We start from the raw sequence: 48,331 nt of genomic DNA, 5'->3' as shown, positions 1-48,331 counted from the left end.
CGTCCAGCTTCCGATCTCGGCCTTCTACGACGACAACTCGTTCAACGTCGGCTCGAACGACGGCTTCGACTTCTCGCGCGTCAAGAACGTGGTGATCGCGATGGGCGGGCTCTACGGCCCCGGCTTCGCCGTCTCCTTCGATGACTTCGCCTTCGCGACGGCCGGAGATGTGGCCCGTGAACTCCCGCCGGTCTTCGCTGGGGCTCCGGTGACGTTCCCGAACCCGACGGCGGGGCACGCGACGGTGACCTTCGACCTGGCCACGGCCTCCCGCGTGTCGGTCGACGTGGTCGACCTGCTCGGCCGCCGCGTGGCGACGCTGGCCGACGGCCCGCAGGCCGCGGGTGAGGTCCGCCTCGCGGTGCCCACGGGCACGCTCGCGCCGGGCGTCTACCTCGTCCGCGTGGCCACCGAGGCGGGCATCGCCTCGACGCGCCTGACCGTGGTTCGCTAGCCCCCGGGTGTCTGCTGCGTGGCCTGGCACGGGTCGGGCCACGCAGCGACCCCTTCGTTTTACCGACCGACTCCCATGGCGACTCTGGCTCTTCGTCGCACACGGCTCCTCCTGAGCATCGCACGACCCTTCCGTCCGCGGGGCGGTCGTGCGATGCGCGGGTGGCCCGCGGTGCTGGCGCTCGCGCTCGGCCTCTCGGTCGGCACCGCCTCGGCGCAGGCTCCGGCCGGTGGGGAGGACCTCCTCGGCCTCGACAGGCCCGAGGAGGCGCTGGATCTGGCGTCGCCCACGCCGCTCGCCGTCTCAGACTCCGTGCTGGACGGGCGCGGGCTGCGTCTGGATCTCACCGAGTCGCTCGACCTCGGGAGCGCTTCCGACCAGGCTCCCGTTCCGACTGTCCGTGAGCCGCTGGCGCTGGACTTCTCGTCGATGACGGACGCCCTGCCGGACGACACCACCGAGGTGTTGCGGGAGCGTCCGCAGCCGCTGACCGTCTTTGGGTACTACCGCCTGTTCCTGTACGGGCGCAACATGACAGAGCCGTACCCCAACCTGGCGCCCTTTGAGCGGGCCTATGGGGTCGGCGACGGGTACCGCGAGCCGATGCTCTCGGTGACTGTGCTCGGCCGCCCGAACGGGCGCTCCAGCTTTGCGACGGAGCTGTTCGTGTACACCCCCTACGAGGGGACCGAGAACGAGAACAACACGATCTCGCTGAACCTCGGCGTCAACTTCTACGGCAACTTTCGGACCGAGGCGGGCAACTTCGGGGTCCGCGCAGGTGGCATCCACTGGTACAACCTGAGTCCGTTCACCATCGGCGTGTACCAAGTGCTGGACCGCTTCTCGATCTTCGACCGGACGCCGTGGGAGGGCGTCAATGGGTCGGTCAAATACGACAGCTACTTCGAGACCGGGCAGGCCAACCCCGGTGACCAGCGCTGGAACTACCAGGCCTTCCAGGGGCTCATCCTCGACGGGCGCGAACTGCCCGGCGGCATCGGCTTCGACGCCTTCTTCGGCAAGACCCAGCCCAACGGCGGCCTGCCGGGCGCGGCCACCGACCCGACCACGACCGTCCCCGGCGGCGGCACCTCGGGCGGCGTGCCGACCTACCTGGACTTCAGCGGCGAGGCGCGTGCGCTGCCGAGCTTCATCGGTGGCGGGCGGCTGCAGCGGGCCTTCGGCGACAACCTCGTCGCGCTCAACTCGATCTACAGCTACCGGACGCTCGACAGCCTGACGGCCGAGCGGCGGCAGTATCAGGTCCACACGGCCAACTTCGACGCCAACGCGTTCGGCGTCAACGTGAGCGGCGAGCTGGGCGCGAGCCTGTTCGAGAGCCCCGCCTATGACTCGAAGTGGGGAGAGGCGCTGATGCTGCGCGCCAAGGTGCCCGCCGAGCGGACGGTCTTCCCTCTGGACGTCCAACTGTACCAGGTCGGGCGTCACTTCTACAACGAGAACGGCGAGATCGCGACCGGCAACAACCCACAGCTCCGCGCCAACGCGGGGTGCGAGGTGGCAGCAGGCGACGGCGGCGTGGGGGGCGTCATCACGCAGGTGAACCAACTGGCCCACAACCGGCGCGGGGTCAACGTCAACACGGGATGGCGGGGCGGACCGGCACAGTTCGGGGTCGGGTGGGGGCTGGCCCACGAACTGGCCCCGACCACCTCGGAGCTGTCGTACGTCCACCGCGTCAACGGGCTCGCGCTGTCGCGGATCTACAACCCATTCCCGGAAAACGCGACCTGCGCGACCCAGTTCGGCCCGCTCGGGCGTCAGTACTCGTTCTTCCGGGGCGTCTTCGAGCGCGTCCAGACGACCGACGTGGACCCGGTGTCCGGCACGGCGCTCAACCGCAAGTTCTACCACGCCGTCGACCTGACGGGCAAGGTGCGCGGTCGCCTGCTCGACCGCAACCTGTACCTGTTCTACCTGGGCAGCTTTGGCTCCGCCAACCCCAGCGCGCAGGCGCTGCCCCGTGACGACGACACGTACCTCTTCGTCCAGTACCACGAGTTCGACCTCTACGCCGAGATCACCGACCGCTTCATGCTGACCGGCTACCTCGGTCTGGAGAACGCCCGCGGCGGGCGCTTCACTGAGCTGAGCGACGAAACGGGCCTGCCCCGCGACCAGGTGGCGCGCGGGATCGGGGTCGGCTTCGACTGGACCCTCGCCCCCAACACGGGGCTCTACGTCCGCCACCGATGGATGGACTTCGAGGACCGCAGCTTTCCCCTGGACACCTACCAGGGTCGGGAGATGACGGTCGAACTCAAGATCTTTATCTAACCGCCCGCGGCATGCGACTCTTCCTTCGACCGAGCCTGCTCCTCCTGACGCTGGCGCTTCCGCTGGCGGTCCCGCTGGACGCCTCCGCCCAGGGAGCGCCCGAGGCCACCGCGCCCGGCATCCGGTTCAACGGCCTGGGCCGGACCTACCTCCAGCAGACCGACCTCGGCGGCGCGGTGATCGACAACGACACCCTGACGTCGGACCGGCTCACGGACGGCAACTTCTTGCTCGACCTCGCAGTCAACGCGCAGCCCAACCGCGTGACCGAGGTGCAGGGCGTCGTCCGGCTCCGCAACGAGTTCGGCGGCTTCTTCGGGGCGGGGGCGACCGTGGAGATCCGCGAACTGTGGGCGCGCGGCATCGTGGCCGACGCCGTCCGCTACCACGTCGGCGACATGAACCTCGCCCTGACGCCTTACACGCTCTTCCTGTCCGACGAGGACGGAACGGTCAACACGCCGGAGGTTTTCCAGGCGCAGCGCGAGGTGATCGACTACGAGAACTTCTACACAGGAGACAACGAGCGGCGCCTGCAGGGCGCCAACCTGGACTTCGGGCTGGCCTTCGACCAGGCCGTCGAGTCGGTCGACGCGAAGGTCTTTCTCGCGCGTCTTCGGGCGACCGACTTCCGCACGCGTCCCACGCGTCTGATCGGCGGCGGGCAGCTGGGCCTCACGTCCTCCCGCGTCGGCCCGTACGACTCACAGGTCCGCCTCGGGACGACGCTCGCCAGCACCTGGGACGACCTGGAGTCGGGGGAGGCGACGCTCGGCATTCGCAACCACGTCCTGACCTTCGACGCGGACGTGACGCTCCTCGGCAACGGGCCGGTGGCGCTCAACCTCGTCGGGGAGGCGGGCAGCTCTGACGTCGAGCGCGTCCAGCGCGTGCCCGAGGCGGAGACGCAGCCGGACCCGCTGGTCGAGAGCTCCGACACGTTCTTCGAGATCGGGCTCCGGGCCGCGCACGCGTCCACCGGCTTCGGCGGGTCCGTGATGTTCATCGACGTGGGGCCGGAGTTCTACAGCGCCGCCGCACAGAGCAAGCGGGTCGACTACACGCGCTCGCTGAGCACCTTCAACCGTGTCGGCAGCGGGCGAGCCCAGCGTCGGCTGAGCCTGTTCGACCTGTCGCGCGATGCGGGGATCTACACGTCTCAGGTGGGCGACCAGCTGATGGCCTACGACCCGCGCTACAGCAACGTGCTGCCCTACGGCCGCGCGACCCCGAACCGCCGGGGCGTCCGCCTCGACGCCGACTACGCCCCTGTCGACGGGGCCATCGCGGCATCCGTCGGCCTCGACCTGCTCACCGAGATCCGCGGCCAGGGCACGACCGAGCTGAAGGACTTCGTGAGGTTCCGCGCCAGCGCCGACGTGCCCGTCGGGCGCCTCGCCGGGCTGGACCGGATGATCGGGCTCACGTTCGGGACCCAGGTCGAGAACACCAGCCGCGGCGGCAACGAGTTCGAGGTCGTGGACCTCACGTCGGTGCTGCTGGAGGCGGGCCTCGCCGCCGAGGTCTACGACCGCCTCGACGTGCTCCTCGGCGCCACCATCCGCACCTCCGACGGGCGCGACTACGTGCCCCAGATCGCGGACTTCAACGTCGTTCGCGACTTCCCTGCCCCGTTCGTGACCAACGACAGCGAGTCGCTCCTCGGCGCGGGCCTGCGCTACCGGTTCAAGGAGGATGTCTACCTCACCGTCCAGGTCCAGCGCTTCTCGTACGGCCGCGACGCCACCCCGGACGCCGACTACGATCTCGGGCAGGTGTTCGCTCTCTACAGCATGTCCTTCTAGCCCGTCCGATGATGTCTCACTCCCACACCCTCTCCTCCCGGACGCTCCGAGCCGCCATGCTGGCGCTCGTCGTCGGCGTCGGGGCCGCGGGCTGCGACCACCTCACCGACCCGGCCGGGCCCAACCTCACCGACCGCTTCGGCGACTTCAACTTCGTCGAACCCGTCGCGGCGTCCCAGCCGACCGTGGACTTCGCCGGGGGCGAAGATGTCGCGTTCTCGGCCACCTTCAACAAGCAGGCCGCGTGGGTCCTGCTGATCACCGGCCAGGAGAGCGGCGCCGTCAAGCGGATCGAGGGCTTCTCGAACGTGCTCGACGCCACCAACGCGACTTGGAACGGCGGGACTACCGAGCTCCCCTTCTTCAAGGACGAGACGGTGGACGTGGCGCTGTTCGTCCCGTCGGAGGAAACCGACACGCTCCGGACGACGGTCGAGGTGGTCTCCCCGCGGACCTACCCGGGCAACGTGTTCGCAGACTTCGAGGGCGGCGAGAACATCTCCATCGGCAACTTCGAGTTCGAATTCCAAAACGCGGGCATCACGGCCGAATTTGCCCCTGGGCAGGGAGATGGCTACTTCGTGCTTCGAGGCACCGAGCCCCCGTCGGGCGGCACCCGCAACTTCTTCGTGGGCTTGATCGACATCCGGCCGGACGGCAACGGCCTCTTCCCGGTCCCGACGACGGTCCCGGAAGACCTGTACTTCAACTTCCTGCTCCGCGGCTACGGCACCGATTACACGATCGCCGTCATCCAGCTGATCGTGGACGCCAACGGGACCGGGGCCTACGAGCTCGACCGCGACTTGGCGGTGCCGTTCGGGGACATCCCCGTCGACTTCGAGGGCTGGAGGCTCTTCAGCAAGCCCGTGAGCGAGATCGGCGACGGAGGCATCACGCAGGAGCAGGCGGCCAACATCGTCGGGGTGCGCGTCGTTCTCATCTCTGACAACAACGCCCAGCCCTCGACGCCACTCCAGGTCGCGTTCGGGATCGACTACATCACGTTCACCTCGGGCGGCCCGCTGGAGCTCTGATGCGTACCCCTGCCATGCCTGATCGCCGTCTCTCTTTCTCCGCGCTCGCCCTTCTGGTCGTCGGGCTCCTCAGTTCCGGCTGCGTCCAGTTCCAGACGGCGACCCTCTACGATGGCTTCGAGCCGGTCGCAGCCCCCGAGCGGCCCCGGACGCTGGCGCTGGCCGTCGAGCCGTCCATCTTCGCGGATCAGAACGACGACACGGTCTGGTTCCAGGACGACGCCAACTGCACGCAGGGCGAGGTCACGTCCGACGTGGTCTACGACGGGCAGCGGGCCGTGGCCGTCTCCTGGGACCGCGGTGCGGAGGGGTGCAAGTGGGCAGGCCTCGGCTTCGGCTGGGACAACTGGGTGGGCAAGGACATCTCGGAGATCCTCCCGTACGCGGCCATCCAGATGCGCGTCCGCGCGAAGGAAGGGCGGATGTTCGGCCTCCCCATCGTGCTGACGCTGGAGGACTACTCCGGGGGCATGGGGTTCGCCTACACCGCCAACCGCTACTTCGAGCGGACCTTCATCGACGAGGAGTGGCAGACGGTCACGGTGCCGCTGTCGGCGTTCGACCTGGAGGTCGAGAACCTCGACCCGACCAACGTCAAGCAGCTCATGTTCGAGCTCCAGCAGTCGGGCAGCATCTACATCGACGACATCCAGCTGGTCTTCTACGAGGAGCCGCCGCTGGAGCCGTGGATCACCGTCGACCTCCGCCCCGACCCGACCGCGCTCCCGATCCAGCTCTTCGGCGACGCCTTCATCAACGACGACGGGTGGGGCCTCGTCACCGATGCCTGCCAGTCGATCGAGCCCACCTCGGCGGATCCCTCGCAGGGGGAGACGGCGCTCCGCCTCCGGTGGGATGTTACCGACCCGCAGTGCTACGAGGGCGCGATGGGCGTGAGCTGGGACAAGTGGTACCCCATCGACATGACGCCGGTCGCGGCCGGCGCGGCGATCCAGTTCGACGTACGGTTGCCATCCGGCACGTCGTCCCAACTCCCGGTCCGCGTCGCGCTGGAGGACTACAACCGCCAGCTCTCGCAGATCATCCTCGACGGCCGCTTCGTCGCCTCGGGTCGGTTCACGAGCGAGTGGCAGACCGTCACGATCCCGTTCTCGGAACTGCGTGGCGGAGGGCGCGAGCTGGCCGCGGCTCCGGCGACCGTCGGCAACCTACCGGCCTTCCAGAATGGCGCCGACCTCAGCAACCTCAAGGAGCTCGTCTTCTTCCTGGATGACGCGGGCGAGGTCCTGATCGACAACCTCCGCCTCGTCCGCGCCGAGTAGTCTCCCCGCCCGGTCAACTCCGCCCCTCCTGTCATGCGACACGCTCCCTTCTTCCTCGTTCTCGCTCTCGTCCTGGCGCTCCCCCCCGCACAGGCCCAGGAGCGCGACGACCGTTCCACGACAGAGCGGCCCGCGTCCTCCGGCGTCATCGAGAGCGGCCCGCGCTTCGAGGGCGCGATCCCGGTGGAGCTTCAGCAGGGCGAGGACGGGTCCTGGACGCTGCTTCGGGGCGGAGAGCCCTACTACATCCGCGGCGTCGGCGGCGTGACCTACCTGGACGAGGCCGTCGCGGCGGGCGCCAACTCGATCCGCACGTGGGGCGCCGGCGAGGCCATCGGGATCCTCGACGCCGCGCATGAGCGCGGGCTATCGGTCGTCTTCGGCCTGTGGGCGGGGCAGGAGCGCCAGGGGTTCGACTACAACGACGGGCGTGCCGTCGCCGCGCAACTGGCGCAGTTCCGCGAGGTCGTTCGCGAGTACAAGGACCACCCGGCCATTCTGATGTGGGGGCTGGGGAACGAGAACGACCTCTTCTACACCGACTTCAAGGTGTGGGACGCGCTCAACGACATCGCGGAGATGATCCACGAGGAGGACCCGAACCATCCCGTGATGCACGTCACCGCCGGGCTGGACGTGGCCGAGGTGCAGCTGATCATGGAGCGGGCGCCGGCCATCGATGTGTACGGCATCAACACCTATGGTGAGCTGGTGGGGGGCACGAGTGATCTCCGCTCGTATGGGTACGAAGGGCCGAGCGTCGGCGTGCAGCTTCGGCGCGCGGGCTGGGACGGACCGTACGTGATCGCCGAGTGGGGTCCGGATGGCCACTGGGAGGTGCCCAAGACCGCATGGGGCGTGCCCATCGAGCAGACCAGTCATGAGAAAGCGCAGATGTACCGCATCCGCTACGAGCGTGGCATCGCCGCCGACCCCGTCTCCTGCATCGGCTCGTATGCCTTCCTCTGGGGCGACAAGCAGGAGACCACGCCGACCTGGTACGGCATCTTCACGCCGGGCGGGTACGAGACCGAGGTGCTGGACGAACTCCAGTACCTCTGGACCGGTGCCTACCCTGAGAACCGCGCGCCCAGCCTCACCGCCTACACGGCCAACGGCCAGGACCGGTACGCGAGCGTCTTCGTCGACCCTCGCAGCCAGGTCGCCTTCGAGGCGACGGTCACCGACCCGGACGGCGACGAGCTCCGCTACGAGTGGGAACTGCTTCCCGAGAGCACCGACATTCGCGCGGGTGGCGATGCGGAGACGCGTCCGGACGCCGTCCGCCTCGACGTCGTCCGCCGAGACAGCGGAGCGCTCACGATCCGCGCGCCGCGTCTTGAGGGCCCGTACCGCATGTTCGTCTACGTGTACGACGGCAACGGCAACGTCGCGACCGCCAACCTTCCGTTCCACGTCGGCCGCCTGCCCGAGACGGCCGCACGCTAGCCGACGGCGTTCTTCCTGATCCACGATTCTTCTGTCTCCATGTCGTCCGCCTTCTTCCGCCCCGCGCTCTTCGGCCTGATCCTGCTGGGCACCGCGTCCGGCTGCGACAACTCGGTGGATCAGGTGATCCCGGACCCTGAGGCGACGCCCGCGGGCTGGTCGCTCGTCTGGGCCGACGAGTTCGACGGGACCACGCTGGACGGCTCGAAGTGGACTCTCCAACTCGGCGACGGCTGCCCCAACCTGTGCGGCTGGGGCAACAACGAACTCCAGGTCTACACGCCGGACAACTACACAGTCGCCGACGGGCTGCTGACCATCACGGCGCGCGAGGAAGGGGAGGGCGCATACACGTCCACCCGGATGACGACCGACGGCAAGGCCGACTGGACGTACGGGCGCTTCGAGATCAAGGCCAAGCTGCCCGAGACGCAGGGCCTGTGGCCCGCCATCTGGATGTTCTTCAGCGAGGACACCTACGGCGGGTGGGCCGCCAGCGGCGAGATCGACATCATGGAGAACATCGGCAGCCGTCCGGACGAGGTGTTCGGCACGCTCCACTACGGCGCGCCCTTCCCGGGCAACGTGTTCTCCGGGGACGAATTCCAGCTCGCCGCAGGCACCTTCGCCGACGACTTCTTCGTGTTCGCCCTCGAATGGGAGGAGGGCGAGATCCGGTGGTACGTCAACAACGTGCTCTACCAGACGCAGACCTCCGACGACTGGTACACCACCGGCAGCGACGACCCGGCGGCGCCGTTCGACCACGCCTTCCACATGATCCTGAACGTGGCCGTGGGCGGCAACCTGCCTGGCCCGCCGGACGCGACGACCGTCTTCCCACAGTCGATGCAGGTCGACTACGTCCGGGTCTACAAGCGCGACGCGTAGGGGGGCGGTCCGCCTCGGTGCCCCCGCAGAGCGCCCGAGGCGGGCGGCTCAGCGGGTGGGATGGAGGTCCACCTCGATGCGGACGTAGGCGCCGGAGCGGCCGAAGACCTCGGCGCTGATCTCCGGCGAGAGCGCGTCGCCGTCGATCTCCGTCACGCTCCCGTCCGCGCCGACGATGCGGAGCGCCGACGTTTCGGCGCGGCGGTAGATGACCGGCATCTGGCAGTACGTGAACCCGAGCTGCCCCATGCCCAGGTCGAGCGTCTGGCTCTGACCGTGCACGTCGACGAACGAGAACGTCATCGGAGCCGTCAGGAACTCGTCGGCGCGCAGGAGGACCGGGCGGAAGGCGATCTGGCCGTCCTCGATGCGGACACCCAACTCGCCCCAGCGGCACAGGATGTCCTCCTTGACCTGGCCCGTCATGCCGGGCTGCTTGGCTCCCGCGTGACCGGGCGTGTGGGAGTACGCGTCGGCCGGGAAGGCGCCGTACTCGGCAGGCGTCTTGGCGACGCCCAGCCCGGCGCGAATGTCGTAGTACGCATCGCCGAGCCGCTGGAGCACGTCGCCATCGGCGCCGTCGTCGTGGGCGCGGAGGGCGGTCTCCAGCGTGGCGAGCGCCAGCTTGGAGACCATGTGCCAGTAGATGCTGCCCAGGCCCTCATAGCCGAAGAAGGTGCCGGAGCGGCCGGTGTAGGACCGGTGGTCGAAGACGGCCTCGAAGGCCTCGAGGACCTGCCGGGCGTCCGCCTCGGTCACCGCGCGGCCTGTGTGGCGAAGGGCGTCGAGCGCCGCCTGTACGTCCGTCTTGTTGCGGAAGGCGCCGTTGAAGTGGACGCCGCCGCGCACGTCGCGCACGACCAGCGACCGGTCGCCGTCGGCGAGCAGCGCCTGGAGGAGGGGAGACGCCGCGACCGCGTCCGCCGGGACGTTGTTCTTGTCGAGGAAGGAGGGAAGCTCGCGGTCCGGGTAGAGGCGGTAACTGTGCTGATCGGGACGGTAGATGGCGCTCGCGCGGAGCGCCTCCAGCGTATCGAGCGAGTCCTCGGGCGAGAGGATGCCCGCGTCGAGCGCGGCCACCTGGCCCTCCAGCATCGGGTAGAGGTGCCCGACCGAGACCCCGTCGCCCTGCGCCGACATCAGGTTGTAGGCATGGAAGAGGCCGTCGTCGCGGCGGTTGACCGCGATGGTGTGGTCCGCGACCGCCTGCGCGCGGTCCATCAGGGTGCGGACGGCGGCCACCGGCACGGTGCGGACGTCGCCGGAAAGCCCGGTCGCATAGAGCGCCTCGCGGTAGGCGGAGCCCGCCTCGCCGAGCGCGTCCACGACTCGCTTGCGCTCGGCGTCGGTGAGCGCGCGGTCAGTGAGCGCGGCGTGGTCGGCGAACGCACGCGAGACGGCGTCCAGCAGGTCCGCCACCTCGGCCGAGAGCTCGACGGCGTCGTCGGGCGCGGCCTCGAAGAGGTCGCGCAGGACGTCCAGCATGCGACGGAGCGCGAACAGCGTCACCATCGAGACGCCGTAGCCCACGAGGGCGTTGTTGGCGTCGTTCCACTCGGGCCGCTGGGTGTTCATCCAGACGCCGCCCTCGGGGATCAGATTGGTCAGCTTGGCGAGCACGGGCACCAGGAGCTTCTCGGCGAGCGTCACGAGGCGGACCTCGCCGTCGGCGTCCCAGAGCAGCTTGCCGTCCGCCCCGACCGCGCGCACGCGGCGCTCGATCTCCGCCTCCAGGTCGGCGTCGAACACGACCGTGTCGTGCGGATCGCGGAGCAGGTCGGCGTACGGCTTGATGCGGTACGGGACGTTGGCGTAGCTGAAGAGGCGCCGCGAGAGGAGCCCTTCCAGCCTTCCGGGGTGGTGCTGACGCGACAGCACAAGCAACCGGAGCAGGTAGATCAGCTGGTGATCGCCCCAGTAGCCGATGTACGACCACGGGTCGTCGGGCTCGATGGTCTCCCAGTCGATGCCCTCGTCCGTGATGCGGTACGGGTTGTAGCCGTCGGCCGTGGAGGCATTGACGAACGTCGCGATGATGCCTTCCAGGTAGCCGGGGTACGAGCGGCCGAGCGCCTCCCAGTTCTGGAAGATGTCGCGCCAGTTGCCCTCGTACCCTCGCTTCCAGTCGCCGTCGTCCGTCTTGATGTCGATGGAGAAGTGGTTCCAGGGGCGGCTGGGGTCGCCGTGGCGGCGGCTGAAGCTGAGCGGCAGGTACGTCGCGCAGAGGCGCTGCATCTGGGGGCCCGCGTCTGCCGCCATCGCGTACAGCGCCTCGATGGTGACGCGCTCCGGGAGGGCGTCGAAGAGACCGGCGTGGGCGCGCGCCAGCGGCGCGTTGTGGTGGGCGACGTACGCCCGCACGTCCTCCCGGACGACGCTGTAGCCCTCGTCGAAGACGCCGCCCCGCATGATGTTGAACAGCACGTTCATGCGGTGGCGGGCCGTGGTCATCGGCTCGCCGGTGACCTGCTCGCCGTCGGTGCCCGCGACGAGCTGGCGGAGCCGCTCTGTGCCCGCCTCGACGTCCGCGTGGACCTCCGCGTGGAGCGCGTCCGGGTCTGCGAGGCGGTCGGCCAGGGCGATCACGTCGGCGGCGTCCTGCTCGATGTCGGCCACGAGGTCCCAGGTCTGCGCCTCGCCCGCGGCGAGGGCCAGCGTCGCCGCGACGAAGTACGCCCCGCGCTCGGCGCGGACGGCGGTCTCGGTCTCGACGGCCTTCCCGAGGCGGAAGCGGTCTAGCTGGCGGGCGGAGAGGAGCACCGCGTCGGGCGTGAGCCCGGCCGACCAGACGGTGGTCGCCTTGAGCGCCTCGCTCGGCTCGGCGCGGTCGACCGGGATCGCGCTCAGGAGAAACAGCCCGAGCGTCGTGTCGGGCACGAGTTCGCTCTTCTTGTACGCGTCGGCCAGGTTGCTGCGGACTGCCTGAAGCTCACGGATGAGGCCGTACGGCATGAGGTTCTGGACGCCGTCCAGCACGCGCACCGAGACGGCGGCGTCGCCGTGAGCGACCAGCTCGGAGGTGCGGACGAAGCCGAACCGCTCGCTGGTGGTCCAGGTGACAGCGAACGTCAGGCCGAGGTCGTCGTTGGCCTCCTCGAAGCGGAGACGGTCTCCCCGGAGCGTCTTGGTCAGGCTCCGGCGGGTCGCGTACAGGCCAGCGTACCGGTCCGAGAAGGGCTCCCAGAGGGCGGTCTGTGACGCCCCGTCCCCCTCGCCAGACCGCGAGACGAGCAGGAGGGTCTTGCTGCCCGTCCGGTCCTGCGCGTCGTGGATGCGGTCGACCGTCTCGTAGGGGAAGAGGGCGTGGTCGGGGCTGCAGCGCCCCGCCGTGAGCCCGCCCGTGCTCGACGCGAACAGCCAGTGGTCGGCGTCGCTGACGACGGTGACGAAGAACGGCGCCATCCCGTCGACGTGGTCGATCCGGTAGGCAGGGTGCCCGTCCATCTCCACGAAGGACCCCGCGACCGCGCCCGCATCGGGGTGGACCGGAGCGGAGCCGACGACGAGGCGGGGCACGGGACCGTCGGGGTGAGTGGGCGGGGCGGGGGCGTGCGGTCTAGAAGTCGCCGACATAGAAAGGGATGTTGGCGTGGGCTGCGTGGCCCTGGCCATCGTACACGTTGACAAAGAGGCGGTAGGCACCTGTCTCGGCGGGTGCGGTGACCGAGACCTGCGCCGCGTCGGTGGGCGCCACGGCGCCGGTCAGGAGTTCGGGGACGGATTCGTCATCGCCGCCCTCGCTGAGGTCGGTCTGCTCGCGGCGGACCTCCCACTCGTAGCGGAGGCCGTCGCCGTCGGGGTCCGTCGAGACGACCGCCGCCGGGACCTCCTGGCCAGCGGCGAGCTGGATGGCGTCCGTGGCGACGCGTCCGTCGAGGGTGAGCGACTCCAGGCGCGGGGTCCGGTTGGCGAGCGGTTGACCGGTCCAGAGCGTCTCCATCACGTCGACCGCCTCGGTCTGCTCGCCGGTGGGCATGAACATGCCGTACCAGGTGGGGGTGCGCTCTTGCTTCTGGCCCCAGAGGAAGACGTACGAGCCGAGGATCTGGGTCGTGTCGGACGCGATGGCGGTTTCGTAGCGGGTGCGGTAGAGGTCCGCCTTGACCGAGCTGTTGTTCTCGATGGGGGCGCCCCAGGGCGTCTCCTCGACCTCCCAGTGGCCGGTCGCGCCCCACTCCGTGACCATGTAGGGGCCGGTCCAGCCCGCATCCGCGATGCGCTGCGGCAGGTTCTCGATGTCGGCGTAGAACTGGACGCTCAGCAGGTCGAGGCTCGGTGCGCGCACGCGGATCTCGTCGACGATCTCCTTGCTCACTCCCGCGAGCATGGTCGTCGTCGGGTGGTGGGGGTCGACCTCGTGGATCATGTCCGAGATCTGGCCGACCGCGTCCCACACGGCTGGGTTCTCGGCGCCCAGGTTGAGCTCGTTGCCGATGCCCCACATCAGGAGCGCCGGGTGGTCCTTGAGCGCCTCTACCTCCTCGCGGACGCGCGCCAGCTGCTCGGCGACCGCCGCCTCGTCGTCGTAGTCGAACCCGAACACGCCGCGGCCCTGGCCCTCACGCTCCCGGGCGATCTCCAGGCCCATCGTGACCATGAGGCCGTGCTGGTGGGCTTCGTCCAGGACCTCCCGCGCGGTGCGTTCGCCGTTGTCGGTGCGCCACGTGCGGAACGAGTTGCCGCCGTGCCCGGCGAGCGCCGCGATGTCGCCGAACTCCAGCCCGGCGCCCTCGATGAAGAAGGGCGCCCCGTCGACCAGGAGCTGGTAGCGGCCGTCCGTCTGGACGACCTCGACGTGCGCGGGCCCGTCCGCCTCGGACGACGGAGCCGCAGGGGCGGCAGGCTCGGAGGCGCAGGCCGCAAGGAGGGCGACGGCGCCCACGAGGAGGCCGAGGCGGGCGGGGAGGACGGGGCGCATCGGGACGCGGGGGTGGGGTGAAGCAGGTCGGGAGGAAGGGAGGACGGCTCCCCTACACGGGCGTGGCGGCGAGCGACGAACCCGGCGTGCGGACGAGCTGGGCCTCCAGCTCTTCGAGCGATTTGCCCTTCGTCTCGGGCACCACCAGCACCACGAACACGAGGCCCGCCGCCGCGATCGCGCCGAAGATGGCGAACGTCGTCGCGGCGCCGAGCGCGGCCAGCTCGACCGGGAAGAGCTGCTGGACGCCGAAGCTCACCGCCGAGTTGATCAGCCCGACGAACGAGATCGCGAGCCCGCGAATCCGGTTCGGGAACAGCTCCGAGAACAGCACCCACATCACCGGGCCCAGCGAGACTGCGAACGAGGCCACGAAGCCCAGAATGCCGATCAGGATCAGCATCGGGTTCATCGTGATGGCGGACGTGATGAGGGGCGCCTCGTACTCCGTCGCGGCCGCGACGCCGATGGCGTCCTGGAGGGCCGTCTTGAAGGCCACGTCGTTGTCGAACGTCTGCCCGATGAGCGGCGTGAGCCCGTCGCCGCCCGACGCGACGATGGCGGGGGCATCCGGACCGAGCGTGTAGGTGGCGTTGCCGAAGCCGTAGGCGAGCAGGCCCATGGCCACCGTGATGCCGATCAGGCCGCCGATCAGCAGCGGGCGCCGTCCCAGCCGGTCGATCAGGGCGATGGCGAGGAGCGTGAACACGAGGTTGATCACGCCCACGAAGATGGCCTGCACGAACGACGCGTCCGTCCCGATGCCCGACTGCTCGAAGATGGTCGGCGCGTAGAAGAACACCGCGTTGATGCCCGTGGCCTGCTGCACGATGCCGATCACGGCGCCGATGGAGAGCACGAGCCACATGGGGCGCGAGAAGAGGGTCTTGAGCTTGCCGATCAACTGCTCGGCCCAGATCCAGGCCCGAGGCGTCCCACTCTGGAGGCGCTTCTGAATGCGGGCGTCGGCCTCTGCCTGCTCCGCTCGCTCCTGAGCCGTGCTCTGCTCGATCTCGTTGATCTCCTGCGTCGCAGCCACACCCCCGACGGCCATCTTCATGATCGGCAGGGCCTCGTCCCGGCGCCCCTGCATCAGCAGCCAGCGGGGGCTCTGCGGCACGAAGAACAGCCCGACGAAGTACAGGATCGCGGGCAGCGTTTCGAGCCCGAGCATCCACCGCCACGGGCCGTCCGTGAGGCCCAGCGACTGCGCCCAGGCGGCAGGCGAGTCGGCGAGCTGGAGGATGAGGAAGTTGGTGAAGAAGGCAACCGTGATGCCGATCACGATGTTCAGCTGATTGAACGAGACCATCTGGCCGCGCATCGCCGGCGGCGCGATCTCGGCGATATAGAGCGGCGCGATGATGAGCGAGGCGCCCACGCCCAGCCCTCCGATCATCCGGGCGGCGACGAGGAACCCGAACGAGGGGGCCAGGGCCGACGCGATGGCTGAAATCGCATACAGGGTGGCCGCGAGAAACAGAATCTTGCGGCGGCCAAACCGGTCACTGAGCGGCCCCGAGACCAGCATCGCCAGCGTCGCCGTGAGCGTGAGCGAGGAGACGGAGAACCCGAGCTGGGCCTTCGTGAGCGCGAACTCGGTCTCGATGAACCCGACGACGCCGGAGATCACGGAGGCGTCGAATCCCATCAGGAAGCCACCCAGCGCGACGATCAGCGCGGTTCGGATGACGTAGAAACGATTCGGCATGGGCGTATGGGCGGAGGGGGCAGGCCCCGGGAGGAACAGGCGTCCAGTCGTCGGCCGGAGGGACGGCAGGGCTCGGGCTGAAAACGTTTTCAGGCGAAACTATGATAGGCTCTGGGGCCCCTGCACGCAAGCGCTTCCAGCCCGTTGGGTGGCTCTGCACCTTCTGGTGGGGTGTGCGGCCAGCCTCTTGCAATTCCGCCGCTTGCACATGCTCGTGCCGCCGCGCCCCTTTCCTCCTCGACATCCGTGCAACAGAGGGGGAGAAGGGGGGGCGCGAGCCACGGCAGCGGCTCAAGTCCGGCCCGTCCCCTGATGGGGTCGAGGCCATACGGTGACCAGAAGGACGGTGCCTGTGCGTCTCCAAAGGGCGCGGCAGAGTGGTTCGCAGGCTCCGCTCTATGTTGTGGGCGAACCGGCCGCATGTCTCGACTCGGGTTTCGCTTGAGGTTCGGTCGTTACCCCTCCAGTGAGGAGCCTGAGGGCAGGTCGAGGGCCTCCACATTCCGCTCTGCTCCGATGCGCTTCGTCCCTGCCTCCCTGTTTGGCACGCTCACCCTGTCTCTGCTGGTCGCAGTCCCATCGTATGCCCAGTCGACCGAGGTGGCGAGGCTCGCCCCGGAGTCGCTGCATCGATCGGCGGGAACGTCCGTCGCGGTGGAGGGGGAGCGTGCCCTGGTCGGGGCGCCGGGCAGCACCCTCGTTCCCAGCCTGGTGGCTGTGTTCGAGGCCGTCGACGGGGACTGGGTCGAGGTGGCCGCCCTGACGCGCGCCGACCTGGGGGGAACCGAGGCCTTCGGGAGCGCCGTGTCGCTGGCCGGAGACCTCGCTGTCGTGGGGGCTCCCGATGACGTCGTGGGGGGCTCGGTGACAGTATTCGCACACGCGGGCGGGGCGTGGGCCGAAGAGGCCGTCCTCTCGATTCCCGGTGGAGCCGACGGGGACGACTTCGGCGGCACGGTCTCGGCGTCAGGGGACCGCGTGGTGGTCGGGGCAAGCGGGGCGGGCGACGGCGGAGCGGCGTTCGTGTTCGCCCGGTCGGGAGGTGCCTGGGAACTGGAGGCCACGCTGATGCCCGCCGACCTGGAGACCGGGGATCTCTTCGGCGGGTCTGTGGCACTCGACGGGTCGCGCGCGGTCGTCGGAGCCATGTTCGACGACGACGCTGGCGCCGCCTCGGGGGCAGCGTACGTGTTCGACCTCGTCGGCGGTGTCTGGACGCAGACGTCCAAACTGACGGCCTCCGACGGGGCGATGCTGGACTTCTTCGGCGCCTCGGTCGCGCTATCGGGCGACCTGGCCCTCGTGGGCGCCACCGGGGACGACGACGGCGGGAGCGGCGCGGGAGCCGCGTACCTCTTTCGGTTGTCGGGATGCGGGACGACGTGCACGCAGGAGGCAAAGCTCCTCGCTGCAGATGGCCGGGACTTCGACGACTTCGGGTGGGCGGTGGCGTTGACGACCGAGCAAGCCCTCATCGGAGCGCCCCGGGACGACCGCGGAGGGCTCGACAACGCAGGGTCGGCGTACGTCTTCGACCTCGATGGGTGCGGCGCCGTCTGCACGGAGACCACGTCTTTGATCGCCTCCGATGCGGCGTCGGCGGACCTGCTCGGCTTTTCTGTGGCGATGGCGGGAGACGTACTGCTGGTCGGGGCGCCCGGTGTGGTCGGCCTGTCCGACGACAGTGCCGGGTACCTGTTCGTGCTCGGTCCCAACACCCAGCCCGTCGCCGATGCCGGGCCGGACCAGCGGGCCGTGACCGGCCAGACGGTCGCCCTCGATGGGTCGGCCTCGTTCGACCCAGACGGGGACCCGCTCTCCTATGCCTGGACCGCCGACGGCGTGGTCCTCGTCGGCGCGGACACCGCGACGCCTAGCTTCTGCGCTCCGGCGCCGCCCTTCTTCCCGGTGCCGCTGGGAGTCCGCCCGATGCTCACGGTCAACGACGGCACGCAATCGTCGACTCCCGACGAGAGCCTGGTGCTCGTCTACTCGGTCGACGGGGCGCAGGGCCAGCTTCAGGACGAGACCGCGCGACTGTTCTCGACGGGAGACCTGACGCGCGCGCAGGCAGGGGCGTTGCTCCGTTTTCTCCGCCAGGTCAGGGTGGCGATCGGGCGCGGCCTGGATCCCACGCCGCCGGTCGCGGCCTACCAGGACGCCCTGGAGGCCTTGGTCGATTCAGGGGACCTGACCGCCGATCAGGTGGCGCCGCTCGTGTCCCTCTCGCAGAACCTGACCGAGGCGGTGGTTTCTCCATGCACCGCTTCGGAGGATGCGCCGCGAGTCTCTCGCCGGGCGGCGGCTTTGGATGCCCCCTTCACCGTCTCGCCGAACCCTTTCCGCGGCTCGGCGCGGGTGTCCTTCCACCTCGACGGGGCCACCGAGGTGCGCCTGGTGGTGATGGACGTACTCGGCCGCGACGTGGCCGTGCTGGCCGACGGGCCGATGGCCGCCGGTCGCCACGAGGCGACCCTCGACGGGACCGGCCTGCCGACGGGCAGCTACGTCCTGCGTCTGACGGCGGATGACGGGCACGCGGTGGTCCGCCGGGTCACGCTGGTGCGGTGACGCGTCCTCTCGGCGGGGCGACGGGAGGGGCTCGGTGCGTTGCGGTCGATCACTCGCTGTGCGCGCTCCCCGGGGTTCGCATCGAGGCGGGCGGGTCAGTGACGAGCAGCGTCCGGGGTGTCGAGCGAGACGAACGCGAGCCCGTTGTTCGAGACCATCGGGACGACGAGCTGGTCCGCCCCGGCGTCGTAGCACATCGAGGCGCCGCCGGGGATGCCGCGGGCGATGAGTGCCGCCGCCTCACCCGGCCGGAGGCGCGAGACGCCGCCCTGCGTGACGCTGGACACGTACGTCGTCCCGTCCGGCCTGATGACGAGCCCGTCGCTCCCCGGCTGCGCCGCGCGCCGCGTCTCGACGAGGTCGCCCGAGGTCGAGAAGGTGAGGACGGCGTCGTCGCCAAAGTTGGCGACGACGAGGCGGCCTGCGGGGTCGAGGGCGATCCCGTTCGGCAGGTTCAGCGGCGCGCCCTCCACCACGACCGAGACCCCCCCGTCCGGGGCGATCCGGTAAACTCGGAACGTCGCCGGGTCGGGGTCTGGCCCGAGGTCGCCAGTCTGTGTGGCGTAGACCGTCCCGTCGTCCGCCACGGCGACGTCGTTGATCCAGGGTGACTCTGCGATCCGCGTCTCGCCGAGGGGCGCCCCCGTCCGCGCGTCGAACCGGCGGACGACGGCCATGCTCGGGTCGTCCGGGCCTGCGCCCCCGTCGCGGTCGGCGACGGTTAGGACGCCGCCCGCGATCTCACTCCCCAGCGGGTCGTTGAGCACGAGCGGCGGCGTGAGGTCGGCGCGCTGGTCCGGTCGCTGGACGCCGATCCACCGGGCCGTGTGGACCGATCCGTCGGAGCGCACGAGCGAGACCCAGGCGTCGTTGGCCTGGACCGCCTGCGGGACGCCGCGGTTGACGACGGCGATCAGCCCACGCTCGGCATCGTACGAGCAGCTCTCGGCGTTGACGATGGCGCCGTAAACTGTGACGTTGGACGAGACCGCCTCGAAGCCGTCCGCACCGGGCACGCCGAGCGAGTCGCCGACCGCGAACGGCGGAGCCTCTTGCGCGCGCGCGCCGCTGGCGGCGAGTGCCAGGAGGATGAGGACGGCGAGGCGGAGGATGGATTCCATGGCGAGGCTCTCGGGGCGTCTGGTGGAGTCGGTCGAGGAGGGTACGCGGCCTACGGCGCGATCCGCCACAGCTCCCCCATGTCCGTGACGACGTACAGGAATCCGTCGGGCCCTTCGCGTACGTCGCGGATGCGCTGCGACCGGTCGGCGAGCAGGTGCTCCTCTCCGACCACCCGGCCCCCTTCGATCACGAGCCGCACCAGGCGCATCCCCCGGAGCGCGCCGACGAACAGGCTGCCGCGCCACGCCGGGAAGGCATCGCCGTCGTAGAACTCCGCGCCCGACGGGGCGATCACCGGGTCCCAGAAGTACACCGGCTGCTCCAGCCCGTCGCGCTGCGCCTCCGCCCCCGAGGCCGGGCCGCCCTCGTAGGTGATCGGGCCGCCCTGGTAGTCGATCCCGTAGGTGATCAGGGGCCAGCCGTAGTTCGCCCCCGCCTCGACGAGGTTGACTTCGTCGCCTCCGCGAGGGCCGTGCTCGATCACCCAGAGGCGGCCCTCCGCGTCGAGCGCCGCGGCCTGGGGGTTCCGGTGGCCGAGCGACCAGATCTCGGGCCGCGCCCCCTCTCGGTCTACGAAGGGGTTGCCGGGCGCCGGCGAACCGTCGGGTTGGATGCGCAGCACCTTCCCGAGATGGCTGTCGAGCTGTTGCGCCTGGTAGCGCGTGGTCGTGTCCGAGCGCTCGCCCACCGTGACGAACAGCGTCCCGTCCGGCGCGAAGGCGAGCCGCGAGCCGAAGTGGAAGCTGTTGTCGTAGGTCGGCTGCGTCCGCAGGATGACGCGCACCTCGTCCAGGCGCGTGCCGTCCGGGGCGAGCACGCCGCGCGCGACGCTCGTGCCGTTGCCGCCCTCACGGGGCTCGGTAAAGGACCAGAAGACCGTCCGGTCGGCCTCGAAGGTGGGACTCAGCGCGACGTCGAGGAGGCCGCCCTGACGGTCGGCGTCCACGGCGGGCACGCCGCCGATCTGCGGGCCGACCTCCCCGCTCGCCGAGACGATCCGCATCCGGCCGGGCTTCTCCGTGACGAGGAGCGCGCCGTCGGGGAGGGGCTCGACGGCCCACGGGCTCTCGAGCGCCGTCGTGAGGACGGTGACGTCGAAGGCGACGTCGGAGGCGACGCCGCACGCCCGCGTCTGGCCCGCGAACGCCGGTTCGTACTGGGGCGCCTCCCGTGGGAGCGTCTCCAGCGGCTCGCAGTCTGCGGCCGGGCCGTCGGCCGCGCTCGTCGGGGACTCGGCCTGCGCGGTCTCGGGGGGCGCGTCGCTTTGCGGACCGCACCCTGCGACGAGCACGGACGCGAGTGCGCATACGGTGAGCAGTTCTCTCATGGGGGCCTGTGGGGGTGAGGGGGCTACAGGGTCAGTTCTCTTGAAACGCCTCGCGAGCGAGGCCGACGGCAGTGACAGCGCTCGGCCATCCCGCGTAGAAGGCGAGGTGCGTGATGGCCGCGACCACCTCGTCCTCGGTCGCCCCGTTGCGGAGCGCGAGGCCGAGGTGAGACCGGAGCTGGTCGGGCCGGTCGAGCGCGACCAGCGCGCTGACCGTGACCAGACTCCGGTCGCGGGGCGAGAGCGCGGGGTCGGCCCAGACCTGTCCGTAGAGTACGTCGTCGGTGAGGTCGGCGAGGGCCGGGGCGATGTCGCCGAGGAGCTGCTGGGCGCGCGAGGGCTCGTCCGCCTTGGGGGCGGGCATGGCGCTCGCCGCGTACTGTGCGTCGGTGACCGGTTCCATCCACTCGGTCGCCACTCCTTCGGCAGGCCTCTCGACCGTCGCGACGTGCGTCATGGGCGCGTCCGGTCCGGCGCCGTGCCAGTGCTTGACGCCGGGCGGGATGGAGGAGGACCTGGCCAGCGACCTCGGCATGAGCACGCCGACGTTCTACCAGCGCTTCAAGGACGTCACGGGCCTGACGCCGCTCCGGTTCCAGAAGGAGGTGAGACTCCAGGAGGCACGACGGCTCCTGCTGGTGGGCGGCGCCGACGCGGCGACTGCCGGGTACCGGGTCGGCTACAACGACCCGTCGCACTTCAGTCGCGACTACAAGCGCCCGTTCGGCGAGCCGCCGATGCAGGACGTCGAGCGCGTCCGCGAGACCGCGGACGCCGGAGCCCTCGACTGACCCGCCTCGGTGCCGAGGCGGGGGAGACGCAAACGAAGAACGCCGGCCCAGGCGTCTGGACCGGCGTTCGGTAGTAGCGGGGGGGGGATTCGAACCCCCGATCTTCGGGTTATGAGCCCGACGAGATACCACTTCTCCACCCCGCGGTGTGGAGTCCCATGATACCGGTATGTGCGGCCCCTCGCAAGCGAATGGCGTGGAGCGGCGGTGAACTCGGGCGGCGGCCCGCAGAGAAGCGCGGTGGGAATGCGCGGCCCGGTGTGCGCGCATGTCCCCTCGTCGCGGCTATCTTCATCGGACTTCCGCAGCACCCCGTTTCGCTTCATGGCCTCCGTCCGTCCGTTCCGGGCGCTCCGACCCGCGCCCGAACTCGCCGAGCACGTCGCCTCCGTCCCCTACGACGTCGTCTCGGTCGACGAGGCCCGCGCACTCGCGGCGGGCAACGAGCACTCGTTCCTCCACGTCGTCCGTCCCGAGATCGATCTGCCCGAGGGCACCGACGAGCACGCCGACGAGGTCTACGCGAAGGGCGCCGAGGCGCTCCGCGCGCTGGTCGCCTCCGAGGCCTTCGTCCGCGACGACGCGCCGCGCCTCTACGTCTACCGCCTCGTCATGAACGGGCGGGCGCAGACCGGCATCGTCGGCCTCGTGTCTGCCGCCGAGTACGACGCCGACGTCATCCTCAAGCACGAGAACACTCGCCCCGACAAGGAGGACGACCGGACGCGCCACCTGCTGGAGCAGCGGGCCCACGCGGAGCCCGTGATGCTGACGTACCGCGGCGACGACGCCATCGACGCGGCCGTCGCCGAGGCGATGGAGCGCGAGCCGCTCTACGACTTCCGGGCCAAGGACTACGTCGAGCACACCGTCTGGGCGCTGCCCGACAGTGAGGCTGTCGTGCAGGCCTTCGCCGACGTGGACGTGCTCTACGTCGCCGACGGCCACCACCGCAGCGCCGCCGCCTCGCGGGCGGCCCGCGACCTGCCCGAGGTGGAGGAGGCCGGCCACTTCCTGGCCGTCCTCTTCCCGTACGACGACATGGAGATCCTGCCGTACAACCGGATCATCAAGGACCTCCCCGTGGGCAAGGGCAAGTTCCTCGACCAGCTCCGGCGGCGGTTCGACATCGAGGAGGCGCTCTTTCCGGACCCCGAGGACTACGGCCTCGTGGCCTTCTACCTCGGCATGGACTACGGCTGGCACACGCTCGCCCTGCCCGAGACCCAGCGCGACGGCGTCGCGGACACCCTCGACGTGGCCCGCCTCGCCGAGTTCGTCCTCGAGCCGATGCTCGGTATCACCGACCCGCGGACCGACGAGAACGTCGGGTTCGTCGGTGGCATCCGCGGCACCGAAGAACTGGAGCGGCTGGTGGATGCCGGCGAGGCCGACATCGCCTTTTCCATGTTCCCCACCTCGCCCGACGAACTCCTCGACGTGTCCGACGCTGGCGAGCTGATGCCACCCAAGTCGACCTGGTTCGAGCCCAAGCTTCGCAGTGGGCTCCTGGTCCACACGTTCTGGGGCGAGGACGCGTGAGGGGGGACGGTCTGCGTTGAACGTGGAGGCGAACCCCGTCGCACCCTTCCTCTCTCACTTGCCAGCTCCATGACCGTCCTCGTCGCTGACGCCTTCTCTGCAGACGCCCAGGCACGTCTGGCCGACGCTGGGCTGACAGTGATCGACCGCCCCGGGCTCTCGGGGGAGGACCTGGCAGCGGCACTGGCCGAGCACGACCCCCAGGTGCTCGTCGTCCGCTCCACGAAGGTGTCGGCCGAGGCCATGGACGCGGCGCGCGGCCTGGAACTGATCGTGCGCGCCGGGGCGGGCGTCGACACCATCGACGTGGCGGGGGCGTCCGAGCGCGGCATCTTCGTCGCCAACTGCCCGGGGAAGAACGCGGCGGCGGTCGCCGAGCTGACCTTCGGCCTGTTGCTCGCGCTCGACCGGCGCATCCCCGACAACGTGATCGCGGCGCGCGAGGGGCGCTGGGACAAGAAAGGCTTCTCCAGCGCCCGCGGGTTGCGGGGGCGGACGCTCGGGGTGCTCGGCCTCGGCAACATCGGCCGCGAGGTCATCACGCGCGCCCGCGCCTTCGGGATGCCGGTGGTCGCCTGGAGCCGGTCGCTGACGGCCGAGGCAGCCGCGGCGCTCGGCGTCACCCATGCCGCGACGCCGCTCGACCTCGCCCGCCGGTCGGACGCCGTGAGCGTCCACGTTGCCTCGACGCCGGAGACGCGCCACCTCGTGGATGCCGACTTCCTGGCCGCGATGCCGGACGGGTCCACGCTCCTCAACACGTCGCGTGCCGAGGTCGTGGACGAGGAGGCGGTGGCCGAGGCAGTGCGGGCCGGGCGGATCCGCTATGCCACCGACGTGCCCGCGGGCGAGCCCCAGGCCAAGACGGGCGACTTCGCGCACCCGCTCGCCGACGCGGCCTACATCACGCACCACGTCGGCGCGTCGACGGACGAGGCGACGGAGGCCATCGGCCAGGAGGCGGCGCGCGTCATCCTGGCCTACGCCGAGACGGGCCGCGTGGACAACGGCGTCAACCTCGCCGCCCAGACGCCCGCGACCCACCTGCTCACGGTCCGCCACCTCGACCGCGTCGGCGTGCTGGCGGGCGTGCTCGGCGAGATCCGGGAGGCGGGATGGAACGTGCAGGAGATGGAGAACCTCGTCTTCGAAGGGGCCGAGGCCGCCTGCGCGCGCCTCCGCATCGAGGGCGACCCGGACGAGGCCACCCTCGACCGCATCCGAGCCGTGGACCACGTCCTCAACGCGACCGCGATCGCGCTGTGAGCGACCTCCTGATCGGCTCCATCGGCAACCGGCGCGCTCCTTCGCGCGAGGCCCTCGACAAGGCGCACCGCCTCGCGACCACGGCGAGCGTTCTGCTCGGCGTCTACCTGGCGGCGCTGCTGGGCAGTGTGGCGTGGTACGCGCTCAACCCGTTCTACGTGGGCCGAACGCCCGACATCGTCATCGGGATCGCCTTCGTGGTCGCGGCCATCGCGTTCGCCTCGTGGAAGGTGGCCGCGTACCGCCTCGTCCCGGACCTCTCCGGCGCGCCCGCGGATCGCACCCCGGGCTGGGCCGCGGGGGGATACTTCGTCCCGGTGATGAACCTGTGGGTGCCGTTTCAGATCATGGGCGAGATCCGCGACTCGGGAGATGCACGGGCGCTCGACAGCGCGCGCCTCTTCGAGGTGGGGCGCCGCCTCCCGCTCGGGGTCTGGTGGGCGGCCTGGCTCAGCGCAGGCATCGTCGAGCGCATCCATGGCCGGATCCCAGAACCCGCGATGCCCTCGACCGGCTACGTCGTGTTCAGCATGCTGTCGGTGCTGCTGATCGTGGCGATGACGGTGGCCGCCATCCTGGTGGTCCGCCAACAGGACGAGGGGCAGCAGGAGGCGGCGGAGGTGCTGGCCCGCCTGGAGGCCGAGGCGTCCCCGGCCGCAGGGTGAGCGTCAGCGCTCGACCGGCGCGCCCGCCTCGACGAGATCGCTGTACCCGCCCGCGTTGATGACGGTCTGGAAGCCCATGCCCTCCAGGACCGCCGCCGCGCGGCCGCTGCGGACGCCCGAGGCGCAGTACAGGTAGACCGGCTCGGACGGGTCGAGAGCTGCCATGCGCTGCTCGAACTGGCCGTCCATCACGTCGGCGTGCAGGGCACCTGCGACGTGGCCGGAGGCGAACTCGTCGGACGTGCGGACATCGACCACCGTGGCGCCCTGGGCGATCGCAGAGACCGCGTCGGGTGTGGGCACCGACTCGCCGCCGGTGAGCGTGGTGTAGGCGATGATGAGGCCGACGGCGACGACGGCCAGGATCAGGAAGGTGCGGAGCATGGCGTCCAGAGGGTACGGGCGAGGGCCAACGTACGGCCATCGCTCGCACGTCGAAGCTGGTGGAATCGATGGCCTTCGATGAGTGGACCGGCCTCGCTGACCACCTTGTCGCCGTACACCGCCTCGGACCGGTAGAGCACCTCCACCTCGCGGAGCCCGGCATCGTCGGGGAGCCCTTCGAGCATCCACTCCACGAAGCGCACGTTGTTGGCGTGCCCGACGCGGTCGAGGTCGGACCGGCGGACGGCGAAGGGGGTCGAGTGCTCGACCTGGGTGGGGGTCTCGGGCGGCTCGTCGAAGGTGAGGGCGCGGGACTTGCCCGCCGCTGCGAAGCCTTCCATCGCAGCCGGGAGGCGCACCGGGCGGCGGCGGTCCACGTCGATCAGAAACCACAGGCTCGTGGCGGCCGCCAGCAGGGCGCCGTCTGCGCCGGTGACGCGGAAGTCGCGGGAGGCGCGGAGCCCGTCCATCGCGGACGGCCACGTCTCGACCGCGATCTGCTCGCGCATCGCCGGGCGCCGGTGCATCACGACGCGCAGCCGCGACAGGACCCAGGTCGCCCAGCCGCCGTCGGGCAGCGGGAAGCCCTCCCGATCCGACGCGCGGGCGTGCTCGCCCGCGGCCTCCTGCAGCAGGTCACAGACCGTCAGGACCGAGGCCGTCTCGTCCGGGCCTACCTCGTAGGCGCGGATCGAGAACGGCTCGGACCACACGAGCGGATCGTCGGTCACGACGAGAGCGTCGCCTCGAGGGTGATGTCGGCGGCGCGGAGGACCTTCGAAAGGGGGCAGGTCTCCTTGGCGGTCGTCGCGATCTGCTGGAACTCATCGTCCGACATGCCCGGCACGTCGGCTGTGAGGACGAGGTGGATGGAGGGGATCTCGAAGCCGCCCTCGACCTGCTGGAGATGGACCTGGGCGGTCGTCTCGGCCTTGGCAGGTGGGTGGCCTGCCTCGGCGAGCATGTGGGAGAGCTGCATCGTGAAGCAGGCGGCGTGCGACGCGCCGAGCAGTTCCTCGGGGTTGGTGCCGGTGCCCTCCCCCTTGAAGCGGGTGTCGAAGGAATAGGGCGTCTCGTCGAGCGTGCCCGTCTCGGTGGAGATGGCGCCGGAGCCGTCGGAGAGGGCGCCGGACCAGTGGGCGGAGGCAGTGCGAGTCATCATCAGAAGGGGAGGGAGAGTGGAGCCTGCGAACGATGGCCCGGTGGGGCAGGGTCCGGGCAGGCGTCGTTCCCTCTCGTCGGGGGGCTCGCCGTCACTCCAGGGCGTACACCGCCCACCGCCCGTGTTCGATCACGGGGTCTCCTGGAGGGGGCGTCGGCGTCTGCTCCCGATCGACGAGCGCGTAGTCGGCGCCGAACGTGTCGCCGAGGCGGGCCCACCCGGCGGGCGTGTGGACGGAGTAGGCGCTGTCCAGCGACGCGCGCCACGCCATCACAGCATCTCCGGTGCGGTCCGGCAGCGGCGCCGGGGCGACCGTCCGGATGCGCGCCAGCCACTCGTGCATCTTGTCGTCCCGGAAGGTGGTCGGCTTGAAGTTGACCGCGACCGATCGGAGCGCGTGGCTCCGGAACGTAGTGGTGGAGGGCGGGACGAGGAAGAGCGCGTCCTGCGGAGTAGAGGCCCGGATCTGCATCTCGGTCCAGTACAGGTCGGTCCCGATGTGCTCGCGCGGGTGCCACATCGCCCCGGGGCGTCCCACATCCGCCACGCTGGCGGCGACCGTTAGCGCCGCCACGGCTCCGGCCGTCGCCCACCCGAGGCGGGGGCGGTCGAACGCCCGGTCGGCCGCCTCTCGCCACCTCGGCGGGACTGCGGCCACGGCCGCGCCCGAGGTCCACGTCAGCAGCACCAGCTTGGCGATCAGCGTCAGGCGAAAGAACTGCATCTTGGCGACCGTCAGGCTCTCCGCGCCCTCGGTCCCTGCCACGTAGGCCGCCACCAGCACGGCGATCACGGCCAGCATCCGCGCGGTCGTCCGGAGGTGCTGGACGGGCGGCTCGCCGCGCCGACGGAGGGCGATCAGGCCGGCGACGCCCACCGCGATCACGATCGCGAATTTGACCAGCACCCCGAGGGGCTGGGCCGAGAGCAGGTAGTGGTGCGCCTGCCGGAGCCACGCCGTCACCGTGAACGTCGTCAGCCCGTCGTCGGGGAGCGGAGGGGCGCCGACCTGCGTCCAGAGCGTCGGGACGAGGATCGGGGCGGCGACGACGGCGAACACGAGTCCGAACGTCACGGCGTCGCGGAGGGCGCGGAGCGGGGCGCCGTCCGCCATCTGCCAGAGGGCGACGAGGCCCAGCAGCAGCCCGATCTGGAGCCCCATCAGGGTCTGCATCCACGCGGTCACGCCGAGGAGCGCGGCGGCGACGAGCGGGCGCCCGCGCAGGAACGCGGCGACGGCCAGCAGCGCGGGGGCCCACGCGATCGACTCGGGTGCCAGCGTCGGCGAGATGAGCGCGTTGCTGCCCGGCGTCCAGTAGATCGTCGCGTACGACGCGAGCACGGCCAGCGTCGCAGCGGTTCGGCTGGGGACCAGCGTCATGCTCAGCCGGAACGCCGCCCAACTGACGCCCGCCCACGCCGCGACGCTCACCACGAACACGGCCACCGGCGGCGGCATCACGAGGCACAGCGCGCGGAGCAGCCCCAGCCACACGAAGCGGACGCTGAACCCGGCCTCTTCATTCAGCAGGTACGGGTCGGTCGAGAACAGCGTCGGGTTGAGGGCGCGCAGCAACTGGGGCAGCAGTTCCTCGTGGTCGCCAGTGCCGTACCCGTAACCGACGCGGAGGTAGGCCGCGACCGTCAGCGCCACGACCACGAACGCCGGCGGGCCGAGCCGTCGGGCGCGCTCCATCATGCCGAGGCCCCACGGGGGCGTCGGGCGGCCGTCCGGGGACGGAGCCGCCCGAGCCGAAACAGCACCATGTCGCGCAGGATGCCCGCCACCGACGCCGGTCCCGCCATCGTGGACTCGCCCGCCACGCGCGGCGTGAACGCGACGCCCACCCGCTCGACACGGAGACCCGCCCGGTGGGCCCACGCCATCAACTCGGCGTCTACGAAACCGCCGTCGCTCTGGAGGTCGGCCCGGTCGAAGACCTCGCGGCGCATCATCTTGAGCGCGAACCCGACGTCGTCCATCGGGACGCCGAGGAGGGTGCGGACGAGGGCGTTGTAGCCGCCCGACAGGATGCGGCGGCGCAGCGAGTACTCCTCGCGGTTGGTGCGGACGCCCGCGACGAGGTCGGCGCCGGTCTCGCCGAGGCGGGCGACGGCGCGGCCCAGCGCCTCCATGTCGAACGGCAGATCGGCGTCGGTCCAGCCCACGACGGGCGCGGTGGTGGCCGCGACGCCTGTTCGCAAGGCGACCCCCTTGCCGCGGTTCTTAGGGTGGTGCACGGCGCGGACGCGGGCGTCCGCCTCGGCGAGGCGGTCGGCCAACCCGGCCGTGCCGTCGGTCGAGCCGTCGTCCACGATGACCAGCTCCCAGCCGCCGTCGACGCGGTCGAGTGCGGCCGTCGCCTGGGCCACGGCCTCGGCGAGGTTGTCGGCCTCGTTGAGGGCGGGCAGGACGAGGGCGACGGCGGGCGGCATGGCCGAAAGATCCCACACGCCGCGCCGGGGTGCCGGTCAAGACCGCGCGACTCCCCCCGACGCCTGGGGGAGCCCGTCCGGTGTACCTATCCACTCCGCGCCATCCTCGGCCCTGCCCTCTCCTTTCCCCTCGGCCCTGCCCTCTCCTCTCCCCACGACCATGCCCATCCGCGAGTTCGATGCCAACCCCGTCTCTGTCCCGGCGCTGTCTGAGGGCCTGTTCGACGCGTCGGGTCGCGTCATTCCCGACCCCAGGGCTCTGCTGGGGGCTGCCGGTGCGGAGGGTGCGTTGAGCCACGCGCTTTCGCTGATCCACGGAGGCGTGCAGACGGCGCCACGCGGCGCCATCCAGGACCCGGCGGGCAGCGCAATCGGGTCCGGGCGGAAGCCCTCGGGCGGCGGAGGCAGTGGGGCGATCTACGGCGCGTTCCCAGACCTCGCCCCGGTCCCGGCCATCCAGCCGCGCTCCGCCATCTTCAACACGTCCACGGGCCCCGGGCGCCGCGTCCTGCACTCGTTCTCGCCCCAGCTGGGACAGACCCCCTCCGATGCGGAGGAGCGGCGGGCGTCGCTGGAGGCCATCGCCAACACCTACGCCAACGCGATCCTGGCCTTCAACGACCGGGCTCCCGACCTCGGCGCCGACGGGACGATCCTCAACCTGACTCCCGTCGCGGCGAAGATCTTCGCCGGCGGGTACAAGAACCCGGCCCTCGATCACCTCGAGCCCAGTTTGTCCATCACCGCGCTCTACCTCGCGGTGTCCGAACTCGCCGGGGCCGACACGTCCATCCCCGCTCTGGCGCTCTACTATTTCGACGCGCCGGTCTTCGCCGCTGCCCAGGCCGTCGCCCGCACGCTGGCGAGCGGATAGCGGGGCCGGTCAGCGAGCCCGAAGCCGGTCGGCCAGTCGGAGGACCGGGTGAGGGAGGAGCCGCGCGAGGGGCGCCGGGGCGAGCACCGGCCCGAACCGCCGCTTAAACTCGGCCACGGACGGCGTGTTGGCGCCGCAGAAGTCGAATAACGTGTGCCCCTCGTCCGCCAGCCGGGGGAGCGTCTGGCCGAGCAGCACGGTCATGGCCGGGCCAGGAATGCTGCCTGCAATCCAGTAAAACGCGGTCCGCCCGTCGGTGGCGATCACGACGGCCGCCTCCACGACCCCATCGCGCCGGGCCGCGACCGTCCGTGCCAGCCCGGCGTGCTGAAAGGCCTCGGCGAGACCGGTCATCCGCGCCTCGTCGAGGCCGAGGTCCAGGTCGTGGCGCCGGTACGAGGCATGGATCAGGCGGACGGCCTCCGACGCCAGCGCGGGGTCCTCGACGACCTCGTAGTCCGCGGAGTCGCGGCGGATGCGGCGGCGCACGTCGGACGAGAAGCGCGCGGCCACGTCGCCATCGAGCGGCAGGTGATAAGTGGAGCGCGGCGTGACGGTCCACCCGGCCCAGGCGTAGGGGCGGAGGTCGTCCTCGGCCAGGGCGAGCATGGCCTGGTCCACCTCGGCGCCGAGGCGGGCGAGGAGGACGTCCAGCGGCGAGTCGCGGCGGTGCGAGGCGGCCTCGGCGAGCGGCACGGTCAGCAGCGGCCGGTGGACCGGGCACAGCGGCGGCAGCGCCGACGCCACGAACGGGCCGCGCCGCTTCTCGTAGACCGGCACCGCAGCCGTCCACGCATCGTCCTCCTCGACGGCCAGGATCCGCGCGTGCAGGCCGAACGCGTCAGAGAACGCCGCCACGGCGTCCGGGTGGTCGAACGCGGTGCGCCCGGGGCTCGCGTCCCAGAGCGCGGCGTAGCGAGGGTCGTCGGGGGCGTGCAGCGGGCTGGAGGCGAGGGGACGACCAAGGTACCGGTGGGCGGTGGGTCGGCGGCCAGTTGGCTGTGGAGGTGACGACCCGAATGCCTGGCAGGGGACTCGTGCCTCCCCCGCGTCTTCGTCCGGTCGTCACCCGGGGCGCGCACAGCCAGCGGAGTGAGGCGTTAGTCTGGTATCGATAGGGACCCAGACCCGGCGAGCCGTGAGGCCGTCGGCCCAGGCTCCCCCCGAAAGGGGACTCTCATGGATGGGAGGTTGAGCATGGAAGCGGACCGGGCGACGCCCGAGGCCACGACGGCCATCCCATGCTCCCGAGGCGCCGCCTCGACCTTCCGCGCCTCGTGGCGCTCGCTCCATGACGTTCTCCGATCTCCCCCTCCACGCCGACCTCGCGGCCACCGTCGCCGACCTCGGCTACGAGCAGCCGACGCCGATCCAGGAGGGACTCATCCCGGTCCTGCTCTCTGGCCGCGACGCCATCGGCCAGGCCCGCACGGGCACCGGCAAGACGGCCGCCTTCGCGCTGCCGCTCCTCCACAAGCTGGGCGCCCACGCGGATCGCGGCCATATCCGGGCCCTCGTCCTCGCCCCGACGCGCGAACTCGCCGTGCAGGTGTCGAGTGCCGTGTTCACGTACGGCCGCTCGCTCAACGTCCGCACGCTGCCCATCACGGGCGGCCAGCCGTACCACAAGCAGACGCGCCGCCTCCAGCAGGGCGTCGACGTGGTCGTCGCCACGCCGGGCCGCCTCGTGGACCTCTTGAACCAGGGGCTCATCGACCTCAGCCACGTCGAAACCGTCGTCCTGGACGAGGCCGACGAGATGCTGTCGATGGGCTTCGCCGACGACCTGGAGACGATCCTCCAGGCGACGCCGCAGGGCCGCCAGACGGCGCTCCTCTCGGCCACGCTGCCGTCGCGCATCCGCCAGATCGCGAGCACCTACCTGAACGACCCCGAGACGATCGCCGTCGCCGAGGGCGACCGGACGGCCGCGGCCATCGAGCAGCGCGCCTACCTCGTCCGCAGCAGCGACAAGCTCTCCGCGCTCGTTCGCCTGATCGAGACCGACGACGTGACGAGCGCGCTCGCGTTCGTCCGCACCCGCGAGGCCACGTCGCGCCTCGCCGCCGACCTGACGGAGCTGGGCTACGCCGCCGAGCCGATCTCGGGCGAACTGAGCCAGGGCGCGCGGACGGCCGTGCTGGGCCGCTTCAAGCAGCAGAAGGTCCGCATCCTGGTCGCCACCGATGTCGCGGCGCGCGGGCTCGACATCGACCACGTCTCGCACGTGTTCAACGTGGACCTGCCCATCGACGCGGAGGCCTACGTGCACCGCGTCGGGCGGACCGGGCGCGCGGGCCGCGACGGCACCGCGCTGTCGCTGGTCGACCCCCGTGAGCGCGGCCTGCTCCACCGCGTCGAGCGCTACGCCAAGCGCGACATCCCGTTCTGCGACCTGCCCTCCGTGGAGGAAGTCGAGGCGGTCCGCACGGAGCGTCTGGCAACGGCCGTCACCGAGGCGCTCGACGCCGCGACGGACATCGACCGGAAGCTGGTCCTCGACCTTGTGACGTCCGGCGAGGACCCGATGCGGATCGCCGCGGCGGCCTTCGCCGTCGCCCGCGAGGCCCGCGCCGAGGCGCCGATCCTGCCGATCTCGCCGGTCCACGACCGCCGCCCGAGCCACCACAGCGGCCCGAGCCGCGGCCCGTCGCACGGCCGCGACCGCAACGCGCGGGAGGAGGGCTACGTCCGCCTCGCGATCGACGCGGGCCGGGACGAGGGCGTGCTCCCGAAGCACGTCGTCAGCGCCATCGCGCGCACGGCCGACATCCCCGGTCGCGCCCTCGGCAAGATCCTGATCAACGACACGCAGACGCTCGTCGACGTGCCGGCCAACTTCGTCGACCAGGTCCTGGCGCAGTCGGGCGACTACCGCTTCGGCAAGCGCATGGCGGCCATCGAGAAGGTCTGATCCGGTCTCGACAGACGGCTTGAGAGGGGACGAGGGGGGAGACCCGCTCGTCCCCTCAGTCGTTTGTAGCGGGCAGCGCCCACGCCGCATAGCCGAGCCCGCCCACGACGGCACCTGCCAGCCCCCACCCCAGGCCTCCCCACACGAGTGCGAGCGTCGCAGGGCTCAGCGCCAGACCGGCTCTGCCGAGGCTCCGCCCGAGGTCGACCACCATGCGCGCTCCCGAGGCGCCTCCGATGTGCGCGACCCACCTGAGCTGGACGACGCGCGCCAGCGTCCCACCGACGGCCAGCGCGCCGAGCGCGGGGCCGACCTCGCCCCACCACGCGCCGAGAACCAGTGCGAGGCCGATCAGGACCGCCGTCCATGCGCCGACGGCCAGCTCGGAGCGCTGCCGCTCGGTCACGTCGAACACGCGCGTCAGCGGGGGGGCGATGGCGGCCAGGAGCAGCCACGGCGAGAGGAGGCGCGCGAACTCGCCCGCCGTCCGCCAGGTCTCCCCGAACACGACCGCGAACAGGTCGGGCCCGAGCAGGGCCACCGCCAGCACCGGGAATACCGCGAACGCGGCCAGCCGCGCGAACACGCGCTCCACGAGCGGACCGAGCTGGTCCTCGCGGTGGGCTTCGGCCGCCCGGACGTAGAACACCTGCCCGACGGCGTCCGTCACCAGTGCCACCGGCACCGCCACCGAGGCGATGGCGACCGTGAAGTAGCCGACCACCGCGGGGCCGAAGGCACTCACCAGCACCAGCGGCGGCAGACGCACCGACAGCTGGCTGAGCCCCGACGCCGGAAGGCCGAACAGGGGGAACCGGCGGAAGCGACGCGCGAGCGCGCGGAGGTCGGCCCCACCCGCCTCGGCCAGTCCGCGAGCCGAGAACGCGAGGCCGAACCCGGCCAGGGCGACCGCGCCCAGCGTCGTTCCCAGCACCAGGCCCCATGCCCCGGCGTCCGTCAGCCCGATCTGCACCGCGACCACCACGACCGCCTGAACCAGCACGCCGACCGACAGCGCGCGGTAGCGCTCGACGCGCGCGAGCCACGTCCGTGACGCCGCCGCCACGCCGAGCGCAGCGGTGACCGGGGGGACGCAGACCAGCAGCGCGGCCAGCTCCGGGGTCCCGAGCGCGCTCGCGATGTCGGTGCGGAACGGGAGGCCCAGCAGCAGCAGCAGGCCCGTGCCGGCCGAGGCGAGCACGGCGAGCAGAAACACGCCCGCGCCGTCGCGGCGGTCGGCCGGCAGCGCGATCGCGTCGTCGTAGCGGAGTGTGGCGAGGATCGCCAGCAGGTAGGCCGGGGCGATGAACACGCCCAGCAGGCCGAACGCCTCGGGCGTGTAGAGCCGCGTCAGGACGGGCCGCGCGGCGAACAGGAGCGCCTGCGCCGCCGTCGCGCCGGTGACGAGCGTCAGCACGTTGCGGAGCGACCGCCCCGCGGCGAGCGCACGCACGCGGTCGGCCAGGGCTCGCGTTCGACTCATGCCCTCCGCCTCGGGGCCGAGGCGGGGGGGCTCGAGGCAGGAGGCCAGACCGCCCGGACGACAGGCAGGTGGCGCGCCGAGAAGCCCGAGCCGCGCCACACGACGCGCCACACGCTACGCGCCTCGCCTCCTTCTGCGTGGACGCGTCGTGGCACTACAGGATGTACTGGCTCAGGTCGCGGTTCTTGACCACGCCCGCCAGCTTGTCCTCCACGTGCTGCTCGGTGATCTCGACGGCGTCGCCGTGCGGGCCGTCGGGGACCTCGAAGAGGAGGTCCTCCAGGAGCGTCGTCAGGATGGTGTGCAGGCGGCGGGCGCCGATGTTCTCGACCTCCTCGTTGACCTGCGCGGCCGTCCGGGCGATGGCGCGCACGGCGCCGTCGGTGAACGTGAGCGTGAAGCCCTCGGAGCCGAACAGCGCCCCGTACTGCTTCAGCAGCGCGTTCTCGGGGGCGGTGAGGATCTGCACGAAGTCGTCCTCCGAGAGCGATTCGAGCTCCACGCGGATCGGGAAGCGGCCCTGGAGCTCCGGGATCAGGTCCGACGGTTTGGAGACGTGGAACGCGCCGGAGGCGATGAACAGGATGTGGTCGGTCTTGACCGATCCGTGCTTCGTCATCACCGTCGAGCCCTCGACGATGGGGAGGAGGTCGCGCTGGACGCCCTCGCGGGACACGTCCGGGCCGGAGCCTCCGCCCGCCTGCTGGCGCCCGGCCACCTTGTCGATCTCGTCGATGAACACGATACCCGCCTGCTCGACGCGCGAGAGCGCGTCCATCTTGGCGGCCTCGCCGTCGATCAGCTTCTGAGCCTCCTCCTGGGCGAGCAGGTCGAGCGCCTCGGGCACCTTGACGCGGCGCTTCTGGCGCTTCTTGCCCATCCCCCCGAGCATCTCCTGGAGGTTGATGCCCATCTCTTCGAGCCCCATCGGGCCGAACATCTGGAGGTTGGTGGTCTTGTCGAGCGACACGTCGATCTCGACCTCGCGGTCGTCGAGGGTGCCGTCCTTGATCCACTCGCGGAAGCGCTCGCGCGTCCGCTGGCGGTGCTCCTCGTCCTCCGAGGGCGGTTGCGGCGTGGCGGGCTGCGCGCCGCCCATCGGGAAGCCGAAGGCGGGCGCCGAGGCGGGCTTCGTCGGCGGGACGAGGAGGTCCAGGAGGCGCTCTTCGGCCTGCTCGCGGGCGGGCCCCTGGACGCGCTCGGCCTGGGCGTCGCGCGCCTGCGCCACCGCGAGATCCATGAGGTCGCGGATCATCGATTCCACATCGCGACCCACGTAGCCGACCTCCGTGAACTTGGTCGCCTCGACCTTGACGAACGGCGCGCCGGTCAGCTTGGCCAGCCGCCGCGCGATCTCCGTCTTGCCGACGCCCGTCGGCCCGATGAGGATGATGTTGGCGGGCGTGATCTCGTCGCGGAGCGCCGGGTCGGCGTGGAGGCGGCGCCAGCGGTTGCGGAGCGCGATGGCGACCGAGCGCTTGGCGTCGCCCTGGCCGACGATGTACTTGTCGAGCTCGGCGACGATCTGGAGAGGCGTCAGCCCGGCGAGGTCGTCCACCTCGGTCTGGGCGTTGGCAGGGAGGGTCAGGAGGGAGTCCATGAGGGAGTCTGCGTTGGTGGCGCCGACTACGCCCCGGGGCCGCGTGGGGATGCGGAAGCGAGGCCGGAAGCCTGAGCGGTCGGCGGTCTTGTTGCGCGTTTCGTGTTTCGCGGGGCCTGGGCGCGCCGCGGACCGCGCGACCGCTCTAGATCTCCGCGTCGTCGTCGAAGGGCAGCCCGTCATCGGTGGCCACCACCCGGGCACCGTGGATCTCCTCGCGGACCTCGATCACGGCCGGGTGCTCGCCGTTGACCAGCAGCACGGTGTAGTCGTAGGGCATGCCCTTGCGGCGCTCCAGGCGGACCGCGCCGCACTCCTCCAGGTCGGCCACGAGCGACTTCGGATCGTGGCCCTCGACTTCGCCGATCTCGTCGGAGAGCCGGCGGAGCAGGGGCGTCAGGTAGATCTCCTCGTACTGACCGAAGAACTTCTCCACGACCTCCAGCGCGTCGTAGTCGATCTCGTAGGCCGGGTCCTGGATCGCCGAGAACTCGGTGGTCTGGATGGCCGTGCCGACCTCGATCTCGGGCACCAGCGCGTTGGCGGGGAGCAACTCGGCGGCGTCGACGAACTCCCCGGCGTCGGTGTGCTCCAGCAGGTACGGCGAGAGGTGCTCCTTGAAGCCGACCACCATCACGCGGCGGCCGTGCGCCAGCAGCGCCGTCACCACGGGCGCGTAGTCGCGGTCGCCCGCGAGCAGCACGAAGGTCGTGACCTCCGGATGCCGGTCGCGCATCTCGATGGCGTCGACGGCGAGCTGGAGGTCGGTCGTGTTGCGGTGCATCGTGGCCGGGACGTAGACCGGCTCGATGGCGTGCAGGTAGAGGCTCCGCTGGACGTGGCGCGTGTGGTCGTCGAGGCCACCGAAGTCGGCGTAGGCGCGACCCCGCACGAGGCGCGTGTCGTCGGCGGCGAGGCGGTCGCGGAGGGCCTTGAAGAGGTGACCCGCGAGGTCTGCCGTGGAGCCATCCCGGCCGATGCGGCCCTTGAGGTAGTGGTGGAGGTTCTGGTAGTCGACGAGGACGGCGGCCTGCCGAGCGCCCTCCGGGCCCTCCGGTACGATTTCAGACATGGGTCGATGGCTGGGAACAGTCGCGCGCGAAGAGTGGCGCGCCGCCGAAAACTACGGCGCGCAGGCCGTAGGCGACCCGACTCTGCTCCAGCGTGGGACCCGGACGGTGTGTACCACCGCGCCAGTGAGCGGACCGGGGCTGCCGTCGCGTGCGCCCCTTCGGCCCATCTGAACGTCAGGTGCCGCGTCCGGGCCGGAGGTCGCGCTCGATGTCCTCCCACGACAGGGCCGCCTCGATGTCCAGCTCGATGAGGTCCTTCCAGGAGCGCAGGGGACGAGCGATCGGGCTGCTACGGGCGATCCCAGTCACCATGCGGGACCACATCGACGTCAGCGTGCCGACGGCGGAGCGGGCCCGGCTCTGTGCGGCCAGGGCGGCGACCGTGCGGCGGAGCGAACCCCAGAGCGTCCCCGACGGCGGCGTAGCGCGGGAGTCCGAATCCGTGGCGATCAGGTGCAGGGCCCGGAGCCGCGGGCACTCGGCGGCGAAGTCCTGAATGTGCCCCGTGGCGATCTCCGCGGCCGACGCGACGCCGTAGATCTCCTCGGCCGTGTCGAGAATGCGCCAGGCGGTGTGGGGAAGGCCGAGGCCCGGCAGAGCCGCGGAGCCCGCGAACAGGTGCAGCCGCCCGGCCCCCTGGTCCGCCTCGCGAAGCGATCGCGCCTCTGCCATCCGATCCTGGGTGACGACGCAGGCCACTGTGCGCGTGTCGGATGCCAGCACCTCCTCGACGATGCGCGCGGACGCACGGGAAGGGTACCCGATCACCAGAACGGTCGGTCCGGGGCCCAGCCTCGGCAGCGTGCGGGAGCGAGCGAGACGCGGGAGCGGGCCCGCCTGGCCGTCGCCCCGAAGCGGTGTGGAGGAGAGAGGAGGCATGGCGTCGAAAGAAATCTGTTGAGCGGTTGCTCAATGAGGATAGGCTACATTGAGCGCCTGGTCAATACTCTCCTCGAAAACGTCCCATGCCCGGTCCCAAAGTCCCCGAAGACCAGCGCCGAGAGGAGGTGCTGGCCGCCGCCTACCGCGTGGCCGCCCGCGACCGCCTCGGGGGGCTCACCACCCGAGCCGTGGCCAAGGAAGCCGGAGTCAGCAACGGACTCGTCTTCTTCCACTTCGTCTCCCGGGAGGGCCTGGTGCTCGCGCTGCTGGACCGCCTGCTGGAGACGACCGTGCTGGCGCCCGACCGGGCAGGGATGGAAGAGGCATCGCCGGTCCTGCGCCTCCTCCGGACCATCGAGCGCGATGTCGAGGGACTGCCCGCCAACAGGAACCGCGTCGCCCTGCTCATCGACTTCTGGGTGATGGGGACCCAGCATGCAGAGGTCCAGACCCGGATTCGGAAGGCGCTGAGCGACTACCGGGAGGCGTACGTGCCTCTCACGTCGGCGGCCATCGAGAGCGAGCCCGAGCGGTACCCCGGCGTGACCCCCGAGTCACTGGCCGCCGTCGCGACCGGGTTCATCGAGGGCTGTGCGCTCCAGGTCGTGATGGACCCGGAGCGGTTCGACGTGGTGGCCTACCTGTCTACGCTGCGCGCCCTGGTGTTGCACGAGGCGCCGTCGGCGGGGCTACGCGTGGGCTGACCGGCCGTCGAGCTACTCGGCCTCCAACTCCAAGACGGTCGTGTTGAGGTTGGTGTAGATGCAGATCTCGCCCGCGATGCGGAGGCCCTCCTCGACCATCTCCTTGGCCGAGAGCTCCGGCGCGTGCTTCATCATGGCACGGCCCGCCGCGAGGGCGTAGCTGCCGCCCGAGCCGATGGCCAGGATCGGGTCGTCGGGCTCGATCACGTCGCCGGTGCCGGAGACCAGCAGCAGGCGGTCCGGCGCGGCGACGGCCAGAAGCGCCTCCAGCCGCCGCAGGTAGCGGTCCGTGCGCCAGTCCTTGGCCAGTTCGACGGCCGCGCGGACGGTGTTGCCGCCGTACTGCTCCAGCTTGGCCTCGAAGCGCTCGAAGAGCGTGAACGCGTCCGCGGTGGACCCTGCGAAGCCGCACAGCAGCTTGCCGCCGTAGAGCGGGCGCACCTTCTGCGCCTTGTGCTTCATCACGGTGTCGCCCATGGTGGCCTGCCCGTCGGAGCCGAGGGCGACGCGGCCGTTGTGGAGAACGCCGAGGACGGTCGTGGCGTGGATGGGAGTCATGCGAGTGCGGAGTGATGGATACAGAGTGGGTCAGACGGAAGCCGACGCGCGAAGACGCACGCGGATGGGGCGGCCCTTCACCCTTCACTCTTTACTCACTACCGCCCTTCGTAGTCCGCCAGCAGTTCCACGATCTGGTCCTGGGCCTGGTTGACGCGGCTCGTGGACGTCGTGTAGTTGTTGCAGAGCAGCGAGAACGCCAGCACATCGCCACGCTCGGAGGTGACGTAGCCGGAGAGCGTGCGCGCGCCGGAGATGTAACCGGTCTTGGCGCGGACGTTGCCGCGAGCGTCCCCAGAGCGGTAGCGGTTGCGGAGTGTCCCTGTGTAGCCGCCCACCGGCAGTGAGGCCTCGAAGGCCTCACGCGTGGCGCGGTCCGGGTGCTCGTGCATGCCCCGAAGGATGCTCACCAGGCCGAAGGGCGTGAGTCGGTTGAGGGCCGAGAGCCCCGAGCCGTCCGCCACGCGGAAGCTCTCCGGGTCGACGCCGAGGCGCTGCAGAAAGGGCTTGGTGGCTTCGAAGCCCGCGAACGCGGAGCCGGTCGGCAGGTCGGTGCCGCGGTAGACGTACGCGCCCATCGTGCGGAGCAGGTGCTCCGCGTAGAGGTTGTTCGAGTCCTCGTTGGTCTGCTGGACGATCTCCGCCAGTGATGGCGAGATGTGGGTCGCGACGCGGGTGAGCATCTCGTAGCGCGGGCGGCGCCCCCACTCGTCTACGTCCACGGCCTCGCCGGCGACCTCGATGCCGTGGTCACGCAACACGCCGATGAGCGTCGAGGAGAAGTAGTCGGTCGGGTTGACGATGGAGAGGTCCTCGGTCTCGGTCCGCCCGGCCGGGACGCTGGCGGTGACCGTGAACACGTTGTCGCCGAGGGCGCGGTCGTAGCCTTCGCGGATGCTGCCGCCCGCGGTCGTGGTGGAGCGGTTCACGAAGCGGACGTACCCGTAGTCGGGCTCGGCGACGATGCGGGCGGGCTGTCCCGGCGACGTGCCGCGCACCTCGACGTGGACCGTGCCCTCGTTGAACTGCAGGCCTGAGATCTCGGCGCCGTAGTACCACTTCAGGTCGTCCCACTGCCAGCCCTGCCCCAGCGGGACGTTGTCGAACACGTCGTCGTCGCCCACGACAGGCCCCTCCACCCGGCGGATTCCCAGCGCGCGGAGGCTGTCGGCCCACTGGCGGAAGACGCCCAGCGCGTCCCCGTCGCGGAAGCGGCCGCCGAACGACGGGTCGCCCGCGCCGCGGACGACGAGCGCTCCGAGCAGCGTGCCGTTCTGGATCGGGCCGTCGGCGTAGAGGCGCGTGGCATACTGGAAGTCCGGGCCCAGGGCGTCGAGCGCGGCGGCGGTCGAGAGCAGCTTCATGTTACTCGCCGGGATGAAGCGCCGCTCGGCGTTGCGGTCGTAGAGCACCTCGCCGTTCGACAGGTTGACGACGTAGGCGCCCCAGTACGCGTCGTTGAACGCGCTCGCATCGAGCGCCTCGGTGATCAACTCAGCGAGCCCGGCCCGCGTCGACGTCGTCTGCGCGTCCGCGCGGACGGCGACCAGGGCGATGAGGAGGACGGCCCAGCGGGCAGCGGAACGAAAGCGAACAGGCATGGGGAGACCGACGGGAGGCGTCAGAACGGAGAGAGGAAACGGGATCGTACCGACGGGGCGCCCGGCCGCGGGGAGCCGGGGCTACTCCTCGGTCGCCGCCTCCAGTTGCGCGTCGAGGGCGGAGGTCGCCCGCTCGATGCCGAGCGAGTCGCGCGCCTGGGCCTCCAAGATCGCCTGCTCCGGGTCGGGCCGCGTCAGGAGCACGTACACGTAGCCGACCTCGGAGATCGGGGCGGCCGGCTCGAGCTGGATCACGTAGTCGTTCCGACCTGCCGCCGCGTAGGCGGTGTCCACGCGGCCGACCGAGATGCCTGCCGGGAAGACGCCGGAGAAGGGGCTCGTCACCACCAGCATGCCGCGCTCGACCGGCTCCGTCTTGACGACGTACTCCATCGTCAGCTTGTCGAATGACGCGCCGTCCCACCGGACGACGCCCTCGCGACCCAACTCCTCGATGGAGGCGGGCACCCGGAACTGGGTGTTCTGATGCGGCATCACGACCGCGTACCGGTCGTTGGTCAGGATCACCCGGCCGACGATCCCCCGCTCGTTGATGACCGGCATCCCGATCTCCACCGAGTCCCGCTCGCCTACGTCGATCGTCAGCAGGTTGGACTGCTCGGTGATGTCCTTCGCCACCACACGCCCGACCACGCGTCGGATGGTGGTCGTGTCCTCGAACTGGAGAAGCGCGCGAAGCTGGGCGTTCTCGGCCGCGGCCTCGCGGAGACGGGCCACGTCGGCGGAGAGGTCGGCCGTCTCCATCCGGAGCCGCTCGTTCTCCTCCAGCGACTGACGGAAGCGCGCGGCGCGCTCGAAGACGCCCTCGACCGGGGCCGTCACCGCGAGGCTCGCAGCGCGGGCTGCGCGCAGGGCCGGTCCGTTGCGGCCGACGAAGATCACCACCCCGATCAGGAGGAGGGTCCCGAATACGACGTAGTCACGGGTCCGCTCCCAGATCTGCTGCGCGAGGGCCATCCGGAGAGAAGGGGAGAAGGTGGGAGAGGAGACGAGGGGGGACCTACTCCCGACGGGGCGGAGGGTTCAGCGCTCGGAGGAATCCGCACCTCAGAACCGAGGGCCCCCGCTCACGGTGAGCCCTCGGGTGCCCGGTCCGGATCCCTAGTTGCTCAGCACCGGCATGTAGCCGTCGATGTCCTCCAGCACCGCGCCCGTGCCCCGGACGACCGCCGTCAGGGGGTCCTCGGCCGAGAAGACCGGCAGCTCGGTGCGCTCGCGGAGGTACTCGTCGAGGCCCTTCAGCAGCGCGCCGCCGCCGGTGAGCATGATGCCGCGCTCCAGCACGTCGCCGCCGAGCTCCGGGGGCGTCCGCTCCAGGGCGCGGACGACGGCCGCGGCGATCTGGTTGACGCTGGGCCGCAGCGCCTCGCGCACGTCCTCCGAGGACACGACGCGCGTCTTCGGGACGCCCGTCACGAGGTCGCGCCCCTTGACCGAGAGCTCCAACTCGGGGTCCAGCTTCTGAGCCGACCCGATCTCGCACTTGATCCGCTCGGCCGTCCGCTGCCCGATGAGCAGGTTGTGGTGCTTCTTGAAGTACTGCATCACCGCCTCGTCGAGCTCGTTGCCACCGACGCGGATCGACTCGTCCACGACGATGCCGTTGAGCGCGATCACCGCGATCTCGGTCGTGCCGCCGCCGATGTCCACGATCATGTTGCCGACCGGCTCCTGGACGTTCAGTCCGATGCCGATGGCTGCCGCCATGGGCTCGTCGATGAGCATCACCTGACGGGCGCCCGCGTTCTGGGCGGCGTCCTTGACGGCGCGGCGCTCGACCTCCGTAATCCCGCTCGGCACGCAGATCACCATCCGCCCGATGCTGGTCAGCCAGCCCGGCTTGATGCGGCGGATGAAGCCGCGGATGAGGGCGTCGGCCACCGAGAAGTCCGCGATGACGCCGTCGTTGAGCGGCCGGATGGTCTCGATGTCCTTGTGCGTCCGCTCGTGCATCATCAGCGCCTCGGTGCCGATGGCGACCGGCTTGCCACTGCGGCGGTCGATGGCGACGATGGAGGGCTCATTGAGCACGATGCCCTTGTCGCGGACGTGGATGAGCGTGTTGGCGGTGCCGAGGTCGATGGCGACGTCGACCGAGAACGGGTTGAGCACGAGAGAGAGGGGGAGGTCGGGCGGCGCCGAAGCACCGGTCAATAGCAGAGAGAGGCGTGTGATTTGCTAGAACCTCCTCCATCCAGGAGCCCCAGGGGACAAATCGCGCGCAGGATTAAGCTAACGAGGGCCCCGAGCGTTCCTGTCCCGATCGCCCTTGATTTTTCAGGGAGGACCCGGACGCCGCCCCGACCGGAGCACGCCGCAGTCGGGGGTTAGTGGAGGCGGGGAAACGGGCAGGCTCGGAGGCCGTGGCGACGCGCTCGGTCCGCGGCCCGTGCTCGGTTCTGGGTCAGTGCCGGAAGTGCCGGGTGCCGGTGAAGGCCATCGCCACGCCGCGCGCGTTCGCCGCCGCGATCACCTCGTCGTCGCGGACGCTCCCGCCCGGCTGGACGGCCGCGGTCGCGCCCGCCTCGGCGGCGGCTTCGAGGCCGTCGGCGAAGGGGAAGAAAGCGTCCGAGGCGACCACGCAGCCGGCGAAGTCGAGCGCCGACTTGGCGCCCTTCGAGACCGCGATCTCCGACGCGTCGATGCGGCTCATCTGCCCCGCACCGATGCCGAGCGTCGCGCCGTCCTTGGCGTAGACGATGGCGTTCGACTTGACGTGCTTGCAGACGCGCCAGGCGAAGTCGAGGTCGGCCCACTCGCGCTCGGACGGCTGGCGCTCGGTCGGCACCGTCCACCCGTCACGCACGTCGGCAGCCAGCGTCGCGTCGCGGTCCTGGACGAGGAGCCCGCCCGCGACCGTCCGCACGGTCGGTCCCGTGCCCGAGGCGGACAGGTCGGCGCGGACGAGGCGGCGGTTGGCCTTCTGCATCAGGAAATCGAGCACGCCCTCCTCGAACGACGGCGCGATGATGATCTCGGTGAACACCGCGTCGATGGCCTCGGCCGTCGCCCGGTCCAGCGGTTGGTTGACCACCACGATGCCGCCGAACGGGCTCTGGCGGTCGGTGGCGAACGCCTTCGCGTAGGCCTCGGCCAGCGTCTCGGCCTGCCCGACGCCGCACGGGTTGGTGTGCTTCAGGATGGCGACCGTCGGCCGTCCGCCGTCGAACTCGGCGATCAGGTCGAGCGCCGCCGTCAGGTCGATCAGGTTGTTGAACGACAGCGCTTTGCCGTGGAGCACGTCGTAGCGTTCCGAGGCGTCGCCGTAGAGCGCGGCGCGCTGGTGAGGGTTTTCGCCGTAGCGCAAGTCCTCGCCTGCCTTCGACAGGTCGACTGTGAATGAGGCGGGCAGGGCCTTTGCCTCGGCGTCTGCGGAGGCCGAGGCGGCCGAGTCCTGGGCGAAGAACGCCGCGATGGCGGTGTCGTAGTCGGCCGTGTGGGCGAACGCCGCGCCCGCGAGTCGGCGCCGGGTCGCCATCGCGAGCGTCCCGTCGTGCGCCTCCAGTTCGTCGGCGACGGCGTCGTAGTCGGCCGGGTCCACGACCGCGGCGACGGAGGCGAAGTTCTTGGCCGCCGCGCGCAGCATGCCCGGCCCGCCGATGTCGACGTTCTCGGCCGCGACCGCGTCCGTCGCGCCACCCTTCGTGGCTTCGCGGAACGGGTACAGGTTGACGACCACCAGGTCGATGGCGCCGATGCCGTGCTCGGCCAGCTCGGCCAGATCCTCCGGGTCGGTGCGTCGCGCCAGGATGCCGCCGTGGATGGCCGGGTGGAGGCTCTTGACGCGCCCGCCGAGGATCTCCGGGAAGCCGGTCGCGTCGGCCACGTCGGTCACCGGCACGCCCGCCTCGCGAAGCGCGCGGGCGGTGCCGCCGGTCGACAGCATCTCGACGCCGAGCGCGTGGAGCCGTTGCCCGAGGTCGGCCAGGCCGGTCTTGTCGCTGACGGAGAGGAGAGCGCGGCGCACGGGCGCGCGGTCGGGCGGGTCGGGGAGGTCCTTGACAGCGATCACGGGGCGGAGGGCGGGGTGGAGAGGAGGGAAACGCGGCCGTCGGCCACGCGGAGGCGGCCGTCGGCGAGGAGGGCGAGGGCGTCGGGGAAGAGGCGGTGCTCGACGGCGAGGACGCGCGCGGCCAGCGTCTCGGCGGTGTCGTCGGGCTGGACGCGGACGGCCTCCTGCAGCACGATCGGCCCGGTGTCGTATTGGTCGTCGACGAGGTGGACCGTGGCGCCGGAGACGCGGCACCCGGCGTCGAGCACGCCCTGGTGGACGCGCCTCCCGTACCACCCGGTCCCGCCGAACGCGGGCAGCAGCGACGGGTGGACGTTCAGGATGCGGTCGCGGAAGGCCCACACGACGGGCGCGGGGATCTTGCGGAGGTAGCCCGCCAGCGCCACCGTGTCGGCCTCGGCGCGGGCGAGGGCGTCGAGGAGGGCGTCTGAGAAGTGGGTCTCGTCGGAGAGCGGCGCGATCACCTCGGTCGGGAGGCCGCGCGCCTCGGCGCGGGCGAGAGCCCCGCACCCGGGTCGGTCGCTGATGAGGAGCACCGGCTCAGCGCGGAGCGCCCCCGCGTCGATGGCGTCCAGGATCGCGCCGACGTTGGAGCCGCCGCCGGAGGCGAAGAAGGCGAGGCGCATCAGCGGGGCCGGGTGCGGAGGATGTGGACCAAGAGCGAGGCGACCAGCACGAGCGTGACCGCGTTGGCCGCGATGATGGGGAGGTCGCGCACCAGGAGGCCGTAGACCAGCCAGAGCCCGATGCCGAGCGTGATGAGGACGTACATCCCCAGGGAGAGATCCGCCGACGAGCCGGACCGCCACGCCTTCACGACCTGGGGAATGAAGGAGGCCGTCGTGCAGGCTGCGGCGGCGAGGCCGAGAAGCGTGATGCCGGTCATCCCGTGACGGAGTCGAGCACGTGGAGCGTGGCCGCGCGGTCGTCGCACGTCAGCCGGGCGCGGACGCCGACCGGCAGGGTGCTCTTGCGCGGCACATGCCCATACACGAGCCCGCTCGCCACCGGCCCACCGACGTACGGCGCGTACTGCGCCAGCACCTCGTCGACCGAGAACGTCGGCCGGTCGGGCGGCACGTCGGCGTCGGTGAACAGCCCGAACACCAGCCCGCCGAGTCGCTCCAGCACCCCCGCGAGGCGGAGGCGGGCGAGCATCCCGTCGATCCGGTACGGCGCCTCGCCCACGTCCTCGACGAACAGGATCGCGCCGGTCAGGTCGGGGAGGTAGGGGGTGCCGAGCAGCGCCGTGACGAGCGCGAGGTTGCCGCCGAGCAGCACGCCCTCGGTCTCGCCCTCGGCCAGCGGCGTCAGCGCCTCGCCGCCCGGGCCGCGCACGTCGTACCCGGCGTCCCCGCCGACGACGCGCCAGAAGTCCGCCTCGGTGTCGGCGTCGAGCCCCTTCGCCCAGTCGGAAGCGACCATCGGACCGGAAACGCCCGTCAGCCCGGCCTCCGTCCAGAGGGCGAGGTGGAGCGCGGTGATGTCGGAGTAGCCGACGATCAGCTTGGGGTGCGCGCGAGCGGCTTCGTAGTCGATCCGGTCGAGGATCCGGAGCAGGCCGTAGCCGCCCCGGAGGCACACGAGGGCGTCCACGTCGTCGCGGCGGAGGGCGGCGTTGAGGGCGCCGGCACGAGCGGCGTCGGACCCGGAGAGGTAGGCGATGGGCCCGCCGGTCACATCGGCGACGTCGACCTGGAGGCCGCGGGCGCGGAGCGCGGCGAGCCCGGTGGCCGCGTCGGCGGCGTCCAGCGCCGCGCTGGCGGGTGCGACCACGGCGACACGGCCGGATGGCGAGAGCGGGCGGGGGAGGGACACGGCGACCGGGGGAGACGCTGGAAGCTACCGGGCCGCGACGCTCGTCGCCCGACCCGCCGACGTGTTTCGTGCCTCCGTCTGTCGCCAGACCAGGGGCGGTTCCGCTCTGGCCTCGCCCCGGCCGCGTCGTGCAAGGTCTCCCGGCACGCTCGGCGCATCGGCTTGCGTTACACTCGAACCGAGCGGACGGTCTTGCGTTCGCTCTCCGCCCCCCACGCCGTTCCGATGTCCCGTCTTTCCCTCCTTCTCGTCCTCCCGTTCCTGCTCGTCGCTTGCGACACGGCAGGCAACGCCATCGACCCGCAGACCGGCTTCGACCCGTCCACGGTCGACTACGACGCCGTCGAGTCGCTCGACTTCGACCAGTACGTGCGCCCGCTGCTGGCCGCGCGCAACGTCCTGTCGCCGACCGCGGGCGGCACCGGCGACCCGGCCGACTACGACCTGATGGACGTGGTGATGGCGGGCCCGAGCGGCTTCGTGGTCCCGTTCGACGCCGAGGGCAGCCTGATGCTTCGCCTCGTTCGCGACCTGCCCGACTCGGTGGCGATCCCGATGCCCAACCTGCGGACGCTGGAGGATGACGAGGTCCGCTACCTCGCGCGCTGGATCGAGGGCGGTGCCAAGGATGGCGACGTGATCCCCTTCGCCGACGCCGAACACGTGATGCTGGCGGGCGTCCAGGCCGAGAACTACATCGCGCTGATCGACGCCGAGACGCTGCGTCTCATCCGCCGGATCGACTTCGACGCGATCGGCATTCCCAGCGCGCCCTACGGCCCGCACCACTTCGCCTTCGAGCCCGACGGCCGGACGGCCTACGTCTCGCTCGTCTCGGCGGGCGTCGTCGCGAAGGTCAGCCTGGACCTGTCGAAGGACCCGGATGAGTCGCTCCTCGGACGCACCGAGGCGGGCGTTTTCGCGACGCCGGGCATGATGTCGCTCGACCCGTCCTCCAACCGCATCTTCGTCGGCCGCTCGACGCTCTCCGACCCGCTCGCGAACGGCTTCGGCATCCTCGACCGCGAGACGATGGCGATGGAGGTCATCGACACGCCGTTCAACGTGCCGCACGCGATGACGGCGACGCCCGACGGGCGCTTCGCGATCACGGCTGAACTGACCGGCACGCAGGCCGAGAGCCGCGCGCTGGTCTACGACACCGCCACCGGCGACCTCGCCCTCCTCGCCATCCCGTCCGACGGGGCGCCGCGTGAGTTCATCCACTTCAGCATCCTCGGCGTCCACCACGCGGGGATGGGGCACAGCGGCATGGACCATGGCTCGATGGCCGGGTACCCGTACACGGTCACGCTCACGTCGCGGTCGACCGACGAGGTGCTCTTCCTGTCACTGGCCGAGGATGGCACGCTGACGTTCGACGCGGCCTACCCGGCCGGCGATGGCCCGTACCACGCGCATGCCAACCACGACGGCACGTCGCTCCTGATCCCCGACCAGCGGGGCGACACGGTCACGATTCTCAACGCCGAGACGCGCGCCCTCGTCCGCACGGTCGATGCCGGGGCGCCCGCGGGGCCGCTCAGCCAGCCCCACAGCCCGGCCCCGGCCATGGACGGGACGCGCTTCTTCGTCACGTCGTCCAACCTGAACGGCGCCTGGACGCCCCCCTTCCTGTTCATGCCGCCGGGCGAAGGCGACCGCGAGCCGCTCGG

General features: G+C 71.0%; 40 protein-coding genes and 1 tRNA gene (1 of these 41 running past the window's edge). 16 read left to right on the top strand and 25 right to left on the bottom strand.

Annotated elements, in window-relative coordinates; all coding sequences use genetic code 11:
• The 7 genes from B1759_RS18885 to B1759_RS18855 form a co-directional block, all read left to right on the top strand.
• On the top strand, nucleotides 1-454 hold a 454-nt coding region (locus B1759_RS18885; RefSeq protein WP_143537498.1), incomplete at its 5' end, for a T9SS type A sorting domain-containing protein.
• A gap of 153 nt (nucleotides 455-607) precedes the next feature.
• A complete protein-coding gene (locus B1759_RS18880; RefSeq protein WP_095516625.1) occupies nucleotides 608-2,755 on the top strand; it encodes a hypothetical protein in 2,148 nt (715 codons plus the stop codon).
• A gap of 11 nt (nucleotides 2,756-2,766) precedes the next feature.
• A complete protein-coding gene (locus tag B1759_RS18875) occupies nucleotides 2,767-4,560 on the top strand; it encodes a hypothetical protein (RefSeq protein ID WP_095516624.1) in 1,794 nt (597 codons plus the stop codon).
• Nucleotides 4,561-4,571: 11 nt separating this feature from the next.
• Nucleotides 4,572-5,597, top strand: coding sequence for a hypothetical protein (locus B1759_RS18870; RefSeq protein WP_143537497.1), 1,026 nt, complete (start codon nucleotides 4,572-4,574; stop codon nucleotides 5,595-5,597).
• A gap of 14 nt (nucleotides 5,598-5,611) precedes the next feature.
• On the top strand, nucleotides 5,612-6,880 hold the full coding sequence (locus tag B1759_RS18865; protein WP_095516622.1) for a hypothetical protein: 1,269 nt from the start codon (nucleotides 5,612-5,614) through the stop codon (nucleotides 6,878-6,880).
• Between the two features lie 33 nt (nucleotides 6,881-6,913).
• The gene (locus tag B1759_RS18860; RefSeq protein WP_095516621.1) at nucleotides 6,914-8,329 is read left to right on the top strand and encodes a glycoside hydrolase family 2 TIM barrel-domain containing protein; all 1,416 of its coding nucleotides are present in this window, start codon (nucleotides 6,914-6,916) and stop codon (nucleotides 8,327-8,329) included.
• Nucleotides 8,330-8,368: 39 nt separating this feature from the next.
• Nucleotides 8,369-9,220 (top strand): family 16 glycosylhydrolase, encoded by an 852-nt coding sequence (locus B1759_RS18855; protein WP_095516620.1) that lies wholly within the window; start codon nucleotides 8,369-8,371, stop codon nucleotides 9,218-9,220.
• Nucleotides 9,221-9,268: 48 nt separating this feature from the next.
• Here the strand turns inward: B1759_RS18855 and B1759_RS18850 are convergent, their stop codons facing one another.
• From B1759_RS18850 to B1759_RS18840, 3 genes are read right to left on the bottom strand one after another with little or no spacing between them, the layout of a single operon-like run.
• The gene (locus tag B1759_RS18850; RefSeq protein WP_095516619.1) at nucleotides 9,269-12,736 is read right to left on the bottom strand and encodes a hypothetical protein; all 3,468 of its coding nucleotides are present in this window, start codon (nucleotides 12,734-12,736) and stop codon (nucleotides 9,269-9,271) included.
• A gap of 40 nt (nucleotides 12,737-12,776) precedes the next feature.
• The gene (locus B1759_RS18845; protein WP_095516618.1) at nucleotides 12,777-14,138 is read right to left on the bottom strand and encodes a glycoside hydrolase family 2 TIM barrel-domain containing protein; all 1,362 of its coding nucleotides are present in this window, start codon (nucleotides 14,136-14,138) and stop codon (nucleotides 12,777-12,779) included.
• A gap of 52 nt (nucleotides 14,139-14,190) precedes the next feature.
• The gene (locus B1759_RS18840) at nucleotides 14,191-15,849 is read right to left on the bottom strand and encodes a sugar porter family MFS transporter (protein WP_095516617.1); all 1,659 of its coding nucleotides are present in this window, start codon (nucleotides 15,847-15,849) and stop codon (nucleotides 14,191-14,193) included.
• 516 nt (nucleotides 15,850-16,365) lie between these two features.
• Between B1759_RS18840 and B1759_RS18835 the strand changes: the two genes are divergently transcribed.
• The gene (locus tag B1759_RS18835) at nucleotides 16,366-18,420 is read left to right on the top strand and encodes a PKD domain-containing protein (protein WP_158225350.1); all 2,055 of its coding nucleotides are present in this window, start codon (nucleotides 16,366-16,368) and stop codon (nucleotides 18,418-18,420) included.
• Nucleotides 18,421-18,515: 95 nt separating this feature from the next.
• Here the strand turns inward: B1759_RS18835 and B1759_RS18830 are convergent, their stop codons facing one another.
• Genes B1759_RS18830 through B1759_RS18820 form a run of 3 tightly spaced genes read right to left on the bottom strand, consistent with a single transcriptional unit; the run spans nucleotide 18,516 to nucleotide 21,326 of the window.
• Nucleotides 18,516-19,541, bottom strand: coding sequence for an SMP-30/gluconolactonase/LRE family protein (locus B1759_RS18830; RefSeq protein WP_095516615.1), 1,026 nt, complete (start codon nucleotides 19,539-19,541; stop codon nucleotides 18,516-18,518).
• 50 nt (nucleotides 19,542-19,591) lie between these two features.
• Nucleotides 19,592-20,869, bottom strand: coding sequence for a PQQ-dependent sugar dehydrogenase (locus B1759_RS18825; RefSeq protein WP_095516614.1), 1,278 nt, complete (start codon nucleotides 20,867-20,869; stop codon nucleotides 19,592-19,594).
• 31 nt (nucleotides 20,870-20,900) lie between these two features.
• Complete coding sequence (locus B1759_RS18820; protein WP_095516613.1) at nucleotides 20,901-21,326, bottom strand: carboxymuconolactone decarboxylase family protein; 426 nt, start codon at nucleotides 21,324-21,326, stop codon at nucleotides 20,901-20,903.
• Between B1759_RS18820 and B1759_RS18815 the strand changes: the two genes are divergently transcribed.
• Complete coding sequence (locus tag B1759_RS18815) at nucleotides 21,232-21,660, top strand: AraC family transcriptional regulator (RefSeq protein ID WP_198949027.1); 429 nt, start codon at nucleotides 21,232-21,234, stop codon at nucleotides 21,658-21,660. The genes B1759_RS18820 and B1759_RS18815 overlap by 95 nt on opposite strands.
• A 74-nt stretch (nucleotides 21,661-21,734) precedes the next feature.
• On the opposite strand, the gene B1759_RS18810 is transcribed toward B1759_RS18815, so the two are convergent.
• Nucleotides 21,735-21,806: transfer RNA gene (locus tag B1759_RS18810), tRNA-Met, on the bottom strand.
• A 178-nt stretch (nucleotides 21,807-21,984) separates the two neighbouring features.
• Here B1759_RS18810 and B1759_RS18805 point away from each other — a divergent pair.
• From B1759_RS18805 to B1759_RS18795, 3 genes are all read left to right on the top strand, one after another.
• Entirely contained in the window at nucleotides 21,985-23,202 is a 1,218-nt protein-coding gene (locus tag B1759_RS18805; protein ID WP_095516611.1) for a DUF1015 domain-containing protein, read from the top strand.
• A gap of 69 nt (nucleotides 23,203-23,271) precedes the next feature.
• A complete protein-coding gene (locus tag B1759_RS18800) occupies nucleotides 23,272-24,468 on the top strand; it encodes a 3-phosphoglycerate dehydrogenase family protein (RefSeq protein ID WP_095516610.1) in 1,197 nt (398 codons plus the stop codon).
• The gene (locus B1759_RS18795; RefSeq protein WP_158225349.1) at nucleotides 24,465-25,133 is read left to right on the top strand and encodes a DUF4328 domain-containing protein; all 669 of its coding nucleotides are present in this window, start codon (nucleotides 24,465-24,467) and stop codon (nucleotides 25,131-25,133) included. The genes B1759_RS18800 and B1759_RS18795 overlap by 4 nt, the downstream gene beginning before the upstream one ends.
• 3 nt (nucleotides 25,134-25,136) lie before the next feature.
• Here B1759_RS18795 and B1759_RS18790 read toward each other — a convergent pair whose 3' ends face one another.
• From B1759_RS18790 to B1759_RS18770, 5 genes are all read right to left on the bottom strand, one after another.
• Nucleotides 25,137-25,517, bottom strand: a complete 381-nt coding sequence (locus B1759_RS18790; protein ID WP_095516608.1) for a rhodanese-like domain-containing protein — start codon at nucleotides 25,515-25,517, stop codon at nucleotides 25,137-25,139.
• Nucleotides 25,499-26,248 (bottom strand): acyl-[acyl-carrier-protein] thioesterase, encoded by a 750-nt coding sequence (locus B1759_RS18785; protein ID WP_158225348.1) that lies wholly within the window; start codon nucleotides 26,246-26,248, stop codon nucleotides 25,499-25,501. The genes B1759_RS18790 and B1759_RS18785 overlap by 19 nt, the downstream gene beginning before the upstream one ends.
• The gene (locus B1759_RS18780) at nucleotides 26,245-26,679 is read right to left on the bottom strand and encodes an OsmC family protein (protein ID WP_233134447.1); all 435 of its coding nucleotides are present in this window, start codon (nucleotides 26,677-26,679) and stop codon (nucleotides 26,245-26,247) included. Before B1759_RS18780 ends, B1759_RS18785 begins: the two co-directional genes overlap by 4 nt.
• A 91-nt stretch (nucleotides 26,680-26,770) precedes the next feature.
• Nucleotides 26,771-28,378, bottom strand: coding sequence for a DUF6798 domain-containing protein (locus B1759_RS18775; protein ID WP_143537495.1), 1,608 nt, complete (start codon nucleotides 28,376-28,378; stop codon nucleotides 26,771-26,773).
• The gene (locus B1759_RS18770; protein ID WP_095516604.1) at nucleotides 28,375-29,115 is read right to left on the bottom strand and encodes a glycosyltransferase family 2 protein; all 741 of its coding nucleotides are present in this window, start codon (nucleotides 29,113-29,115) and stop codon (nucleotides 28,375-28,377) included. The genes B1759_RS18775 and B1759_RS18770 overlap by 4 nt, the downstream gene beginning before the upstream one ends.
• A gap of 160 nt (nucleotides 29,116-29,275) precedes the next feature.
• Between B1759_RS18770 and B1759_RS18765 the strand changes: the two genes are divergently transcribed.
• Nucleotides 29,276-29,989 (top strand): hypothetical protein, encoded by a 714-nt coding sequence (locus tag B1759_RS18765; protein ID WP_095516603.1) that lies wholly within the window; start codon nucleotides 29,276-29,278, stop codon nucleotides 29,987-29,989.
• Nucleotides 29,990-29,998: 9 nt separating this feature from the next.
• On the opposite strand, the gene B1759_RS18760 is transcribed toward B1759_RS18765, so the two are convergent.
• Complete coding sequence (locus B1759_RS18760; RefSeq protein WP_095516602.1) at nucleotides 29,999-30,847, bottom strand: GNAT family N-acetyltransferase; 849 nt, start codon at nucleotides 30,845-30,847, stop codon at nucleotides 29,999-30,001.
• 433 nt (nucleotides 30,848-31,280) lie between these two features.
• On the opposite strand from B1759_RS18760, the gene B1759_RS18755 reads away from it, so the two are divergent.
• Entirely contained in the window at nucleotides 31,281-32,903 is a 1,623-nt protein-coding gene (locus tag B1759_RS18755; protein WP_095516601.1) for a DEAD/DEAH box helicase, read from the top strand.
• Between the two features lie 55 nt (nucleotides 32,904-32,958).
• Here B1759_RS18755 and B1759_RS18750 read toward each other — a convergent pair whose 3' ends face one another.
• The 4 genes from B1759_RS18750 to B1759_RS18735 form a co-directional block, all read right to left on the bottom strand.
• The gene (locus B1759_RS18750) at nucleotides 32,959-34,386 is read right to left on the bottom strand and encodes a lipopolysaccharide biosynthesis protein (protein ID WP_095516600.1); all 1,428 of its coding nucleotides are present in this window, start codon (nucleotides 34,384-34,386) and stop codon (nucleotides 32,959-32,961) included.
• Nucleotides 34,387-34,540: 154 nt separating this feature from the next.
• Nucleotides 34,541-35,986 (bottom strand): ATP-dependent protease ATPase subunit HslU, encoded by a 1,446-nt coding sequence (gene hslU, locus B1759_RS18745; protein WP_095516599.1) that lies wholly within the window; start codon nucleotides 35,984-35,986, stop codon nucleotides 34,541-34,543.
• Nucleotides 35,987-36,131: 145 nt separating this feature from the next.
• Nucleotides 36,132-37,058, bottom strand: coding sequence for an NYN domain-containing protein (locus B1759_RS18740; protein ID WP_095516598.1), 927 nt, complete (start codon nucleotides 37,056-37,058; stop codon nucleotides 36,132-36,134).
• 175 nt (nucleotides 37,059-37,233) lie between these two features.
• A complete protein-coding gene (locus B1759_RS18735) occupies nucleotides 37,234-37,938 on the bottom strand; it encodes a hypothetical protein (protein WP_143537494.1) in 705 nt (234 codons plus the stop codon).
• A gap of 86 nt (nucleotides 37,939-38,024) precedes the next feature.
• Here B1759_RS18735 and B1759_RS18730 point away from each other — a divergent pair, with 86 nt between their 5' ends.
• A complete protein-coding gene (locus B1759_RS18730) occupies nucleotides 38,025-38,645 on the top strand; it encodes a TetR/AcrR family transcriptional regulator (RefSeq protein ID WP_095516596.1) in 621 nt (206 codons plus the stop codon).
• Between the two features lie 12 nt (nucleotides 38,646-38,657).
• Here the strand turns inward: B1759_RS18730 and hslV are convergent, their stop codons facing one another.
• The 8 genes from hslV to B1759_RS18690 all read right to left on the bottom strand — a co-directional run bounded on the left by hslV (nucleotide 38,658) and on the right by B1759_RS18690 (nucleotide 46,655).
• Nucleotides 38,658-39,203 carry an ATP-dependent protease subunit HslV gene (gene hslV, locus B1759_RS18725; protein WP_095516595.1) on the bottom strand — a complete coding sequence of 182 codons (546 nt, stop codon included), beginning with the start codon at nucleotides 39,201-39,203 and terminating at the stop codon, nucleotides 38,658-38,660.
• Between the two features lie 98 nt (nucleotides 39,204-39,301).
• Nucleotides 39,302-40,804: a D-alanyl-D-alanine carboxypeptidase/D-alanyl-D-alanine-endopeptidase gene (gene dacB, locus B1759_RS18720; protein WP_095516594.1), complete on the bottom strand. Its 1,503-nt coding sequence runs from the start codon at nucleotides 40,802-40,804 to the stop codon at nucleotides 39,302-39,304.
• 81 nt (nucleotides 40,805-40,885) lie between these two features.
• Entirely contained in the window at nucleotides 40,886-41,782 is an 897-nt protein-coding gene (mreC, locus tag B1759_RS18715; protein WP_095516593.1) for a rod shape-determining protein MreC, read from the bottom strand.
• A gap of 144 nt (nucleotides 41,783-41,926) precedes the next feature.
• Entirely contained in the window at nucleotides 41,927-42,937 is a 1,011-nt protein-coding gene (locus B1759_RS18710; RefSeq protein ID WP_095516646.1) for a rod shape-determining protein, read from the bottom strand.
• Nucleotides 42,938-43,229: 292 nt separating this feature from the next.
• Nucleotides 43,230-44,834, bottom strand: a complete 1,605-nt coding sequence (gene purH, locus B1759_RS18705) for a bifunctional phosphoribosylaminoimidazolecarboxamide formyltransferase/IMP cyclohydrolase (protein WP_095516645.1) — start codon at nucleotides 44,832-44,834, stop codon at nucleotides 43,230-43,232.
• Nucleotides 44,834-45,463, bottom strand: coding sequence for a phosphoribosylglycinamide formyltransferase (gene purN / locus B1759_RS18700; RefSeq protein ID WP_095516592.1), 630 nt, complete (start codon nucleotides 45,461-45,463; stop codon nucleotides 44,834-44,836). Before purN ends, purH begins: the two co-directional genes overlap by 1 nt.
• Nucleotides 45,463-45,723, bottom strand: a complete 261-nt coding sequence (locus tag B1759_RS18695) for a SemiSWEET family sugar transporter (protein ID WP_095516591.1) — start codon at nucleotides 45,721-45,723, stop codon at nucleotides 45,463-45,465. The genes purN and B1759_RS18695 overlap by 1 nt, the downstream gene beginning before the upstream one ends.
• Nucleotides 45,720-46,655, bottom strand: a complete 936-nt coding sequence (locus B1759_RS18690) for an LD-carboxypeptidase (protein ID WP_095516590.1) — start codon at nucleotides 46,653-46,655, stop codon at nucleotides 45,720-45,722. The genes B1759_RS18695 and B1759_RS18690 overlap by 4 nt, the downstream gene beginning before the upstream one ends.
• A 225-nt stretch (nucleotides 46,656-46,880) precedes the next feature.
• On the opposite strand from B1759_RS18690, the gene B1759_RS20085 reads away from it, so the two are divergent.
• Nucleotides 46,881-48,331, top strand: the 5' portion of a protein-coding gene (locus B1759_RS20085) for a hypothetical protein (RefSeq protein WP_095516589.1). The gene runs 193 nt beyond the window's last position; 1,451 of the gene's 1,644 nt are visible here — the first part of the coding sequence; the start codon lies at nucleotides 46,881-46,883; the stop codon falls past the right edge of the window.

The sequence above is a fragment of the Rubrivirga sp. SAORIC476 genome (genome assembly GCF_002283555.1).
Lineage (GTDB): Bacteria > Bacteroidota > Rhodothermia > Rhodothermales > Rubricoccaceae > Rubrivirga.
This window is presented reverse-complemented; position numbering and strand designations above follow the sequence as displayed.

Bases quoted from the DNA above. Each gene is read 5' to 3' on its own strand.
- B1759_RS18880 (WP_095516625.1), top strand. From the start codon at position 608: ATGCGCGGGTGGCCCGCGGTGCTGGCGCTCGCGCTCGGCCTCTCGGTC.
- B1759_RS18875 (WP_095516624.1), top strand. From the start codon at position 2,767: ATGCGACTCTTCCTTCGACCGAGCCTGCTCCTCCTGACGCTGGCGCTT.
- B1759_RS18870 (WP_143537497.1), top strand. From the start codon at position 4,572: ATGTCTCACTCCCACACCCTCTCCTCCCGGACGCTCCGAGCCGCCATG.
- B1759_RS18865 (WP_095516622.1), top strand. From the start codon at position 5,612: ATGCCTGATCGCCGTCTCTCTTTCTCCGCGCTCGCCCTTCTGGTCGTC.
- B1759_RS18860 (WP_095516621.1), top strand. From the start codon at position 6,914: ATGCGACACGCTCCCTTCTTCCTCGTTCTCGCTCTCGTCCTGGCGCTC.
- B1759_RS18855 (WP_095516620.1), top strand. From the start codon at position 8,369: ATGTCGTCCGCCTTCTTCCGCCCCGCGCTCTTCGGCCTGATCCTGCTG.
- B1759_RS18845 (WP_095516618.1), bottom strand. From the start codon at position 14,138: ATGCGCCCCGTCCTCCCCGCCCGCCTCGGCCTCCTCGTGGGCGCCGTC.
- B1759_RS18840 (WP_095516617.1), bottom strand. From the start codon at position 15,849: ATGCCGAATCGTTTCTACGTCATCCGAACCGCGCTGATCGTCGCGCTG.
- B1759_RS18835 (WP_158225350.1), top strand. From the start codon at position 16,366: ATGCGCTTCGTCCCTGCCTCCCTGTTTGGCACGCTCACCCTGTCTCTG.
- B1759_RS18830 (WP_095516615.1), bottom strand. From the start codon at position 19,541: ATGGAATCCATCCTCCGCCTCGCCGTCCTCATCCTCCTGGCACTCGCC.
- B1759_RS18825 (WP_095516614.1), bottom strand. From the start codon at position 20,869: ATGAGAGAACTGCTCACCGTATGCGCACTCGCGTCCGTGCTCGTCGCA.
- B1759_RS18815 (WP_198949027.1), top strand. From the start codon at position 21,232: ATGGCGCTCGCCGCGTACTGTGCGTCGGTGACCGGTTCCATCCACTCG.
- B1759_RS18820 (WP_095516613.1), bottom strand. From the start codon at position 21,326: ATGACGCACGTCGCGACGGTCGAGAGGCCTGCCGAAGGAGTGGCGACC.
- B1759_RS18805 (WP_095516611.1), top strand. From the start codon at position 21,985: ATGGCCTCCGTCCGTCCGTTCCGGGCGCTCCGACCCGCGCCCGAACTC.
- B1759_RS18800 (WP_095516610.1), top strand. From the start codon at position 23,272: ATGACCGTCCTCGTCGCTGACGCCTTCTCTGCAGACGCCCAGGCACGT.
- B1759_RS18790 (WP_095516608.1), bottom strand. From the start codon at position 25,517: ATGCTCCGCACCTTCCTGATCCTGGCCGTCGTCGCCGTCGGCCTCATC.
- B1759_RS18780 (WP_233134447.1), bottom strand. From the start codon at position 26,679: ATGATGACTCGCACTGCCTCCGCCCACTGGTCCGGCGCCCTCTCCGAC.
- B1759_RS18775 (WP_143537495.1), bottom strand. From the start codon at position 28,378: ATGATGGAGCGCGCCCGACGGCTCGGCCCGCCGGCGTTCGTGGTCGTG.
- B1759_RS18770 (WP_095516604.1), bottom strand. From the start codon at position 29,115: ATGCCGCCCGCCGTCGCCCTCGTCCTGCCCGCCCTCAACGAGGCCGAC.
- B1759_RS18765 (WP_095516603.1), top strand. From the start codon at position 29,276: ATGCCCATCCGCGAGTTCGATGCCAACCCCGTCTCTGTCCCGGCGCTG.
- B1759_RS18755 (WP_095516601.1), top strand. From the start codon at position 31,281: ATGACGTTCTCCGATCTCCCCCTCCACGCCGACCTCGCGGCCACCGTC.
- B1759_RS18750 (WP_095516600.1), bottom strand. From the start codon at position 34,386: ATGAGTCGAACGCGAGCCCTGGCCGACCGCGTGCGTGCGCTCGCCGCG.
- hslU (WP_095516599.1), bottom strand. From the start codon at position 35,986: ATGGACTCCCTCCTGACCCTCCCTGCCAACGCCCAGACCGAGGTGGAC.
- B1759_RS18740 (WP_095516598.1), bottom strand. From the start codon at position 37,058: ATGTCTGAAATCGTACCGGAGGGCCCGGAGGGCGCTCGGCAGGCCGCC.
- B1759_RS18735 (WP_143537494.1), bottom strand. From the start codon at position 37,938: ATGCCTCCTCTCTCCTCCACACCGCTTCGGGGCGACGGCCAGGCGGGC.
- B1759_RS18730 (WP_095516596.1), top strand. From the start codon at position 38,025: ATGCCCGGTCCCAAAGTCCCCGAAGACCAGCGCCGAGAGGAGGTGCTG.
- hslV (WP_095516595.1), bottom strand. From the start codon at position 39,203: ATGACTCCCATCCACGCCACGACCGTCCTCGGCGTTCTCCACAACGGC.
- dacB (WP_095516594.1), bottom strand. From the start codon at position 40,804: ATGCCTGTTCGCTTTCGTTCCGCTGCCCGCTGGGCCGTCCTCCTCATC.
- mreC (WP_095516593.1), bottom strand. From the start codon at position 41,782: ATGGCCCTCGCGCAGCAGATCTGGGAGCGGACCCGTGACTACGTCGTA.
- purN (WP_095516592.1), bottom strand. From the start codon at position 45,463: ATGCGCCTCGCCTTCTTCGCCTCCGGCGGCGGCTCCAACGTCGGCGCG.
- B1759_RS18695 (WP_095516591.1), bottom strand. From the start codon at position 45,723: ATGACCGGCATCACGCTTCTCGGCCTCGCCGCCGCAGCCTGCACGACG.